This is a genomic window from Pseudomonas sp. GM55 (genome assembly GCF_000282395.1).
GTDB classification, from domain to species: Bacteria; Pseudomonadota; Gammaproteobacteria; order Pseudomonadales; family Pseudomonadaceae; genus Aquipseudomonas; species Aquipseudomonas fluorescens_CC.
This window is the reverse complement of record NZ_AKJJ01000040.1, coordinates 57,339-112,672: the sequence shown is the minus strand read 5'-3', so window position 1 is coordinate 112,672 and position 55,334 is coordinate 57,339. Positions and strand designations below refer to the sequence as shown.

General features: G+C 60.1%; 58 protein-coding genes (1 of these 58 only partly in view). 24 read left to right on the top strand and 34 right to left on the bottom strand.

The genetic code is table 11. From position 1 onward, the window contains the following. Positions 1-334: the 3' portion of a hypothetical protein gene (locus PMI31_RS09430; protein WP_003223109.1), read on the top strand. The gene continues 38 nt to the left of window position 1, outside the view; only the last 334 of its 372 coding nucleotides appear in the window; the start codon falls outside the window, past its left edge; its stop codon occupies positions 332-334. After that, positions 335-745, top strand: a complete 411-nt coding sequence (locus PMI31_RS09425; RefSeq protein WP_008017715.1) for a sel1 repeat family protein — start codon at positions 335-337, stop codon at positions 743-745. Positions 746-794: 49 nt separating this feature from the next. On the opposite strand, the gene PMI31_RS09420 is transcribed toward PMI31_RS09425, so the two are convergent. Then, positions 795-2,585: a bifunctional diguanylate cyclase/phosphodiesterase gene (locus tag PMI31_RS09420; RefSeq protein WP_008017714.1), complete on the bottom strand. Its 1,791-nt coding sequence runs from the start codon at positions 2,583-2,585 to the stop codon at positions 795-797. Between the two features lie 145 nt (positions 2,586-2,730). Then, positions 2,731-4,812 (bottom strand): carboxy terminal-processing peptidase, encoded by a 2,082-nt coding sequence (locus PMI31_RS09415; RefSeq protein WP_008017713.1) that lies wholly within the window; start codon positions 4,810-4,812, stop codon positions 2,731-2,733. Between the two features lie 138 nt (positions 4,813-4,950). Here PMI31_RS09415 and PMI31_RS09410 point away from each other — a divergent pair, with 138 nt between their 5' ends. Continuing rightward, entirely contained in the window at positions 4,951-5,913 is a 963-nt protein-coding gene (locus PMI31_RS09410) for a zinc-binding dehydrogenase (protein ID WP_008017711.1), read from the top strand. A 123-nt stretch (positions 5,914-6,036) separates the two neighbouring features. Here the strand turns inward: PMI31_RS09410 and PMI31_RS09405 are convergent, their stop codons facing one another. The 6 genes from PMI31_RS09405 to PMI31_RS09380 form a co-directional block, all read right to left on the bottom strand. Further along, a complete protein-coding gene (locus PMI31_RS09405) occupies positions 6,037-6,690 on the bottom strand; it encodes an HAD family hydrolase (RefSeq protein ID WP_008017710.1) in 654 nt (217 codons plus the stop codon). A gap of 34 nt (positions 6,691-6,724) precedes the next feature. Next, on the bottom strand, positions 6,725-7,714 hold the full coding sequence (locus PMI31_RS09400) for an ABC transporter ATP-binding protein (RefSeq protein WP_008017708.1): 990 nt from the start codon (positions 7,712-7,714) through the stop codon (positions 6,725-6,727). Continuing rightward, positions 7,711-8,511 carry an ABC transporter permease gene (locus PMI31_RS09395; RefSeq protein WP_008017706.1) on the bottom strand — a complete coding sequence of 267 codons (801 nt, stop codon included), beginning with the start codon at positions 8,509-8,511 and terminating at the stop codon, positions 7,711-7,713. Before PMI31_RS09395 ends, PMI31_RS09400 begins: the two co-directional genes overlap by 4 nt. Beyond that, positions 8,498-9,334, bottom strand: a complete 837-nt coding sequence (locus PMI31_RS09390) for an ABC transporter permease (RefSeq protein WP_162130431.1) — start codon at positions 9,332-9,334, stop codon at positions 8,498-8,500. Before PMI31_RS09390 ends, PMI31_RS09395 begins: the two co-directional genes overlap by 14 nt. A 5-nt stretch (positions 9,335-9,339) precedes the next feature. After that, on the bottom strand, positions 9,340-10,146 hold the full coding sequence (locus PMI31_RS09385; RefSeq protein ID WP_008017704.1) for an alkaline phosphatase family protein: 807 nt from the start codon (positions 10,144-10,146) through the stop codon (positions 9,340-9,342). Positions 10,147-10,274: 128 nt separating this feature from the next. Next, on the bottom strand, positions 10,275-11,339 hold the full coding sequence (locus tag PMI31_RS09380; protein ID WP_008017703.1) for an ABC transporter substrate-binding protein: 1,065 nt from the start codon (positions 11,337-11,339) through the stop codon (positions 10,275-10,277). Between the two features lie 373 nt (positions 11,340-11,712). Here PMI31_RS09380 and phnR point away from each other — a divergent pair, with 373 nt between their 5' ends. Beyond that, a complete protein-coding gene (phnR, locus tag PMI31_RS09375) occupies positions 11,713-12,426 on the top strand; it encodes a phosphonate utilization transcriptional regulator PhnR (protein WP_008017701.1) in 714 nt (237 codons plus the stop codon). Positions 12,427-12,529: 103 nt separating this feature from the next. Here phnR and PMI31_RS09370 read toward each other — a convergent pair whose 3' ends face one another. The 7 genes from PMI31_RS09370 to minC form a co-directional block, all read right to left on the bottom strand. Then, positions 12,530-14,686 carry a mechanosensitive ion channel family protein gene (locus PMI31_RS09370; protein WP_043302307.1) on the bottom strand — a complete coding sequence of 719 codons (2,157 nt, stop codon included), beginning with the start codon at positions 14,684-14,686 and terminating at the stop codon, positions 12,530-12,532. 78 nt (positions 14,687-14,764) lie between these two features. After that, on the bottom strand, positions 14,765-14,941 hold the full coding sequence (locus PMI31_RS31060; protein ID WP_008017698.1) for a hypothetical protein: 177 nt from the start codon (positions 14,939-14,941) through the stop codon (positions 14,765-14,767). Positions 14,942-15,123: 182 nt separating this feature from the next. Then, positions 15,124-16,413 (bottom strand): M18 family aminopeptidase, encoded by a 1,290-nt coding sequence (locus tag PMI31_RS09365; protein WP_008017697.1) that lies wholly within the window; start codon positions 16,411-16,413, stop codon positions 15,124-15,126. A gap of 189 nt (positions 16,414-16,602) precedes the next feature. Then, entirely contained in the window at positions 16,603-17,238 is a 636-nt protein-coding gene (locus PMI31_RS09360) for an RluA family pseudouridine synthase (protein ID WP_008017695.1), read from the bottom strand. Positions 17,239-17,429: 191 nt separating this feature from the next. Next, entirely contained in the window at positions 17,430-17,684 is a 255-nt protein-coding gene (gene minE, locus PMI31_RS09355; RefSeq protein WP_007974947.1) for a cell division topological specificity factor MinE, read from the bottom strand. 3 nt (positions 17,685-17,687) lie between these two features. Beyond that, positions 17,688-18,500, bottom strand: coding sequence for a septum site-determining protein MinD (gene minD, locus PMI31_RS09350; protein WP_007974946.1), 813 nt, complete (start codon positions 18,498-18,500; stop codon positions 17,688-17,690). Between the two features lie 202 nt (positions 18,501-18,702). After that, positions 18,703-19,440, bottom strand: a complete 738-nt coding sequence (minC, locus tag PMI31_RS09345; protein WP_008017693.1) for a septum site-determining protein MinC — start codon at positions 19,438-19,440, stop codon at positions 18,703-18,705. Positions 19,441-19,558: 118 nt separating this feature from the next. On the opposite strand from minC, the gene PMI31_RS09340 reads away from it, so the two are divergent. Then, a complete protein-coding gene (locus tag PMI31_RS09340; protein ID WP_008017692.1) occupies positions 19,559-20,491 on the top strand; it encodes a lipid A biosynthesis lauroyl acyltransferase in 933 nt (310 codons plus the stop codon). 146 nt (positions 20,492-20,637) lie between these two features. Further along, a complete protein-coding gene (locus tag PMI31_RS09335; RefSeq protein ID WP_008017691.1) occupies positions 20,638-21,810 on the top strand; it encodes a patatin-like phospholipase family protein in 1,173 nt (390 codons plus the stop codon). A 135-nt stretch (positions 21,811-21,945) separates the two neighbouring features. Here PMI31_RS09335 and PMI31_RS09330 read toward each other — a convergent pair whose 3' ends face one another. The 8 genes from PMI31_RS09330 to puuE all read right to left on the bottom strand — a co-directional run bounded on the left by PMI31_RS09330 (position 21,946) and on the right by puuE (position 30,072). Next, positions 21,946-22,731 (bottom strand): outer membrane protein OmpK, encoded by a 786-nt coding sequence (locus PMI31_RS09330; protein WP_008017688.1) that lies wholly within the window; start codon positions 22,729-22,731, stop codon positions 21,946-21,948. 376 nt (positions 22,732-23,107) lie between these two features. Then, on the bottom strand, positions 23,108-23,893 hold the full coding sequence (locus PMI31_RS09325; protein WP_043302306.1) for an outer membrane protein OmpK: 786 nt from the start codon (positions 23,891-23,893) through the stop codon (positions 23,108-23,110). A gap of 161 nt (positions 23,894-24,054) precedes the next feature. Further along, on the bottom strand, positions 24,055-25,413 hold the full coding sequence (locus PMI31_RS09320) for a nucleobase:cation symporter-2 family protein (RefSeq protein WP_008017685.1): 1,359 nt from the start codon (positions 25,411-25,413) through the stop codon (positions 24,055-24,057). 161 nt (positions 25,414-25,574) lie between these two features. Then, positions 25,575-26,876, bottom strand: a complete 1,302-nt coding sequence (locus tag PMI31_RS09315; protein ID WP_007993089.1) for a urate hydroxylase PuuD — start codon at positions 26,874-26,876, stop codon at positions 25,575-25,577. Between the two features lie 50 nt (positions 26,877-26,926). After that, positions 26,927-27,430: an ureidoglycolate lyase gene (locus PMI31_RS09310; RefSeq protein WP_008017683.1), complete on the bottom strand. Its 504-nt coding sequence runs from the start codon at positions 27,428-27,430 to the stop codon at positions 26,927-26,929. Between the two features lie 117 nt (positions 27,431-27,547). Continuing rightward, the gene (alc, locus tag PMI31_RS09305; RefSeq protein WP_008017682.1) at positions 27,548-28,543 is read right to left on the bottom strand and encodes an allantoicase; all 996 of its coding nucleotides are present in this window, start codon (positions 28,541-28,543) and stop codon (positions 27,548-27,550) included. Between the two features lie 90 nt (positions 28,544-28,633). Next, positions 28,634-29,149: a 2-oxo-4-hydroxy-4-carboxy-5-ureidoimidazoline decarboxylase gene (gene uraD, locus PMI31_RS09300; RefSeq protein ID WP_008017681.1), complete on the bottom strand. Its 516-nt coding sequence runs from the start codon at positions 29,147-29,149 to the stop codon at positions 28,634-28,636. After that, positions 29,146-30,072, bottom strand: a complete 927-nt coding sequence (gene puuE / locus PMI31_RS09295) for an allantoinase PuuE (RefSeq protein WP_008017680.1) — start codon at positions 30,070-30,072, stop codon at positions 29,146-29,148. Before puuE ends, uraD begins: the two co-directional genes overlap by 4 nt. Before the next feature lie 434 nt (positions 30,073-30,506). Here puuE and uraH point away from each other — a divergent pair, with 434 nt between their 5' ends. After that, positions 30,507-30,860 carry a hydroxyisourate hydrolase gene (gene uraH, locus PMI31_RS09290; RefSeq protein WP_008017679.1) on the top strand — a complete coding sequence of 118 codons (354 nt, stop codon included), beginning with the start codon at positions 30,507-30,509 and terminating at the stop codon, positions 30,858-30,860. A 189-nt stretch (positions 30,861-31,049) separates the two neighbouring features. On the opposite strand, the gene PMI31_RS09285 is transcribed toward uraH, so the two are convergent. The 3 genes from PMI31_RS09285 to PMI31_RS09275 form a co-directional block, all read right to left on the bottom strand. Then, complete coding sequence (locus PMI31_RS09285) at positions 31,050-31,676, bottom strand: LysE family translocator (protein WP_008017678.1); 627 nt, start codon at positions 31,674-31,676, stop codon at positions 31,050-31,052. A 72-nt stretch (positions 31,677-31,748) separates the two neighbouring features. After that, positions 31,749-33,098 (bottom strand): NCS2 family permease, encoded by a 1,350-nt coding sequence (locus PMI31_RS09280; protein ID WP_008017677.1) that lies wholly within the window; start codon positions 33,096-33,098, stop codon positions 31,749-31,751. 316 nt (positions 33,099-33,414) lie between these two features. Next, the gene (locus PMI31_RS09275; RefSeq protein WP_008017676.1) at positions 33,415-33,861 is read right to left on the bottom strand and encodes a MarR family winged helix-turn-helix transcriptional regulator; all 447 of its coding nucleotides are present in this window, start codon (positions 33,859-33,861) and stop codon (positions 33,415-33,417) included. Positions 33,862-33,942: 81 nt separating this feature from the next. On the opposite strand from PMI31_RS09275, the gene PMI31_RS09270 reads away from it, so the two are divergent. Next, the gene (locus PMI31_RS09270; RefSeq protein ID WP_008017675.1) at positions 33,943-35,109 is read left to right on the top strand and encodes an aminotransferase-like domain-containing protein; all 1,167 of its coding nucleotides are present in this window, start codon (positions 33,943-33,945) and stop codon (positions 35,107-35,109) included. A 172-nt stretch (positions 35,110-35,281) separates the two neighbouring features. Here PMI31_RS09270 and PMI31_RS09265 read toward each other — a convergent pair whose 3' ends face one another. From PMI31_RS09265 to PMI31_RS09245, 5 genes are all read right to left on the bottom strand, one after another. Continuing rightward, positions 35,282-35,653, bottom strand: coding sequence for a glutathione S-transferase N-terminal domain-containing protein (locus tag PMI31_RS09265; RefSeq protein ID WP_008017674.1), 372 nt, complete (start codon positions 35,651-35,653; stop codon positions 35,282-35,284). Between the two features lie 104 nt (positions 35,654-35,757). Continuing rightward, entirely contained in the window at positions 35,758-36,303 is a 546-nt protein-coding gene (gene folE, locus PMI31_RS09260) for a GTP cyclohydrolase I FolE (protein WP_007988130.1), read from the bottom strand. A gap of 77 nt (positions 36,304-36,380) precedes the next feature. Further along, on the bottom strand, positions 36,381-36,938 hold the full coding sequence (locus PMI31_RS09255; protein WP_008017673.1) for a Smr/MutS family protein: 558 nt from the start codon (positions 36,936-36,938) through the stop codon (positions 36,381-36,383). 78 nt (positions 36,939-37,016) lie between these two features. Next, positions 37,017-37,337: a hypothetical protein gene (locus PMI31_RS09250; RefSeq protein ID WP_008017672.1), complete on the bottom strand. Its 321-nt coding sequence runs from the start codon at positions 37,335-37,337 to the stop codon at positions 37,017-37,019. Positions 37,338-37,468: 131 nt separating this feature from the next. Then, positions 37,469-38,059 (bottom strand): cysteine hydrolase family protein, encoded by a 591-nt coding sequence (locus PMI31_RS09245; RefSeq protein WP_008017671.1) that lies wholly within the window; start codon positions 38,057-38,059, stop codon positions 37,469-37,471. A gap of 239 nt (positions 38,060-38,298) precedes the next feature. Here PMI31_RS09245 and prmB point away from each other — a divergent pair, with 239 nt between their 5' ends. Then, on the top strand, positions 38,299-39,207 hold the full coding sequence (prmB, locus tag PMI31_RS09240) for a 50S ribosomal protein L3 N(5)-glutamine methyltransferase (protein WP_008017670.1): 909 nt from the start codon (positions 38,299-38,301) through the stop codon (positions 39,205-39,207). A 125-nt stretch (positions 39,208-39,332) separates the two neighbouring features. Here prmB and PMI31_RS09235 read toward each other — a convergent pair whose 3' ends face one another. Both PMI31_RS09235 and PMI31_RS09230 read right to left on the bottom strand, forming a co-directional pair. Further along, positions 39,333-40,124, bottom strand: a complete 792-nt coding sequence (locus PMI31_RS09235; protein ID WP_008017669.1) for a hypothetical protein — start codon at positions 40,122-40,124, stop codon at positions 39,333-39,335. A gap of 99 nt (positions 40,125-40,223) precedes the next feature. Continuing rightward, the gene (locus PMI31_RS09230; protein ID WP_008017668.1) at positions 40,224-41,222 is read right to left on the bottom strand and encodes an alpha/beta hydrolase; all 999 of its coding nucleotides are present in this window, start codon (positions 41,220-41,222) and stop codon (positions 40,224-40,226) included. A gap of 83 nt (positions 41,223-41,305) precedes the next feature. Between PMI31_RS09230 and aroC the strand changes: the two genes are divergently transcribed. The 5 genes from aroC to mtnC are packed head-to-tail and all read left to right on the top strand — an operon-like array spanning position 41,306 to position 45,455. Beyond that, positions 41,306-42,397, top strand: coding sequence for a chorismate synthase (gene aroC, locus PMI31_RS09225; protein ID WP_007974902.1), 1,092 nt, complete (start codon positions 41,306-41,308; stop codon positions 42,395-42,397). A gap of 29 nt (positions 42,398-42,426) precedes the next feature. After that, positions 42,427-43,578 (top strand): MFS transporter, encoded by a 1,152-nt coding sequence (locus PMI31_RS09220; RefSeq protein WP_008017667.1) that lies wholly within the window; start codon positions 42,427-42,429, stop codon positions 43,576-43,578. Beyond that, on the top strand, positions 43,575-44,201 hold the full coding sequence (locus tag PMI31_RS09215; protein ID WP_008017666.1) for a methylthioribulose 1-phosphate dehydratase: 627 nt from the start codon (positions 43,575-43,577) through the stop codon (positions 44,199-44,201). Before PMI31_RS09220 ends, PMI31_RS09215 begins: the two co-directional genes overlap by 4 nt. 20 nt (positions 44,202-44,221) lie before the next feature. Continuing rightward, positions 44,222-44,767: a 1,2-dihydroxy-3-keto-5-methylthiopentene dioxygenase gene (locus PMI31_RS09210; protein ID WP_008017665.1), complete on the top strand. Its 546-nt coding sequence runs from the start codon at positions 44,222-44,224 to the stop codon at positions 44,765-44,767. Between the two features lie 4 nt (positions 44,768-44,771). Further along, positions 44,772-45,455, top strand: coding sequence for an acireductone synthase (gene mtnC, locus PMI31_RS09205; protein ID WP_008017664.1), 684 nt, complete (start codon positions 44,772-44,774; stop codon positions 45,453-45,455). A 109-nt stretch (positions 45,456-45,564) separates the two neighbouring features. Here mtnC and PMI31_RS09200 read toward each other — a convergent pair whose 3' ends face one another. Continuing rightward, complete coding sequence (locus PMI31_RS09200) at positions 45,565-45,843, bottom strand: DUF3509 domain-containing protein (RefSeq protein ID WP_008017663.1); 279 nt, start codon at positions 45,841-45,843, stop codon at positions 45,565-45,567. A gap of 356 nt (positions 45,844-46,199) precedes the next feature. Between PMI31_RS09200 and PMI31_RS09195 the strand changes: the two genes are divergently transcribed. The 10 genes from PMI31_RS09195 (at position 46,200) to PMI31_RS09150 (ending at position 55,229) form a co-directional block, all read left to right on the top strand. Beyond that, the gene (locus PMI31_RS09195; RefSeq protein WP_008017661.1) at positions 46,200-48,038 is read left to right on the top strand and encodes a long-chain-acyl-CoA synthetase; all 1,839 of its coding nucleotides are present in this window, start codon (positions 46,200-46,202) and stop codon (positions 48,036-48,038) included. Between the two features lie 97 nt (positions 48,039-48,135). Next, positions 48,136-48,654, top strand: coding sequence for an ankyrin repeat domain-containing protein (locus tag PMI31_RS09190; RefSeq protein ID WP_008017660.1), 519 nt, complete (start codon positions 48,136-48,138; stop codon positions 48,652-48,654). Positions 48,655-48,747: 93 nt separating this feature from the next. Next, on the top strand, positions 48,748-49,278 hold the full coding sequence (locus tag PMI31_RS09185) for a hypothetical protein (protein WP_008017659.1): 531 nt from the start codon (positions 48,748-48,750) through the stop codon (positions 49,276-49,278). 81 nt (positions 49,279-49,359) lie between these two features. Then, positions 49,360-49,551 (top strand): PLD nuclease N-terminal domain-containing protein, encoded by a 192-nt coding sequence (locus PMI31_RS09180; protein WP_007993066.1) that lies wholly within the window; start codon positions 49,360-49,362, stop codon positions 49,549-49,551. 260 nt (positions 49,552-49,811) lie between these two features. Continuing rightward, on the top strand, positions 49,812-50,687 hold the full coding sequence (speE, locus tag PMI31_RS09175; RefSeq protein ID WP_008017658.1) for a polyamine aminopropyltransferase: 876 nt from the start codon (positions 49,812-49,814) through the stop codon (positions 50,685-50,687). A gap of 216 nt (positions 50,688-50,903) precedes the next feature. Beyond that, entirely contained in the window at positions 50,904-51,137 is a 234-nt protein-coding gene (locus PMI31_RS09170; RefSeq protein ID WP_008017657.1) for a hypothetical protein, read from the top strand. A gap of 210 nt (positions 51,138-51,347) precedes the next feature. Further along, complete coding sequence (locus PMI31_RS09165; protein WP_008017656.1) at positions 51,348-51,692, top strand: ribonuclease E inhibitor RraB; 345 nt, start codon at positions 51,348-51,350, stop codon at positions 51,690-51,692. Positions 51,693-52,050: 358 nt separating this feature from the next. Further along, a complete protein-coding gene (locus PMI31_RS09160; RefSeq protein WP_008017654.1) occupies positions 52,051-53,460 on the top strand; it encodes a circularly permuted type 2 ATP-grasp protein in 1,410 nt (469 codons plus the stop codon). 12 nt (positions 53,461-53,472) lie between these two features. After that, the gene (locus PMI31_RS09155; protein WP_007971901.1) at positions 53,473-54,423 is read left to right on the top strand and encodes an alpha-E domain-containing protein; all 951 of its coding nucleotides are present in this window, start codon (positions 53,473-53,475) and stop codon (positions 54,421-54,423) included. Continuing rightward, complete coding sequence (locus tag PMI31_RS09150) at positions 54,420-55,229, top strand: transglutaminase family protein (protein ID WP_008017653.1); 810 nt, start codon at positions 54,420-54,422, stop codon at positions 55,227-55,229. Before PMI31_RS09155 ends, PMI31_RS09150 begins: the two co-directional genes overlap by 4 nt. Positions 55,230-55,334 lie beyond the last annotated feature (105 nt).

Here is a 55,334-nt window from a genome sequence, read left to right as displayed (position 1 = left end):
GCTGGGCGAACTTGATCAGGCGCGTCGCCAGCGCCATCTGTTGACGTATCGGGCATTGCTGGAGCGTTTGCAGCTGCCGACCCCGGCCATGCAGACCCTGACGGCGGCCCTTGAGCATCTGGCGGCCCTGGACGCCAAGGCGGAGCAACCATTGCGCAGTTCACTGGTGATCAGTCAGGGCGCCAGCCGTTTGCCGCGTACCGGGTTCTTTGAGTGTGTCGAGCGCCTCGGGCGTTTTTCCGGGCCGTCGGACGGCGTTGCCGCCGCGTCCTGGCACGCTTCGGAAGTGGTGCGGGTGTTCGAGTACGAATACCCGGAATCGGCCGAGGCCTGAGTGTTTTTACAACTCAAGGCACGGGCCGGTTACTGGCTCGCGCGCCGATTGTTTCACTGGTCATGGTTTGTCCGTCAGCCACGAGGCTGGCGCTGGCTCGAAGGCCAGTTCGCCCGCATGGCCAACCTGGGCAATGTCGGCGCCCAGAGCTTCTATGGGCACATTCTGACGTTTCGCGGCGTCGGCCTCGGTGCTCGTGAGGAGGGCGTGCGTTTGTTGCGCCTGGCGGCGTTGGCGGGCGATGGCAAGGCGGCGTATCAAGTGGGCGTGATCAGTCTGGCCGGGACAGCGAGCAAGGCTCCGGATCCGGCTGAAGCAGCGCGGTTCTGGGAGATGGCTGCCAAGGCTGGGCATCCGTTGGCTGAGATCAAACTCAAAGAGTTGGCGTCTCGCGGTTCTTCAGATAATTAGTGGCTGGTCTGACGCCTTCGCGAGCCTGCTCGCGAGGGCGTCAGTTCAATCACCGCTGCCCCACGAACAACTCCCCATACGACATCCGCTGCGCCAGACTATCAATCACGTGCACGCTATACCCCTGCACATTCTTCGCGTGATGCTTGGCCTGCGAAGCCATCTCCGCCAACTGGCTCGCATCGAGTTGTGCACAGGCCTGTGGATGCAGATGCACCACGCCGATCGACAGCGATAACAGCGCAAACTCCTGCCGCACGCCCTGGCGATTCGGGGCGATGAAGCAGCCGGCTTCCAGGTGCTCGCTGCGGTAGAAGCGCCGGCACTGGCTCTGGAAGTCGTCGAGCAACTGGTTCAAGCGTTTGCGCCAGTCTTCCGGACCGAGCACCAGCAGGAAATCGTCACCGCCGATGTGGCCGACGAAGTCGCGGGACGGGTCGACGCGGTCGATCAGGCATTGCGCCAGGCACAGCAGGACTTCGTCACCGCGGCCATAACCGTAGATGTCGTTGAAGGGCTTGAAGCTATCGATGTCCACGTAGCAGATCACCGATTCCCGTTGCTGTTGCAGCAGCCGCGTCAGGCATTGCTGGATCGGTACGTTGCCCGGCAGCAGGGTGAGCGGGTTGGCGTAGCGGGCCTGCTGGATCTTCAGTTCGGTAATCAGTTTGAGCACGTCAATTACGCGGCCCAGCCCGAGATAGCCGCCATTGAGGGTGATGATGAAATCCTCTTCGATACGCTGGCGGGCACGGCTGGTGATCAGGCGGCTGACTTGTTGCAGCGACTGGCTCAGTTCGACGGCGAGGAAGTCATCGCTCATCAGGCGGCTGATGGGCTTGCGTGCGAACAGGTCGGTGGCAAAGGGCTTGAGCAGGGCGTCGGACAGCGAATGACGATGGACAATGCCGCAGGGCTGGCCCTGTTCATCGAGGACCGCCAGCGAGTTCAGGTTGGCCTGGCGGCGAAAGGCTTCGAGCACCGTGGCGGTCGGGGTGTCCCGGTCCACTGCAGGTTGCTCGTTGAGCAGGGCGCTAAGGTCGCTGCCGTCTTCGCTCAGGACAACGGCGGTGCTGTCCTGTCGGGGCATCAATGCCCGGGCATCCCGCGGCGGGTGTTCCTGGGGGCGGCAGAGCAGGTAGCCCTGCACCAGGTCCACGCCCATTTCGGTCAGCACCGTGAGCTCTTCGGGTAGCTCGATACCCTCGGCGATGACTTGCGCCCGCGAGGCCTTGGCGATTTGCAGGATCGAGCCGACAAATTCGCGCTTGAGCGCATCCTGATGAATGCCATCAATGAAATGCCGGTCGATTTTCACGTAGTCCGGCCGTAACTCGGACCACAGCCGCAAACTCGAATAGCCCGCCCCCAGATCATCCAGCGCAATCGAAAAGCCCATCGCTCGATAGTGATGCAGGGCGGTTTGCAGCAGCTGGAAATCATCCGTCGGCGTCTGTTCCGTGAGTTCGATGACCACCTGACTCGGCGGAATGCCGAAATCCTGCAGCAATTGCAGGGTACGCCCCGGTTGATGCGCCGCTTCGAGCAAGGATTCCGGAGAGACGTTAAGGAACAACAGGCCAGGCAGTTGTTGCTCATTGAAGCATCGGCAAGCGCTTTCGCGGCAGGCAATTTCCAGCTCGCTCAGGCGGCCGGCCTGGCGGGCGACGGCGAACAGGGCGACAGGGGAGTGCAGAGGGCTGTTGGAGGGGCCGCGACTGAGGGCTTCGTAGCCGAGAATACGCCGTTCAGAGAGGCTGATGATCGGCTGGAACAGGCTGTGCAAACCGCTATGAGTCAGGATCGAGCTCAATGCGCTCAGCTGTTCGGTTGTGGTCATGGCGATCTCTGGCGATAAAAAAGGACCGGGCGTGCCCTTGGTAAAAAGAGCACGCCCGGTCCTTTATTTCACGACAGAATGATGACGGTATGATGACGCTCCGGGGAACGTTAGCATTAAATTGCCATCAGCCGCTTGTCAACACTCAGTGCTTGGCCACCGCCGAGTTGAGTTTCAGGTAGTCCAGCAGAATCCGCCCGGTTTCGCTCAGGTAGGCATCGTCTTCCGGTTTGGTCTTGTCATCCTCGGCCGCAATGGCGTCCTCGTCTTCTTTCTTCAGCTCTTTGAGCGGTTCTTCGCCCTTGGCCTTGCGACGGATGTTTTCCATGGTCAGTTGTTTGGCTTCGATGTCGGCGTGCTGGGCACGACGCTCGGCTTCATTGAGGCTGACGGTTTTTTCGGCCATCAGTTTCTGCGCCAGGGCCAGCTTGTCGCGGATGAACACGAACTCCGCATCTTTGGCCGTACGCCCGTCATGCTCGGACTTGAGCTGCGAAATGTACGGCTTGAACGGATCCACTGCAGGCTTGATTGCAGCCTTGATGGTGTCCCACGGCATGGCTTCCGGCAGCGCGCTTTCACCGATTTCCTTGGTGTCGATGATCGACGGGTAATCGATGTCCGGCAAGACGCCCTGATGCTGGGTGCTCTGCCCGGAAACCCGGTAGAACTTGGCCAGGGTCAGTTTCAGTTCGCCATGGTTGAGCGGCTGAATGGTCTGCACGGTGCCTTTGCCGAAGGTCTGGCCGCCGATGATCAGTGCGCGGTGGTAGTCCTGCATGGCACCGGCAAAGATCTCCGAGGCCGAGGCGGACAGGCGGTTGACCAGCAGCGCCATCGGGCCTTTGTAGAACGCGCCCGGGTTTTCATCTTCCAGGACATCGACGCGGCCATCGGCGTTGCGCACGAGCACGGTCGGGCCTTTGTCGATGAACAGGCTGGTCAGCTCGGTGGCCTCTTGCAAGGAACCGCCGCCGTTGTTGCGCAGGTCGATGACCACGCCGTCGACTTTCTCTTTCTGCAACTCGGTCAGCAGTTTCTTGACGTCGCGGGTGGTGCTCTTGTAATCCGGGTCGCCGGCACGGAAGGCCTTGAAGTCCAGATAGAACGCCGGGATTTCGATGATGCCGAGCTTGTAGTCCTTGCCGTCCTGCTTCAGGTTCAGTACCGATTTCTTCACGGCCTGGTCTTCGAGCTTCACCGCTTCACGGGTGATCGGTACGATCTTGCTGGTCTGGTCGTTCGGCGCATTGCTGGCCGGGATGACTTCCAGGCGCACCACGGTGCCCTTCGGACCGCGAATCAGCTTGACCACTTCGTCCAGGCGCCAGCCCACCACGTCGACCATTTCCTTGTTGCCCTGGGCCACGCCGATGATCTTGTCGGCCGGTGCAACCTGCTTGGTCTTGTCCGCCGGACCTGCCGGCACCAGGCGCACGACTTTCACCTGGTCGTTATCGCTCTGCAACACCGCGCCGATGCCCTCCAGGGACAGGCTCATGTTGATGTCGAAGTTCTCCGCGTTATCCGGCGACAGATAGTTGGTGTGCGGGTCGTAGGACATGGCGAAGGTGTTGATGTACGCCTGGAAGATGTCTTCCGAGCGGGTCTGGTCCAGGCGTGCCAACTGGTTCTTGTAGCGCTTGGTCAGGGTTTCCTGGATCTGCTTGGGCTCTTTGCCGGCGATCTTCATCCGCAGGACTTCATCCTTGACGCGTTTGCGCCACAGGTCGTCGAGTTCTGCGGTGGATTTGAGCCAAGGGGCGTCCTTGCGGTCGATCAGCAAGGTTTCCTTGGTGGTGAAGTCAATCTTGTCGACGCCTTTGCCCAGCTCGGCAAGGGCGAAGTCCAGACGCGCCTTTACGCGGTCCAGGTAGCGCTTGTAGATGGTGAACCCGGCGTTCAGGTCGCCGCTCTTGAGGAAGTCGTCGAACTGCGTCTTCCACTTGTCGAATTCGGCAATGTCGCTGGCCATGAAGTAGCTGCGCGACGGATCCAGCAGCTTGAGGTAGCTGTCGTAGATGATCACCGAGCGTGCGTCATCGAGTGGCGGCTTGCTGTAGTGGTGGCGTTTGAGCAACTCCACGACGTTCAGACTGGCGATCACTTCGTCACGATCGGGTTGAAGCTTGTCCCAGCTATTGGCTGCGAAAGTATTGCTCGACATCGGCAGCAAGCCGATACCGATGAATAAGGCGAGGGCAGTGCTGGGGAACAGATGCTTCATGCTGATTCGACGCGGGGACAATTGATAACGCATATTAGGCCGTCTTTGAAGTCGCCGGTTCTTTGGGAGCCGGTCGCATAATGCAAAAAGCCCGGCGCTACAGCTTCGGGCTCAGTCCAGACTCACTATGGAGGCACTGTGAAAGCATTGCAAGGCGTTGACGGTCAAGTGGTATGGGTTGATGAGCCGAGTCCTGCGTGCGATGTAGGACAAGTTCGTATTCGAGTGGCGGCATCGGGCCTCAATCGCGCCGATTTGTTGCAGAAGGCTGGCCTTTATCCGCCACCGCCAGGGGCCAGCCAGGTGCTTGGTCTAGAGTGCTCCGGCGTGATCAGCGAGGTCGGCGCCGGGTCCTCATGGCAGGTAGGCGATCGGGTTTGCGCCTTGCTGGCCGGGGGCGGGATGGCCGAAGAGGTGGTTGTCGACGGGCGGCATGTATTGCCGGTTCCCGACGGAATGTCACTGGTCGAAGCGGCGGCATTGCCCGAAGTTTATGCAACAGTCTGGCTGAATTTGTTTCAACTGGCGGCGCTCAAGCCGGGTCAGAAAGTGCTTCTGCATGCCGGGGCAAGTGGAATTGGTTCAGCGGCCATTCAGCTGTGCAAGGCCTTCGGTAACCCGTGTTGGGTCAGCGTCGGCTCCGCCGAGCGACTGGCATACTGCGAAGCGCTCGGCGCCCAGGGCGGCGTGGTGCGTAACGATGATCTGGAGAGCCTGCGGGACCTGGGGCCGTTCGACGTCATTCTCGACCCGGTGGGCGGCAACTACGCGGCGTTGAACCTCAAGCTGCTCGCGCAGGATGGCCGTTGGGTGTTGATCGGCCTGATGGGCGGGCGCGAGGCCAAACTGGATCTGGCCCAGGTGCTGGCCAAGCGTGTGCAGTTGCTGGGTTCGACGTTGCGCAGCCGTGATGATCAATTCAAGGCCGATCTGTTCAGCGACCTGAGCCAGCATGTGTGGCCATTGTTTGCCGAGGGGCGCTTGAGCCCGCAACTGGCCAGGACATTCCCGATCAGGGATGCCGAGGCGGCGTTTGCCGAGTTGGCGAGTAATACCGTGGCGGGGAAGGTGGTGCTGGTGATTGACGAAAGCCTCGCCTGACCAACGCCGAACCTGTAGGAGCGAGCCTGCTCGCGATGGTCGTGAACGATAACGCGTGCTACCTGATAACCCGCGTCGTCTTCAAGTTCATCGCGAGCAAGCTCGCTCCTACAGGGTTATCTGTTATTTCCAGTCATGGATCGGCCAGCCGGCTTTTTCGGCCTGCTCGCGCAGCACCGGATCCGGGTTGACCACGTGGGGGAAATCCACCTTCAGCAGCAGCGGCAGGTCGTTGCGCGAGTCGGAATAGAAACTCGCGCCTTCGAGGTTTTCCTCCTCGGCATCCAGCCATTCCAGCAAGCGGGTGATCTTGCCTTCGCGGTAGGTCAGGGTGCCGACGGTATTGCCGGTAAAGGCACCGTGTGCCACTTCCAGCTCAATGCCGAGAATCTCGTCGATGCCCAGGCGCTCGGCAATCGGCTTGACCAGATGTACCCCCGAGGCCGAGATCACCAGGATGCGGTCGCCGGCCTTGCGGTGGGCGGCGATGGCTTTGGTGGCGTCACTGAAGATGATCGGTTCGATGAAGTCTTCCACCCAGGGGCCGACCAGATGCTCGACTTCTTCGGGCGTGCGGCCGATCAAGGGCTCCAGGCTGAAAGCCATGTAGTCCTCCATCGCCAGGTGGCCCCGGCCGTAGGCATCCATCAACTCCCTGTCACGACGCAGGAAGGATTCGCTGTCGACCCAGCCGAGGCGGACCATTTGCTCGCTCCACAGGGAGGCGCAGTCGCCGTGGATCAGGGTTTCGTCCAGATCAAAAATTGCCAGGGCCATCAGTGCAGTTCTCTCTTCAGGATAAGCATAGGCATCAGGCTACCTCACACAGGGCCGTCGGATCGATGGAAAGCGCCAGGCGCTGACCATCGGGGTGCAGATCGGAGGCCGAACGGTTGAGCACATCCACCACCAACTCCACGCCCCGGGCTTCGATCCGGTAGCGAATCACGTTGCCCAGCAGGCTGTGACTGCGTACCAGCGCATCGAGCTCACCGTTCAGGCTCAACTCGATGGCTTCCGGACGAATCGCAATCCGATGATTGACCGGTCGCTGCAGGAGTTTCGTCGCGCTGTCGGCGTCCAGCAGATTGTAGTTGCCGATAAAACCGGCGGCGAACACATCCGCCGGTGCGGTATAGAGGGTTTCGGCATCGCCGCTTTGTACGATTTTTCCCTGATTCATCAGGAAAATCCGGTCAGACATGGTCAGGGCTTCTTCCTGATCGTGTGTGACGAAAATTGTGGTCAGGCCCAGTTCACGCTGGATCTGACGGATCTGTTCGCGCAGGTGCTTGCGGATACGCGCATCGAGGGCCGACAGCGGTTCGTCCAGCAACAACAGCCGTGGTCGGGTCACCAGTGAGCGGGCGAGGGCGACACGCTGGCATTGGCCGCCGGACAGCTGATGTGGATAGCGGGCAGCAAAATCATGCAGCTCCACCAGTTTCAGCACTTCGGCAACGCGTTTCTGAGTGTCGTCGGCGTTGACCTTCTGCATGCGCAAGCCGAAGGCGACGTTCTGTTCGACAGTCATGTTGGGGAACAGCGCATAACTCTGGAACACCATACCAATCCCGCGTTTCTGCGGGCTTAACGGCACGATATCGACACCATCGAGCAGGATTTTGCCGCCATCCACCGAGGTCAGGCCGGCGATGCAACGCAGCAGCGTGGATTTGCCGCAACCGGACGGGCCGAGCAAGGTGACGAACTCACCCTTTTGAATTTCGCAATTGATGTCGCTGAACACTGTGGTGCCCGCGTAATTCTTTTGCAGATGTTGGACGCTGACATAGCTCATTCGCTTTTGTCCTTGTTCAAGATATTGGCCGCCCAGGTCAGAACCAGCACGAAAAAGAAGTAGGAAATAACCAGCGCACTGGTGAAGTGGCCGCTGCTGTTGCGCATGTTGTTGAGGTAGACCTGCAGGGTTTCGTAGCGGGTGCCGACGAGGATGTTGGCGAACACGAACTCACCGAACAGGAACGAGAATGACAGCAGCAACGCCACCATCAGGCCTTTGCGCAGGTTCGGCAGCACCACCAGGATCGCCGCCTGAAAAGTGCTGGCGCCGAGCAGTTGGGCGGCGTCCATCAGGTCGCGCAGGTTGATCGCTTGCAGGTTGTTGGTGATCGCCCGGTACATGAACGGCAGCGCCACGGTGAAGTAGCAACCGATCAGGATCCACGGCGTGCCGACCATGGCGAACGGCCCGGAACCGTAGAGCTGCAACAGCCCCACCGACGACACCACCGGCGGCACGGCGAAGGGCAGCAGGATCAGGATATTCATCAGCGCATCGAGTTTCGGAAAGTGGTAATGCACCACAAACAGCAACGGCAGAATCAGCACCACCGAAAGGATCAATGAGCCAACGCAAACCAGCAGCGATTGCCCGAACGCTTGCAGGAAACGTGGATCGCTCCACAGGTGCACGTACCATTTGATGCTGAAACCGCTGGGCAGGATGGTGGCCGACCAACTGCTGGAAATCGAATAGATAAAGGTGCCGAGCAGCGGCAACAACAGAATGGCGAACAGCAGGTAGACCACTACCCGGTGGTAGATACCGATGGGGCCCAATTCAGCGCGAGACATGGTAGCTCCTCTTCAACAGCAGCTGATGCACGATGGTCACCAGGGTCATCAAGGCCACCAGCACCACGGCCAGGGCGCTGGCCAGGTTCGGGTCCAGGGAAATGTCGCCCGAGACCATCGCCGCGATGCGGATTGGCATCACGTTGAAGTTGCCGGTGGTCAGTGCGTACACCGTGGCGTAGGCGCCGAGGGCATTGGCCAGCAGGATCACGAAAGTGCCGAGCAGGGCCGGGGTGAGCACCGGCAGGCCGATATGCCGCCAGAACTGCCAGCCGTTCGCACCGAGCAGTGCGGCGGACTCGCGCCAGTCTTCGCGCAAGGCGTCGAAGGCTGGGTAGAGCAGCAGCACGCCAAGGGGAATCTGGAAGTAGGTGTAGAGAATGATTACCCCGGTTTTCGAATACAGGTTGAAGTCCTGGATGATGCCGGCCTGTTTGAGCATGATGGTGAAGGTGCCGTTGAAACCCAACAGGATGATGAACGCAAAAGCCAGGGGCACGCCGGCGAAGTTGCTGGTCATGTTGGCGAAGGCGTTGACGAAGTTGCGCAGTTTCGAGTCGACCCGGCGCAAGGAATAGGCCCCGAGCACGGCGATGATGATCCCGAATACGCTGGACCAGAAACTGATCTCGAGGCTGTACTGGATCGCCTGCATATAGAACTTCGAATTGAATATCCGGGTGAAGTTGGCCAATCCCCAACCGAACTCTTCCGATTCCAGGCTATTGATCATCACCCATACCAGCGGGGCGATTTCGAACACGATGAAGAACAGGGCGAAGGGCATCAGGCACAAGGCTGCCAGCCATTTGCCGCGCGTCATGGAGGTCACTTGAGCAGCTCCCGGCACACGGGTTTGTCGTGGGGTACGCCCAACAGCTCACAGACGGTGCCGCAGATGTCGGTCTGTTTTGGCGTGGCTTTGGCGTTGAAACTGAAGGCATCGCCGAGCACGAACAGCGGCACTTCGCGTTCTTCGGGCAGCAGGCCGTTATGGGAGCGGTCGTTGTTCATGCCGTGGTCGGCGGTGACCAGCACCTGATAACCGGCATCGAGCCAGCCTTGCAGGTAGTCGGCCAGGATGATGTCGGCCGAGCGGGCGCTGTTGCGGTATTGCGGGGTGTCGAGGCCGTGCTTGTGTCCGGCGTCGTCGATGTTCATCGGGTGGATCAACAGAAAGTTCGGCGAATGACGCAGGCGCAGGCTTTCGGCATCGGCGAACAGGTGCGAATCGGGGTAGTGGTCGTTCCAGTAGAAGTGCCCGTGCTGGATCGGCAGGTCCGGGTCATCGGTGTGGCGATCCCGGGCCGCCACGAAGGGCGAACGGTTGTACAGCTCACTGACCCAATGATAGGCCGCTGCGGCAGTCACAAGGCCGGCGTCGGTGGCGTAGTGATAGATGCTGCGCTGGTTGGACAGGCGCGAAACGTTGTTGTGGACGATGCCGCTGTCGATGGGCGCAACGCCAGTCAGGATGCATTCGTACAGCGGGCGGGAAAGGGCCGGCAATTCGCACTCCAGTTTGTAGAGTGCGGCGCGTCCGGCGCCGACGTAAGCCTGCAGGTGCCCCATGGCGTGGCGGGCGACCTCATGGTTGAGACCATCGAGCACGACAAGGATGACGTTGTGTTTCATAGGGGGCAAAACTCCGTGGGTGCTCTCAAAACCCGTAGGAGCCGGCTTGCTGGCGATTGGATCAATGCGATGCTCGGAGAGACCGCGGTGACTGGATCGCCAGCAAGCCGGCTCCTACGGATGAAGCATTACTTCATTTCAACAATGACTTCTTCATTCCACTTCTGAGGCAGGGCCTTGGAAGTCTTCTCCCAGGCATCCGCGTCCTTGATCGGCGTGACCTTCTTGTACTGCTCGTTAGGCAGCAGCTTGGCCTGCACTTCAGCTGGCAGGGTCAGGTGCTCGGCACGGATCGGACGGGCGTTGCCCTTGGCCAGGTTGATCTGGCCGGCGTCGCTGAAGATGTACTCGCGGGTCAGCTTGGCGGCGTTCGGGTTCTTCGCGTACTTGTTGATGATGGTGGTGTAGCCGGAAATCACTGAACCGTCGGACGGGATCAGCACCACGTAGTCATCCGGGTTGGCCATCTTGGCCCTGTAGCTCAAGCCGTTGAAGTCCCAGACCACGCCGACTTCGATCTCGCCCTTTTCCATGGTGGCGATGGTCGGGTTGGCCATCGACAGGCGACCTTGCTTGGCGATGTCGGCGAACAGCTCCAATGCAGGCTTCAGGTTCTTCTCGTCGCCACCGTTGGCCAGTGCCGCGGCCAGTACGCCGTTGGCGGCCTGGGCTGCGGTGCTCACGTCACCGATGGACACCTTGTATTTGCCGCCCTTGAGGTCAGCCCACTTGGTTGGGGCTTCGGAACCGTGCAACAACTTCTTGTTGACGATGAAAGCGATGGTGCCGGTGTAGGCCAGGGCCCAGTGGCCATCCTTGTCTTTAGCCCAGGTCGGCACCTGGTCCCAGGTGGATGGCTTGTAGGGCTGGGTAACGTTCTGCTTGACCGCGATCGGGCCGAACGCTGCACCAACGTCGCCGATGTCGGCGCTGGCGTTGTCTTTTTCAGCGGCGAACTTGGCGATTTCCTGGGCCGAGCTCATGTCGGTATCGATGTGTTTCAGGCCATAGGTCTTGGCCAGGTCTTCCCAGGTGCCTTTCCAGTTGGCCCAGTCATCGGGCATGCCGACGCTGTTGACGGCGCCTTCCGCTTTCGCAGCGGCTTCCAGGGTTTTCAAATCATCAGCCGCCATGGCGGCGGTGCACATTGCAATGGTCGAGCCTAACAGTGATGCCAGGAAAAACTGTTTCATTCCGAAGCTCCTTGGGTCGTGTTCAACGCTGCGATTGCGGTTTGTGTTGGTCTAGGTCAGCAATACCTGAGCCAATTTAAGGGGGCTGGATGACACTTTGATGTCGTTCGTCGCCCGGGATGACTATTTGTTCGACGGTATCGCCAGTGGCCTGCTAAGCGTAGACCATGGGCAAGGCCCCGGCTGGCAAGGGACTTGGCCGATGAATTGCAGGTTGTTGAAAGAAGAGGAAGCCAGCGAATGGCGACCGTTGGGCAGCTTTGTCACATCTCGGTCATCTGCACTGCCTACGCTTGCAGGCTATTGAATGAGCCGGTTTGCGCTGCGGTTCTGCCCCGAATTGGTGCTGGTCTAGTCCAGATAGGAAACGTTGATGCGTGACGAGGCAACAAAAGCGGTAACAACCATCGGCCAGGTGCTTCAGGAGCAGATCGATCACGGTCTGTTGGCACCCGGCAGCAAATTGCCGGCCGAGCGCAAGCTCAGTGAATTGTTCGGCACCACGCGGATCACTCTGCGTGAGGCGTTGTTGCAGTTGGAGTCACAAGGGCAGATCTACCGCGAGGAGCGCCGTGGCTGGTTCGTCTCGCCGCCGCGTCTGGCATACAACCTGATGCAACGCAGCCACTTTCACGCGATGGTCAGCGCCCAGGGGCGGGTGCCGTCCACCGAGGTGATTTCGGCGCGATTGCAACCGGCATCGGCGGCGGTCTGCGCCTGGTTGCAATTGCCGGCGCTGTCGAGCGTGATCCAGATCTGCCGCTCACGACGGATCGACGGGCGACTGGTGCTGTATGTGGAGCATTATCTGAACCCGCAGTACTTTCCCGGGATCCTCGAGTTCGATTTGAATCAGTCAATCACCGAGTTGTATGCGCGGCATTACGATTTGCACTACGGGCGGGTGCGTTTCGAGATTGTGCCCACGGCGTTGTCGGTGGACGCGGCGGCGGCGTTGAAGGTGTCGGCGGGCAGCCCGGGCTTGCAGATTGCCCGGGTCAACTATGACCAGCATGAACGCCTGATCGACTGCGACCTGGAGTTCTGGCGGCATGATGCAATTCATGTCGGGGTGGATGTTGTCTGACGCTGCTTTTGTAGGCGCTGGCTTGCCAGCGATGGCGGCTTAACGTCCAACGAAGATGTTGAATGTTATGGCCTCATCGCTGGCAAGCCAGCTCCTACAGAGGTTATTCATTCTGCGGGCCACCGCCAGCGGTCATCACCTGGATACTCATCCGCGGTGTCGCCAGATCCAGCCCGGCTTCATCCATGTGCCGCTTGAGCGACAGATTGAACGCTCGCGACACTTCCCACTGCTTGATTGGCGCGGTCTTGAAACGGGCGCGAAGGATCGCGTTGCCCGACTCGAAACTTTCCACCCCCTGAAACTCCAGTGGCGACCAGATATTGCGCCGTTGCAGCGGGTCAGTGCGCATTTTCTGGCCGACTTCGCGCATCAGCTTGATTGCGTTGTCGATGTCCATGCTGGCCGGCACCGCGACCCGGAAGATCGCGTAGCCGAATTCCCGGGAGTAGTTCTTGATGCTTTTGATTTCGCTGAACGGGATGGTGTGGACGATGCCATCGATGTCCCGCAGCCGCACGGTACGGATGGTCAGGCCTTCGACCGTGCCGAGGTGGCCGCCAACATCCACGTAGTCGTCGATGGCCAGGGAGTCTTCAATGATGATGAACAACCCGGTAATCAGGTCGGCTACCAGCGACTGCGCACCAAAACCGATGGCCAGGCCGATCACGCCGGCACCGGCCAGCAGTGGCGTGACGTTCATGCCCATGTTCGCCAGGGCAACGATCAGCGCAATGATGAAAATGGCTATGAACAACACGTTGCGGATCAGCGGCATCATCGTCTGTGCGCGGGCGTTGGCCAGGCCTTTGCGCGAGCGGGTCAGTGCGTGATGCACGGCGGTGTCGGTGAGAATCCAGATCAGCCAGGCGAACAGCAGCGTGCCGGCGAGGCTGAACAGCTTGACGCTGACTTCGTGGCCGTCGCCTTCAGTAAAGCGGATCAACGACATGCCCCAGACCCGCAGGCCGAGTTCGATAAAGGCCAGCCACACCAACAGGTGGACGATGGTGTAGAAGAAGTTTTTCAGCCGTTCCGAATACACCGCATAGCGCCGGATGCCGCGCTGCGGTGTGAGGGCGTGGCGACGTACCAGGCCGTTGATGACCATGCACAACACCAGCAAAACGGTGCAGATCAGCGACTGGCGCAGGGCGGTGCTGGTGTCACCGGCGGAAATGAACGTCGCGAACAGGGAGATGGCCACCAGCACCAGCGCCGGCACGTACCAGAAAGTGCCGAGAATCGACAGGGTGTCGTTGAGGGCGCGTCGGGTCAGGCGTCGGGACAGCGGCTGGTTGCGGATCAGGTGGGCGATCGGCCGGCGGAAGCGCAGGATGAACCGCCCCGTGGAGAGCGCTGCCAGGACATTGGCGACAGTCGCGGCGGTATGGGCCAGATGGCTGCCGAGGCTGTCGACCAGTCGCGGATCGCTCAGCGCTTCACCAAACGCGGCAAAGCTGCCGATCAGCCACAGTGGCCGAAACGCCTGGTGCCGCAGGATGTACAAGGCGCGGTGGCGGTGTGGGCCGTCGAGCAGGGAAAAGGCAATCACGCAGATGGCCGAGAAGCAGGTGCCGACCACCAGTGCATAGGCCAGTACCATGGCCAGGCTTTTGCCCAGGGACGAGGGCAGGGCGTAGCTCATGTAGACCGTGATCACCAGGGCGATCAGCCATGGCCCGAGTTTGCGCAAGGCGAAGCGCAGCATGTCGAGGGCCCGGGGGTGTTGCGGCAGTTCTTCGGTCAGGCCGAAACGCATCCGCACCCGGTGGCTGATCCAGATCAGGGCGGCGGCCAGCAGGCTCCAGACCACCAGGATCATGGCGAAGGCGAACAGCATGGGCAGCCATTCGTTGGCCGGCAACGCCAGCGCCACCAGTTCTTCCCTGGCCTGATCGAACTCACTGGACCAGCGCGTGAGCGGACTGTCGTCGCCGGTAAACTTCTTCTCGATATTGGTCAGGGTTCCGCCGATCAGGCCCAGCACGCCTTCTTCGGTAATCGGCTGGGCCTTTTTGGTGGCGTCACGGAGCTTTTTCAGGTCGGCCAGCAGCTTGGTACGTTGCTGATCGTTCTCCAGCGACTTGATCACTTCGTCCAGGGATTGCCCCAACGGCTCCTGTGCCTCGGGCTGGGACTTGGCCTGGCTGTTGAGCAGGCTTGGCAGGCCGGCCGCCTGGACGGGCGCCACTGACAGCAGCGTCATCAGGCAGACAAGGAAAATACACGGGAAGGCAAAAAGACGAGCGAACACTAGGCGGTCAACCTCGCAAGGAGCGGATCGGCCGAGTGTACGAGCCCGTCAAAATCAATGCGAGCCAAGGGCGATGAATTATTCGTTGAGTTTGGCGAGGATCTTGATGATCACGGTCGCGAGGATGGTCAGCATGCCGATCCACATGACAAACACACCGGCATTCTTGTCGCGAAAGTTGAAGCCGACGGCGAGCATGAGCATCCCGGCAAGAATCGGGATCAGCATGGCGTGAAAGGTAGACATCGAAATCATGGTGACAGCCTTGTCGAAGGGATACTGGGAGTCTAGGCGGCTTTTTTGCACGGTGTTGTCTGTCTGTCTGTAGGAGCGAGCATGCTCGCGATGGACTAGAGAGCACCGCGGGGTGTCAGGCGTCCAGCGTTATCGTTCACGTCCATCGCGAGCGAGCTCGCTCCTACAGGGTATTGCGGGGTTTACGGCAATTCGCGGCAGGCGTAGAACGCGCTCAGCACCTTGACCAGGTGAGTCAGGTCATGGCTGCCGCACAGTTCGCGGATCGAGTGCATGGCGAACGTCGGCAGGCCGATGTCCACGGTGCGCACACCCAGGTGGCTGGCGGTGATCGGGCCGATGGTCGAACCACAGCCCATGTCACTGCGCACCACGAAGCTTTGCACCGGCACTTCTTCAGCCATGCACAGGTGACGGAAGAACCCGGCGGTTTCGCTGTTGGTGGCGTAGCGCTGGTTGCTGTTGACCTTGATCACCGGGCCGGCGTTGAGTTTCGGGCCGTGGTTGGCATCGTGTTTGTCGGCGTAGTTCGGGTGCACGCCGTGGGCGTTGTCGGCCGAAACCAGCAGGGATTTCTGAATGGTGCGTACGAACTCGTCACCTTCAGGCAGCAGGCGACGCAAGGTTTGCTCAAGCATCGGGCCGTCGGCGCCGCAGGCCGAGCAGGAACCCACCTCTTCGTGATCGTTGCACACCAACACGCAGGTTTCGTCGGTGTCGGTCGTCAGCAGCGCTTGCAGGCCCGCGAAGCACGACAGCAGGTTGTCCAGTCGCGCGCCGGCGATGAAGTCACCATGCAAGCCAATGACAGCAGCGCTTTGGGTGTCGTAGAAACTCAACTCGTAATCGAGCACCACGTCCGCGTTCAAGCCGTGTTCACGGGCGAGTTGATCGGTGAGCACTGCGCGGAAGTCCACCCGCTCGTCACCGGCAAATTGCGCGAGGATCGGCGGCAGTTCGGTCTGGGCGTTGATTGCCCAGCCCATGTTGGCTTCGCGGTTGAGGTGGATTGCCAGGTTCGGAATGATCGCGACCGGAGCCTTGAAGTCGATCAACTGGCTCTCGACCTTGCCGTCACGACGGAAGGTTACGCGACCCGCCAGGGACAGGTCACGGTCGAACCACGGCGCCAGCAGCGCACCGCCGTACACTTCGACGCCCAATTGCCAGAAGCCCTGGCGTTGCAGTTCCGGTTGCGGCTTGACGCGCAGGCACGGGCTGTCGGTATGAGCGCCGACCAGGCGAATGCCACCGTGCAGCGGCGAGTGGCGGCCCATTTTGATCGCGACAAGCGAAGAGTCGTTGCGAGTGACGTAGTAGCGACCGTTGGCCTCGGTATTCCACGGCTCGCGCTCGTCGAGGCGTTGATAACCCGCCGCTTCCAGGCGTTTTACGAGGCTGGCGGTGGCATGGAACGGGGTAGGGGAGGCCTTGAGGAAATCGATCAGGCCTTGGTTCAACTCTTCGCGCATAAAGTAGCTCCAGACAGCAATGGCGCCAGTTTAACGTATTGGTCAGGGAATTGGCGGTGGCGTGGCGCAACCCCCTGTAGGAGCGAGCTAGCTCGCGATGGTCGTCAACGATAACGCGGGTAGCCTGGCGCCCCGCGGCGTTCTCGGGATCATCGCGAGCTAGCTCGCTCCTACAGGGTTTGTTTTCGTTCAGAACGGTGCCGGGCACTCGAAGCGCAGGCGTTCGCCGGTCTGGGGATGGGTGAACGTGAGCATGCTCGCGTGCAGGCACAGGCGCGGCCAGGCAGCCAGTGCCTGCTCATGGGCATAGAGTCCGTCACCCAGCAGCGGATGACCAATCGAGAGCATGTGCACGCGCAGCTGGTGGGAACGGCCAGTGATCGGTGTCAGCTCGACGCGGCACCAGTCGCCGCAACGTTCGAGCACTCGCCAGAAGGTCAGCGCATGTTTGCCGAATTCGTGATCGACCACGTGCCTTGGCTTGGTCGGCGGGTCGTAGCGCAAGGGCAGGTCGATGCTGCCACTGTCCAGTTCGGGTTGGCCCCAGCACAGGGCGGTGTAGGCCTTCTCGGTTTCGCGGTCGTGAAATTGCCGGGACAGTTCGCGATGGGTGTCCGGATCACGAGCCAGCAGGATGATGCCCGAGGTCTCCCAGTCCAGCCGATGGACGATCCGCGCTTCCGGGTAGCCGTTTTCTTGCAGGCGGGTAATCAGGCAGTCCTTGTTGTCGTCGGCCCGGCCAGGGACGGAGAGCAGCAGGGTCGGTTTGTTCACCACCAGTACGGCGGCGTCCTGATGGATGATATGGACGTTGGACAACGGCATTAAAACAGCCTCGTAACAAACGCCAACGGCGGCTCGATCACCTGACGCCCTACCTGTAGGAGCTGGCTTGCCAGCGATGGCATCAACGCGCTGTAACAGATACAACGCGCCGCCTGCATCGCCAGCAAGCCGGCTCCTACAGAAAAAGGGCGCTCGAATGATCGAGCCGCCGTGGCTCCAGCCGGATCGACTCAGCGATCAGGCAGGGTGATATTGAGTTCCAGAATCGAGCAGCTGCCCTGGCTTTCCAGTGCGACATGCACGTCATCGGACCCGATATTGACGTACTTGCGGATCACCTCGACCAGTTCCTTCTGCAAGGCCGGCAGGTAGTCCGGGGTACTGCGTTGGCCGCGTTCGTGCGCCACGATGATCTGTAGACGCTCTTTCGCTACCGACGCGGTGCTTTGCTTTTTGTTGGCACGAAAGAAGTCAAAAAGGTTCATTGCTTAGTTGCCTCCAAACAGGCGCTCGAAGAATCCCTTCTTCTGTACATCGAGGAATCGATGATCCACGGTTTTGCCCAGCAGGCGGTCAACGGTATCGCTGTAGGCCTGGCCGGCATCGCTCTGGTCGTCGAGAATCACCGGAACACCCTGGTTGGATGCCTTGAGCACCGCCTGGGATTCAGGGATCACGCCGAGCAGGGTCACCGAAAGGATTTCCTTGACGTCTTCTACGCCGAGCATTTCGCCTTTGCTCACACGCTCCGGGTGGTAACGGGTAATCAGCAGGTGTTCCTTGATCGGGTCTTCGCCGCGTTCGGCACGACGGGACTTGCTGGCCAGCAGGCCGAGCATGCGGTCGGAGTCACGTACCGAGGAGACTTCCGGGTTGGTCACGACGATCGCTTCATCGGCGAAGTACATGGCCAGGTGGGCGCCTTTCTCGATGCCCGCCGGGGAGTCGCAGACCACGAACTCAAAGTCTTCCTTGAGTTGCATCAGGACTTTTTCCACGCCTTCGACGGTCAGCGCGTCTTTGTCGCGGGTCTGGCTGGCGGCCAGCACGTAGAGGTTTTCCAGGCGCTTGTCTTTGATCAGGGCCTGTTGCAGGTTGGCTTCGCCGTTGACCACGTTGACGAAGTCATACACCACGCGGCGCTCGCAACCCATGATCAGGTCGAGGTTACGCAAGCCCACGTCGAAGTCGACGATAACTGTTTTGTGACCGCGCAGAGCGAGGCCGGTACCGATAGCGGCGCTGGTGGTGGTCTTACCCACACCACCCTTGCCGGATGTAACCACGAGAATCTTGGCCAAGGTGTTTCACCCCTAAGGAAAAAGGACTTTTCAGTCCCTGAAAAACATCTCCTGAAAAACTACTGCAGTCGGACAGCCTTGGCTGGAATCCGGTTTTGAGCGGCGTTTACCCCCGGTAAACACTGCTTTCGGCCTTTTTCCTACTTCGTTTGAGCCGTTTTCGCTACGTTTTAGAGATGCTTGGAAAATGCGGCAGTATCCGTTAAAGCCGAATGATGTTCAACACGTCGCCGGACAGGCTGACCTGCACACCCGAGCCCCATAGAGGATCGCGGCGCAGATCTTCGGAAACCTTGTAATGCCCGGCGATGGAAATCAGTTCAGCACTCATTTGCTGACAGAAAATCCGCGCCCTGGTGTCGCCCTTGACGCCAGCCAACACGCGACCCCGCATCGGGCCGTATACATGGATGTTGCCATCGGCGAGAAGTTCCGCCCCCGGGCTGACCGAGGAAATTACCACCAGGTCGCTGCCCTGGGCATAAATCTGCTGGCCACCGCGTACCGGCGAGGTGATGATTTTCGTCGGCTTGATGGTTGGCTCAGGCGGTTTTTCCGGTTTTTTCTTCGGTTCGCCTTCGGTGAGGTCCAGTGGACGCTCCCGGGCACCGGACGGTGGCAGCACCGGCAGGTCGACCGCGATGGCGGCGGCAATGTCTTCGATGCGACTGGCGCGGATCGCCAGGGTACGCAGGCCATGCTGGCGGCAGACGCGCATCAGCCCCGGCAGATCGACGGCGCCTTCGTTGGCCGGGAGTTTGTCCAGGGCCAGTACCAGCGGCGCGTTGCTGAAGAAGTTGGGCGCCTGGGCGACCTTGGCGGCCAGTTGCCGATCAAGGCTTTCGAGGTCGTTACGGGCCAGTTCCAGCACCGTAATGGCCAGCATGCTGCCCTTCAACTGGAACACGGGATCTTGGTCTAGCGGTTCGGTTTGGCTCATGGTCGGCATACAACGACTTGTCACTAAAAGTGCCGAGACTTATAACGAGAACGCCCGCAGGCCGCAAGCCGGGTCGAACGATGTAGAATGCGCGGCCATTGTCATTCCGGAAGCATTAATGGACCGCCCGCGTTTTCGAAAAGCATTTCTATCTCCACGTTTCTGGCCACTGTGGTGTGGCCTGGGGCTGTTGTGGCTGATTGTCCAGTTGCCGTATCCGGCACTGCTGAGGATCGGTCGCGCACTGGGCGCATTGATGTATCGCGTGGCCGGCGACAGACGGCGCATTGCCAAGCGCAATCTGGAACTGTGCTTTCCTGAAAAGACCGCCGCCGAACGCAAACGTCTGCTCAAGGAAAACTTCGCCTCCACCGGCATCGCTTTTTTCGAGATGGCGATGAGCTGGTGGTGGTCGCGCAAGCGCCTGGCGACGCTCGCTCACGTTGAAGGACTGGAATATCTGCAGCGGGCCCAGCGCGAAGGCAAGGGCGTGATCCTGATGGCCCTGCATTTCACCACCCTGGAAATCGGTGCGGCACTGCTCGGCCAGAAACACACCATCGACGGCATGTACCGCGAGCACAAAAATCCATTGTTCGACTACATCCAGCGCCAGGGCCGCGAGCGGCACAACCTCGACTCGCTGGCGGTGGAGCGTGAAGACGTGCGCGGCATGCTCAAATTGCTGCGCTCGGGCCGCGCGATCTGGTACGCACCGGATCAGGACTATGGCGCCAAGCAAAGCATCTTCGTGCCGCTGTTCGGCATTCAGGCCGCGACCGTCACTGCCACCAGCAAGTTTGCACGGCTGGGCAAGGCGCTGGTGGTGCCGTTCACCCAGGAGCGTCTGGCGGACGGCAGCGGTTATCGGTTGGTGATCCATGCGCCGCTCGAAGGCTTCCCCGGCGAAACCGAAGAAGCCGACTGCCTGCGCATCAACCAGTGGATCGAAGGTGTGCTGCGTGAACATCCCGAGCAATACCTGTGGGCCCACCGCCGCTTTAAGAGCCGTCCACCGGGCGAGCCGAAACTGTACGCCAAGCGCGTGTAGGAGCGAGCTTGCTCCGGGCGGCGTTCCGACGATGGTGGCCAACGATAACGCGAGGCACCTGACCCCCGCGGCGTTTTCACAACCTTCGCGAGCAAGGGAACAGGTCGAAACAACGAAATCCCATCAGGCACCAAGGAGAGTTGTGCATGAGTCCAGGCGAACCGGTTACAGGGTTGATTCTTTCCGGCGGCGGGGCTCGGGCGGCCTATCAGGTCGGGGTGCTGGCGGCGATTGCCGAGTTGCTGCCGCCGGGGGCGAACAATCCGTTTCCGGTGATCGTCGGCACTTCGGCGGGCGCGATCAACGCGGTCAGCCTCGCCAGCGGGGCAATGGACTTTCGTAACGCCATCGAACGCCTGACCGCTTTCTGGCAGGGCTTCCGCAGCCATCTGGTGCTGCGCAGCGACTGGCCGGGCGTGATCCGCCAGGCCAGCCGCTTTGTCAGCCACAGTTTGCTCGGCATCGGTAAGCACATGCCGGTGGCGTTGCTCAACAGTTCTCCGCTGCGTCATCTGCTCAACAACAAACTGCATATGGGCGGTATCGCCGAAGCGATCGCACAGAAGCAATTGCATGCGGTGGCAGTCACGGCGTTCGGCTATGAGTCCGGCCAGGCAGTCACCTTCTATCAGGGCGGCGGCAAGATCGATGCCTGGTTGCGCCATCGACGCATCGGCGTTCCCACCCGGTTGTCCGTTGAACACCTGCTCGCCAGTTCGGCCATTCCGCTGCTGTTCGCCCCGGTGAAAATCGGCGAAGAATATTTCGGTGATGGCGCGGTGCGTCAGTCGGCGCCGATCAGTCCGGCGCTGCATCTGGGCGCCAGTCGCGTGCTGGTGGTGGGCGTCAGTGGCAACCCGCGTGGCTTCGATCCGGAGCAGCCACTGCAACGCGCTTACACCGGGCAACAACCCACCCTGGCGCAGATTGGCGGGCACATGCTCAACAGTACGTTCATTGATAGCCTGGAAAGTGACATCGAGTTGCTGCAGCGCCTGAACCAGTTCAGTCACCTGATGCCCGACGGCACGCCGACCCGCGCTTTGGGCGTGGCACCGGTGGACGTGCTGGTGATTTCACCAAGCCAGCCAATCGACGAGATTGCCGCGCGACATCGCCAGGAACTGCCACCCGCATTGCGCCTGTTCCTGCGTGGACCGGGCGCGACCAAGACCAGCGGGGCAGGGGTTTTGAGTTACCTGCTGTTCGAGGCGGGGTATTGCAGCGAGTTGATCGAACTGGGGCGGCGGGATGCGTTGGCCAAGCGCGGGGAGTTGTGCCGGTTTCTGGGGATAGTGGAGCCTTTGGTTTCGGCTTGAGATTGGCGACGCGGCTATCTCATGCAGGAGCGAGCCTGCTCGCGATGGACGACAGGACGCCGCGGGGTGTCAGGACCCCAGCGTTATCGTTCACGACCATCGCGAGCGGGCTCGCTCCTACAGGAGGTGTTCAGATCAGAAGTGAACCTTGACCAGGAAGCTGGTCACGCTCTGATCAGTCTTGAAGCCCTGGCTGTCTTCGATCCCGTACTTGTTTTTCCAGTAGTCATACTCGACACCGACGTACAACTGCTTGGCGCCCAGGTTCAATGCCTTGCCCAGGTCGTACTTGATCTGCGGATTGAAGTGCAGGTTGGCGTGGTATTCGCCTTTTTTGTTCACGTCATTGTCGACGACCCAGTCCATGAAACCATCGATCAGCACATCCGAGTCACCCACCGGGATGGTGTAGGACCAGACCGGCGTGACCTGCCAGATGTTGTCACCCGGGCGGTCGCCTTCGGTATGACGGTTGTAGAAGTTCAACTGGAAGTAGTCGAAGCCCGGGATGGCCAGGTCGAAGCCCGGACCGATCAGGTAGGACTCGGTGTCGTCTTCACCGAACTCGTAGGTCATGGCCAGCAGGACGTCCTTGATCGGGCCGAACTCGAATTTCTGGTCGAAGATCTTGTTGAACGACAGGCGCGGGCTGAACTCGCCGTAGTGGGTGTTCTTGCCTGCGAAGGCGTCTTCCTTACCGTTGTAGAAGATTTTGTCGATGAAGAAGAAGTTGTCGCCGTACTTCCAGCCATCGGCGTGTTCGAAGGTCACCGTCTGCTGGATGCGCGGGTTGACCTGGAAGTCTTTACCATACAGGTAGGTCAGGCTGTTGTTCTGCCACTGCAGCAAATCGCCGGCCATGGCCTGGCCCCCGGCCAGCATCGATCCCGCCAGCATCAGGCTAGTGCACGTACGTTTCATTCGGTTGCTCCCAAAAAGTAGGTGGTTCCACGTTATTTTTTTAAGGTCGGCGCTCTGGTGTGGCGCCTGTTCTGTAGCGGTAAAAAATCATCCGTTCGGTCAGCTTTTGTGCTGTTGGCAAGAGCTGGGCCAAGGCTTTCAAAAAGCAAAAAAACTCCCGTTCGGCGGCTCAAGAGCAGTCGATTGAGAGGGGTTTTGGAGTGCCTTGGTGCCTGCCAGCGCCGGGATAAGTTGGCCTGCTGGTCAGGTTTTATATCCGGGCTTTTTTTTAAACCGGATTCGGGCGGCCGCGGAGAATACTGACTCCTCGGCCAGGTCTCAAGTGCTCCGCAACGGCGCACCGACGACAGGTTTGGGGCGCGGTTGCGGGGCAACATCAGAAATGCACCTTCACCAGCAGGCTGGTGGTGTTTTCATTGGTGTCGAAACGGGAGCTGTTTTCGATGCCGTACTTGTCTTTCCAGTAGCTGTATTCGGCGCCGACGTATACCTGTTTCTCCCGCCAGCCCAGGGCCTTGCCCAGGTCGTACTTGATCTGCGGGTTGAAGTGCAGGTTGGCGTGATAAGTGCCATGTGAGTTCTGGTCGTTATCCACCACCCAGTCGATGTAGCCGTCGATCAACAGGTTCGAGTTGCCCAATGGCAGGGTGTAGGACCAGGCCGGCGTGATCTGCCAGACATCGTCGCCGGGACGCGAGCCTTCGGTCTGACGGTAATAGAAGTTCAAGGTGAAAAAATTGAAGCCCGGTACCGCAAGGTCGAAACCAGGGCCGATCAGGTAGGCCTCGGTGTCGTCTTCGCCGTTCTCGTAGGTCATGGCCAGCAGCACGTCCTTGATCGGGCCGAACTCGAAACGGCGGTCGAGGATCTTGCCGAAGGAGAGGCGCGGGCTGAACTCGCCGTAATAGGCGTGAACGCCTTTGTTCCGGTCTTTGTCGCCGTTGTAGTAAGTGCTGTCGATGAACATGAAGTTGTCGCCGTACTTCCAGCGGTCAGCGTGTTCGAAGGTGATCGTCTGCTGGATGTGCGGGTTGACCACGAAATCCTTGCCGTACAGGTAGCTCAGGCTGTTGGTCTGCCACAGCAGTAAATCGCCGGCCATGGCCTGACTTGCGGCCAGCAGGCCACCACACAACAGCAAGTTGGTTTGTGTCCGAATCATCTGTTGCTCCCTCTTGTTTTTATTTTTGCGAGGCGCAGGCAGCCCCAAACCTTGTAGGAGCTGGCTTGCCAGCGAAGGGGCCGGCAAGTCCGACATCAATGTCGTCTGACACTCCGCCTTCGCCGGCAAGCCGGCTCCTACAGGGTTTTTGCGTTTCTGACTTAGTGCGAGTGGGCGTGACAGTCGTTGACAGCTGCGCGTTCGGCGCCGCCAAGGATGTTGAACAGCAGGTTCAGCGTCAGCGCGCTGAGGGTGGCCATGGCGATGCCGCTATGAGTGATCGGGCTCATCCACACGGGCAGGTGGGCAAAAAACTCCGGGCGCACCACCGGGATCAGACCCATGCCGATGCTCACCGCCACCAGCAATTGGTTGCGACGGTCACCGATGTCGGCTTCCTGGAGAATCTTGATCCCGGTGGCGGCGACCATGCCGAACATCGCGATCGCTGCGCCACCCAGTACTGCCGGCGGAATCGAGGCCACCAGGAACGCGGCTTTGGGCAGCAGGCTCAGCACGATCAGCAACCCGCCGGCAACGATGGTCACCGAACGGCAGCGCACGCCGGTCATCTGCACCAGGCCAATGTTCTGGGCAAAGGAGGAGTGGGTGAAGGTGTTGAAGAACCCGGCGAAGAACGAGGCGCCGGCATCGCACAGCAAGCCGCGACGCAGCATCCGTGGGCAGACTTCCTGGCCGGTGATCTTGCCCAGCGCCAGGAACATCCCGGTGGACTCGACGAAGATGATCACTACCACCAGGCACATCGAGAGGATCGGCGCCAGTTCGAATTTCGGCATGCCGAAATGCAACGGGGTGACGAATTGCAGCCACGGCGCCTGAGCCATGCCACTGAGGTCGACCATGCCGAGCAGGCCGCAGAGCACGTAGCCCAGGCACATGCCGATCAGCACGGAAATATTGACCCAGAAACCGCGCATGAAGCGGTGCACCAACAGAATGGTACCCAGCACCAGCGCAGCAATGGTCAGGTAGATGGGGGAGCCGAATTGAGCGGCGCCGGAACCACCGCCGGCCCAGTTCACGGCCACGGGGAACAGCGACAAGCCGATCGAGGTGATGACCGTGCCGGTCACCAGCGGCGGGAAGAAACGTACGACTTTGGACATGAACGGGGCGATGAGCATGCCGAAGAACCCGGCGGCGATGGTGGCGCCGAAGATCCCCTGCAGACCGATACCGGGCATGCCGGCCATGGCGACCATGCTGCCGACGGCGGCGAAACTGGCGCCCATCATCACTGGCATGCGAATGCCCATGGGGCCGATGCCGAGGGACTGGACGATGGTGGCAATGCCAGCCACCAGCAGGTCGGCGTTGATCAGGAAGGCGATTTCTTCACGACTCAGGCCAGCGGCCTGTCCGATGATCAGCGGCACTGCGATGGCTCCGCCGTACATCAGCAGAACGTGTTGCAGGCCAACCAGGATCAGTTGCAAAAGGGGCAAACGCTGAATGGCGGGTGCGTCGGGGATGCGCGCTTCGGATAGCTCGGACATGCAACACCTCGGATCTTTTTATTCTTGTGATTTTTTGCATCAGGCAACCGCTATGCGGTTGATCGCCAGCAAGCCGGCTCCTACAGGTTTTGGGTCGGTCGTATCATTTGTGAACGACATAGATCCGTAGGAGCCGGCTTGCTGGCGATGCTTTTCAACGATCAGTTGGTCGGAGCACCCTGAACAATCCAGGCACCGATCAGGTCACGCTCCTGCTGGGTCATCTGCGTGATGTTGCCCAGTGGCATGATCTGGCTGGTGACGGCTTGCGCCTGGATCCGCGCGGCGTTCTGACGGATTTGCTCGGGGGTGTCGAACATCACACCGGCGGGAGCTGCGCTGAACAGTGGGCTGGTCGGCTTGGCCGAATGGCAAACCGCGCAACGTTCCTGGATCACGCTGTGCACCTTGTCAAAGCCAGGGCCGGCGTTGGATGCCTGCGCCGGTGCAGCTGCCGGCGCTTCGGCAGGTTTGGCTTCAGCGGGTTTCAAGCCACCACCCACGGCTGTTTCCGGCAGCGGCTGGTATTCGATTTTCGCCGGTGCCTTGGCCACTTCCGGGCTGTTCAACGGCGCAGGGCCGGTGACGTAAGCCAGGCTGATCATGCCGACGGCTGCCACAGGCAGGGTCCAGGCAAACTTGTGGCTGTCGTGACGGGTGTTGAAGTAGTGACGCACCAACACCGCCAGTACCGCGATCCCGGCCAGGATCAACCAGTTGTACTGGCTGCCGTAGGTGCTCGGGAAGTGGTTGCTGATCATGATGAACAGCACTGGCAAGGTGAAGTAGTTGTTGTGACGCGAACGCAGCAGGCCTTTGGCCGGCAGTGCCGGATCCGGCGTGCGGTTCTCGGCGATCGCCGCGACCAGTGCGCGCTGCGCTGGCATGATGATGCGGAACACGTTGCCGACCATGATGGTGCCGATGATCGCGCCGACGTGCAGGTACGCACCCCGACCGCTGAACACTTTGCTGAAGCCGTAGGCCGCGCCGATGATCAGTACGAACAGGATGAAACCCAGCAGGGCAGGGCGTTTGCCCAAGGCCGAGTCGCACAGGAAGGAGTAGATGAACCAGCCGATGAACAACGAGCCCAGGCCGATGGCCACGCCTTCAGGACCGCTCAGGGTGCTGCCCGGCGCCAGCAGGTAGAGCGTCGGGTTGGAGTAGAACACCACGCACAGCAGCGCGATACCCGACATCCAGGTGAAGTAGGCTTCCCATTTGAACCAGTGCAGGTTGTCCGGCATGGTCGGTGGAGCCAGTTTGTATTTTTCCAGGTGGTAGATACCGCCACCGTGGATTGCCCACAAATCGCCAGCCAGACCGCTTTTCGGGTTGACCCGGTTGAGGTTGTTTTCCAGCCAGACGAAATAGAACGACGCACCGATCCAGGCCACGCCAGTAATCATGTGAACCCAGCGCACGCTCAGGTTCAGCCATTCCAACAGATGTGCTTCCACAGTCTTTACCTCTCGCCCGTCACTCTGTAGTCGAGTGATCGGACCTTCTCTTATTGGTGGGGGGCGAGGATCAAACGCTCATCCTCTTTGAAAAAATGCTCATCGCAGTTATTGCCTGTGCCACTGCGATCAACCACCAGGAAGTCATCCCGCTTTTCGATCGTCAGCACCGGGTGGTGCCAGACGCCGCGATGGTAATTAATGCCCTGCCTGCCGTTGGTGACGAAGGCGCGGACCAAGCCTGATACAGGTGCATCGCCAAGTGGCGCGACCACGATCAGAAAGGGGTTGCCGAGCAGCGGAATGAAAGCCTGGCTGCCCAGCGGATGGCGCTCCAGCATGCTGACGGTCAGCGGCATGTCCTGCGCGTCGGCGCGGAAAATGCTGATGATCGCCTTGTCCTCTGGCGTGGCGGTTTCCACCGTCGCCAGTTTGTGGAAGCGCATGGTCGAACCGTTGTTGATCATGAAGTGATCGCTGCCGTCGGTTTCGATCACGTCACCGAAAGGGGCGAAGGCTTCTTTGGTCAGCGGTTCAATCGTCAGTGTGCGCATGCTGGTCTTCTTGATCTCAAATATGTTGGGGTTCTGCTTTTTTGTAGGAGCTGGCTTGCCAGCGAAGGCGCCCTCACTGACGCCTTCGCCGGCAAGCCGGCTCCTACAGGCTCAGCATTACTTCGCGACCTTGCCGAGAACGCGCAGGCGGCTCACACCACCGTCCGGGAACACGTTCAGGCGGATGTGGGTGATCGGGCCAAGTGCCTTGATCTGCTCGGCGAAGGTGTGTTCGGCGTGCATTTCCAGCTTCTGGCTTGGCAGCAGTTCGCGCCAGAACAGCGATTGGGTTTCGATCTGGCTGTCGGTACCGCCCTTCACGAATGCGCCCTGGATCGAGCAGCTGTCCGGGTAGTTGCCCTTGAAGTGCAGGGTGTCGACGATGACTTTCTCGACTTCACCGGCATGGCCCAGAGCGACGATCACCCAGTCATTGCCCGGCGTACGACGACGCGCGGTTTCCCAGCCGTCGCCCATGTTGATGCCACGACCCGGGTTAAGGATGTTGCTCATGCGGCCGAAGTGTTCGTCGGAGCAGGCGAGGGCGCGGCCGCCGTTGAGGGCTGCGGCCAGGTCGACCTGTTCGTTGTCGCCGATGGCCGACCAGTCGCGGAACGGCACACCGTACACACGCAGGCGGGCCACGCCGCCATCCGGGTAGATGTTGAAACGCAGGTGGCTGAAGGCCTGGTCATTGTTGATTTCGTGGTAGTGGTGGCTGTTGCCTTGCAGCTCGACGGCCGACAGCACTTCAACCCACTGGGTGTTTTCGTTCGGCTCGCCCGAGGCCAGGAAGCAGGCTTCCAGGGAGGCCGATGGCGGGAAGTTGCCGGTGAAGAATGAAGTGTCGATGTCGACGCCCTTGATCGAACCCGGCACGCCCAGGCGAATCACTGCGCTGTCGAAGCCTTCGAAGCGCTTGCGACGCGACTCCCAGCCGTCCATCCACTTGCCGTTGTCATCGAACACGCCCTCCTTCCATACGGCCGGGGTCGGTTGGAACAGACGGTTGGCGTCTGCGAACCAGTCATCGGTGACCGAGATGATTTTGGTGCCCAGGCGGGCGTCGGCCAGGTTGACGAACTTCTCGAAAGGTACGGCGTAAGCTTTCATTCTTCTTGTCTGCCTTTAATAAGTTGGCTTGGGATGCTTGCCAGGCCTTGGGCGGTTTCGGCGTTCTTGAATCCGCTTTGGCCAGGTTCGCTATAGGGTCAGTAATCGGAACAGGGCGATCTTGTTGATCTCCGCCAGCGCGCACTTGAACTCGGTGTCGACCGGGTTGTGGATGCGCGTTTCGAACGCTGCGAGGATCTGATGCCGGTTGCTGCCTTTTACCGCCATGATGAAGGGAAACTTGAACTTGGCCTTGTAGGCGTCGTTCAGCTCGGTGAAGCGAGAAAACTCTTCGGCCGTGCATTGGTGAATACCGGCGCCAGCCTGTTCATTGGTACTGGCTTCGGTAAGTTGCCCCTGGACGGCGGCTTTGCCGGCCAGGTCCGGGTGAGCGTTGATCAGTGCCAGCTGACTGGTGTGATCGGCGCTCAACAGGATGTCGCTCATGCGCTGGTGCAGGGTTTCGATCTCGTCGATCGAAGCATCCTGGCCCAGGTCGAAGGCCTTCTCGGCCACCCATGGCGAATGTTCGTAGATGTCGGCGAAAGCGGCGACGAAAGCATCGCGGCTCAGGGTCGATGGTTTCAGGGTTTGAAAGGTGCTCATTTGGCAGCCCCTTGGTACGGGTGGGTTTCCTGCCAGTGGCGCGCGATGTCGACGCGACGGCTGAACCACACCTGTTCATGACTTTTAGCGTATTCGATAAAGCGCTTGAGGGAAGCCAGACGCGCCGGACGGCCGATCAGGCGGCAGTGCAGGCCGATCGACAGCATTTTCGGTGCTTCGGCGCCTTCGGCGTAGAGCACGTCGAACGCATCCTTGAGGTATTCGAAGAAGTCGTCGCCCTTGTTGAAACCCTGGACCTGGGTGAAGCGCATGTCGTTGGTGTCCAGGGTGTACGGGATCACCAGGTGCGGCTTGCCGGTCGGGTTGTTCGGTTCCCAGTAGGGCAGGTCATCGTCGTAGGTGTCGCAGTCGTAGAGGAAACCGCCTTCTTCCATCACCAGGCGACGGGTGTTCGGGCCGGTGCGGCCGGTGTACCAGCCCAGCGGGCGAATGCCTGTGATTTCGGTGAGGATGCGGATCGCTTCGAGCATGTGCTCGCGTTCCTGGGCTTCGTCCATGTACTGGTAGTCGATCCAGCGATAGCCGTGGCTGCAGATCTCGTGGCCGGCATCGACCATGGCGCGGATCACCTCCGGGTGACGCTGGGCGGCCATGGCCACGGCGAAAATGGTCAGCGGAATGTCGAATTCCTTGAACAGCTTCAGGATCCGCCACACGCCGGCACGGCTGCCATACTCGTAAAGGGACTCCATGCTCATGTTGCGCGCGCCTTGCAGCGGTTGAGCAGAAACCATTTCCGAGAGGAACGCTTCGGACTCTTTGTCGCCGTGCAGGATGTTGCGCTCGCCACCTTCTTCGTAATTGAGTACGAACGACAGGGCGATTCGGGCATTGCCCGGCCAGTGTGGGTGCGGAGGGTTACTGCCGTAACCGACCAGGTCGCGTGGGTAGTCAGCGCTCACTGCAGGCTTCCTTCTTGTTCGATGATGACGGTTGGTGTGACGCAGCTGAAGATTGGATGGCAGGCTTGCGTCACAGCGATGGGCTGATTGTATACAACTTTATATTCACTTTGTAAGCCTGAATTTTCGCATTTTTCACCGACTGTCATCTTTTACTGCGATTGGCGTGAGCCTGCAAGAAATCTGCCTGACTGGTCAGTAATTTGATGAAGGGTTCATAGACTGTGCGGTTTGGCCGGAAATCGATGCCAAATGCGTCGGTGGCGGGGGTTACGGGAAAAATGTCGTTTTTATTGTGTACAATTTTTATGAAAAGTGTCTTAATCAATCGCTCGCCGCAGCTTTTCGTGCTCCGAATCGGTGCGGTCTCCTTTTCAACTGACTTCGGGAGGCGCGAAGTCTGACTGCTCCACGCAGGCAGGCGCGCAGAATCAATGGGACGTTTGACTACACACGTTTTGGACGCAGCACACGGTTGCCCGGGCAGCTCGATCAAGGTCGAGTTGTACCGCGTTGAAGGTTCGCAGCTGGAATTGGTCGCCACTGCAGTCACCAACAGCGATGGCCGTGTCGATGCACCGCTGCTGCAAGGCGATGACTACCGCACCGGGGTCTATCAGGTTCAGTTTCATGCCGGCGATTACTACCGCGCCCGTGGCGTCAAACTGCCGGAACCGGCTTTCCTGGATGTCGTGGTGCTGCGTTTCGGCATCTCCGCCGAGCAGGATCACTACCACGTGCCGCTGTTGATTTCGCCTTACAGCTATTCGACATACCGCGGCAGCTGATCCCCCAAGCAGCTGCTGCACCCTGGAAGCGACTGCGCATATAGCTTCTTTGGTCTTTCGCCCGCTCACACTGCGGGCTTTTTTTCGCCTGTGGAAATGTGGCGCATGGTCTGGCGCCATCGCCAGCAAGCCGGCTCCTACAAGGTTTTGTGTTCACCTACTGTAGGAGCCGGCTTGCTGGCGATGCTTTTAACGGCTCAACAGAGACGCAGCACCCGCGCCACTGAACAACCCGGCACTCACCCGGTTGAACCAGCTCTGGCCCTTGCCGCTGCGCAGATACCGCGCCGCACCATGGGCGCCGAGGCCATAGGCCAATTTGCACAGCAGGTCGAGCAGGGTCCAGGTCGCAATCATCACCAACAGTTGCGGCAGGAACGGCTGTTCGGCACTCAAGAACTGCGGCAGGAAAGCGGCGAAGAACAGAATGTCTTTCGGGTTGCTCGCGCCCAACATGAACGCCCGTCCGAACAGTGCGCGAAAGCGTGGCACCGCGGCTGCCTGTGGCACTTCAGCGCCCTGGGACGGTTGGCGCGACTGCTGCCAGCTCTGCCAGGCGAGGTAGAACAGGTAAAGCGCGCCAAGGATCTTCAGGGCACTGAACAGCTGTTCCGAAGCCAGCAACAACGCACCCAGGCCCAGCGCCGACGCACTCAGCAGGCAGATCGAGGCCGATACGCCGCCAAGAAAGGCCGGATAAGAGCGGCGCAGGCCGTAATTCAGACTGTTGCTGATCATCAGCAAAGACAGGGGCCCCGGGATCAGGATCACTATCAGCGCAGCGCCGCTGAACAGCAGCCAGGTTTCCAGACTCATCACTTTCCTCCATTTGCACAAAAGCCCCACCCGACGGGGTGAGGCTGTTTTCAAGCCTGTACGGCCTGTGGTTTACAAGAAGATGAACTTGGCGATGAAGATCGCACAGAGCACCCACAGGCTGACCGAGATTTCCTTGTACTTGCCGGTGCCGGCCTTCAGCGCCACGTAGGTGATGAAGCCCAGCGCGATACCGTCGGCGACCGAGAAGGTCAGCGGCATCATGATTGCGGTGACGATCGCCGGAATGCTGTCGGTCGCTTCGTCCCATTCGATGTGGGCCATGCCGCCCATCATCAGCATTGCCACATAAATCAGTGCGCCAGCGGTGGCATAGGCGGGAATCATGCCGGCCAGTGGTGCGAAAAACATTGCTGCTATAAATAGCACGCCAACGGTGACTGCGGTAAGACCAGTCCGACCACCAGCGGCCACACCGGCCGCACTTTCCACGTAGCTTGTCACGGGTGGAACGCCCACCACTGCGCCGAATACGCTGGAAGCACTGTCGGCTTTCATGGCGCGGGAAAGGTTTTCGATCCGGCCATCGGCGCCCACCAGGTTGGCGCGCTGGGCAACACCCATCAAGGTGCCGGCGGTGTCGAACATGTGCACGAAAAGGAACGCCAGGACCACGCTGATCATGCTGACGTTGAACACGCCGGCGACGTTCATGGCCATGAAGGTCGGGGAGAGGCTCGGCGGGGCGGACATGATGCCCTCGTAGTGCACCAGCCCAAGGCCCCAACCGGCGAGGGTCACGGTGATGATGCTGATGAGGATCGCGCCGAACACCTTGTGGTAGCTGAGGATGGCGATCATCAGGAAGCACACGGCGGCGAGCAGCGGGCCGGGTTCGCGCAGGGAGCCGAGCTTGATCAGCGTGGCCGGGCTATCAACGACGATACCCGCGGTTTTCAGTCCGATCAGCCCCAGGAACAGTCCCACGCCGGCGCCCATGGCGAAGCGCAGGCTGACCGGGATGCTGTTGAGCAACCATTCGCGGATCCGCGAGAAGGTCAGGATCATGAACAACACACCTGAAACAAACACCGCACCGAGGGCGGTTTCCCAGTTGTAGCCCATGGTGCCGACCACGGTGTAGGTGAAGAAGGCGTTCAGCCCCATGCCCGGTGCCAGGCCGACCGGCCAGTTGGCGTACAGGCCCATCAACAGGCAACCGAGTGCGGCGGCGATGCAGGTGGCGACGAATGCGGCACCGTGATCGATTCCGGCATCGGCCATGATGTTGGGGTTGACGAAAATGATGTAGGCCATGGTGATGAAGGTTGTCAGTCCGGCAATCAACTCGGTCTTCACCGTGGTGCCATGCAAGCTGAGTTTGAACAGGCGTTCCAGCAAACCATTGCGTAATGGCGGCGAGAGTTCCAGCGTCGATGCTTCGGATTTGCGGCTTTCCACAGCGAGTACTCCTCAAGAGTTTTATTTTTATTTCCAGGGCCGGACCCATGAGGGTGGCAGCGGCCCTTTGAGGCACTTGCGAATTTGTTGACTTGTTGGTCAGGAACTCGCACGAAGTGGATTATGCTTTTGTATACAAATAAAGCAAATAATGTTTTTGATTTTGTAGACGAAAAGTTTGGCAATAGGGATATATCGCCCTTTCCGGCCCCATCGCTGGCAAGCCAGCTCCCACAGAGTTCGAGGCGTTCTTCACATTTTTTGTAAGACGCCGACCATTGTGGGAGCTGGCTTGCCAGCGATGAGGTCAGCCCGGTCAATCAAGGGGCGCCTGACTTTTTCCCAACGCCAGGTTCACCGCCAACCACCCACTCACCGCTGTCGCCCCAGCCTCGGCGAACACCCGCTCGAGCAATTTCACCTGCTCACGGCGCAACGACTGTTCGAAACGGGCACCGTCGTCGGTCAGTTCCAGCAACCGCTTACGCTTGTCGGTTTCGGACGCGACGCTCTCGACCAGATGCATCTCGACCAACTGACGCAGCGGCATGTTCAACGCCTGCTTGCTCACCCCGAGCAATGCCAGCAGCTCCTTGACGCTGAGGTTCGGATAGCGGGCGATGAAAAACACGATGCGTTGGTGTACCCGACTCAGGCCACGACGTTCGAGCATTTCATCGGCCTTGGCGGTGAAGGCCTGGTAGCCGAAGAAAAACGCTTCCATGGCCTGTTGCTGAGAAAGGGGGTTTTTAAGGTCAAGCATATTGACGTATCCATTCGATCAAGCGTAATTTCGGTCAACAAGTTTGACTCATTTTCCACGTGCCTCGCTACCGGTGATCCCATGGCTTTTTCCGAACGTGTCTCGCGCCTTAAAAGTTCTTTGATCCGTGAAATCCTTGCCGCGGCCCAGCGTCCGCAGATGATGTCGTTTGCCGGTGGCCTGCCAGCCGAAGCCATGTTGCCGAAGGTCGAATGGGCCGAGATGCCACTGTCCATCGGCCAATACGGCATGAGCGAAGGAGAGCCGGCGCTGCGCGAAGCGTTGGCTGGCGAAGCGCGAGCGTTGGGTGTGCCGTGCGAGGCCAGCCAGGTGCTGGTGGTCAGCGGCTCACAGCAGACCCTGGACCTTGCCGCCAAGCTGTACATCGACAAGGGCACCGAGATCCTGCTCGAAGCGCCGACTTATCTGGCGGCGTTGCAAATCTTCCAACTGTTCGGCGCCGATTGCCTGACCGTGCCGCTGGAAGCCGACGGGCCGAACCTTGTGGCGCTTCGCGCTCGTCTGGAACAACACCGCCCGGCCTTCATCTACCTGATCCCGACCTTCCAGAATCCATCGGCCGTGCGTTACAGCGAATCCAGGCGCGATGCGGTGGCGGCGTTGCTGGATGAATTCGGCGTAACACTGATTGAAGACGAGCCTTACCGCGAACTGACCTTCGACAGCGGCAGCGCCACGCCGATTGTCAGTCGCTTGAAAAAAGCCAGCTGGATCTACACCGGCACCGTGTCGAAAACCCTGCTGCCGGGATTGCGCGTCGGCTTTCTGATCGCCAGCCCTGACCTGTTTCCCCATCTGTTGAAACTCAAGCAATCGGCGGACCTGCACACCAATCGGGTAGGTCAGTGGCAGGCACTGCAATGGATCGGCAGCGAAAGGTACCGGCAACACCGCAGTGAATTGCGTGACTTTTACCGTGGGCGTCGGGATGCGTTTCAGGCGGCACTGATCACGCATTTCTCCGATCTGGCGGACTGGAACGTGCCGCAGGGTGGGCTGTTTTTCTGGCTGAAACTCAAGCAACCGCAGGACACCCGCACCTTGCTCGACGCCGCGTTGGCCAATGACGTGGCGTTCATGCCGGGCGAGCCGTTCTTCCCCGAGCCGGATAACCATCCGGGGTATCTGCGGTTGAACTTCAGTCACATTGATCCGGCGCGGCTGGATGAAGGGCTCAAGCGGTTGGCGGCGGTGGTGCGACAGGCACTGGGAACAGAAGCAGCCTGAGGGCAGACAAAAATAAACCGGCCCTGGAGCCGGTTTATTTTTGTTCGGGATTTGGATTGTCTGGGCCGCCCTCATCGCGGGCAAGCCCGCTCCCACAGGTTTTGTGAGCGCCGTAGATCACTGTGGGAGCGGGCTTGCCCGCGATGAGGCCGGTACTGCCAGAGCAAATCCATCAGGCTGCAGCGAAACGCTTATCCAGATAATCAATGATCACCTTGGACTCATACATCCAGGTGGTCTGGCCATTCTCTTCAATGCGCAGGCACGGCACCTTGATCTTGCCGCCTTGCTCCAGCAAGGTCTGGCGATCCTGCTCGTTGTTCTTCGCATCGCGAAGGGCCACCGGCACATTCAGGCGGCGCAGGGTGCGGCGGGTCTTCACGCAGAACGGGCAGGCGTGGAATTGATACAGCGTCAGGCCCTTGGCCGCCGAGTTGACTTGCGCCTGAGCCTCCGCCGGGCGCTGCTTTTTGCCCGGGCGCGTGATGAAGTCGATGAAGATGATCAGTTGGCCAAGGCCGACACGAAGCGCTTTTACGAACACGTTGAAAGCCTCACGGTGCAAATGAATAAGGGCGCGCAGCTTACCTGATTTTTTGCGGGCGAAAAAAAACCGGCGATGAACGCCGGTTTTCTTCGTGCCGCGAATTACTTGATGAGGCTGAGGAATTCGCTGCGGGTGGCTGCATTCTCGCGGAACTCACCGAGCATCACCGAGGTGATCATCGTCGAATTCTGCTTTTCCACGCCGCGCATCATCATGCACATGTGCTTGGCCTCGATCACCACGGCAACGCCCAGGGCACCGGTGACTTGCTGGACCGCATCGGCGATCTGGCGGCTGAGGTTTTCCTGGATCTGCAGGCGGCGGGCGTACATGTCGACGATCCGCGCCACCTTCGACAGGCCCAGGACCTTGCCGCTCGGGATGTAGGCGACGTGAGCCTTGCCGATGAACGGCAGCAGGTGGTGTTCGCACAACGAGTACAACTCGATGTCCTTGACCAGCACCATTTCGCTGTTGTCGGAGCTGAACAGGGCACCGTTGGTGACCTCTTCGAGTGTCTGTTCATAGCCGCGGCAGAGGTACTGCATGGCTTTGGCGGCACGCTTGGGCGTGTCGAGCAGGCCCTCGCGGGAGACGTCCTCGCCCAGTTGGCCAAGGATCGCGGTGTAATTCTGTTCCAGGGACATGAAACTACCTGTGGGATTTTACGCAAAGGGCAAGGGTACGGTGGCGGACACGACGCTGCAAGCGTGACGCATCAGCTTTACTCGTCGCGACCTTCCATCATGGTGCGTTTGAGCATGACGTAAACCGCTCCGGCACCGCCGTGTTTCGCCTGGCAGGAGGTGAAGCCGAGCACCTGTGGATGCTGGCGCAGCCAGGTGTTGACGTGGCTCTTGATCATCGGCCGCTTGCCATCCAGGCGTACCGCCTTGCCATGGGTGACGCGCACGCAGCGGATTTCGAATCGGGTTGCCTCGGCCAGGAACGCCCAGAGGGTTTCCCGGGCCTTTTCCACGCTCATGCCGTGCAGGTCGAGGCTGCCTTCGAACGGAATCTGTCCGATCTTGAGCTTGCGCATCTGGCTTTCCTGCACGCCATCACGTGCCCACATCAGCTCGTCTTCCGGGCCGACATCGATGACGAACTGATCGGACAGACCGTCAACGGTGGTAGATTCGGTGCGCACGCTGGCCGCCTGACGCAGCTTGGCAATCTGCGCGCGGTCAGCCTTGGGTTTGCCGGTTTCGGCGCGATCGTGCTTGATCGGCTTGACGCCGTGGATCGCGCTCTTGAACAGGGAAAAATCGTCGTCTTGCATGTCAGCCTCCGCGAAGGGCGGCCAGTTTACCCAACTCGAAGCGAATCGGGCGCGACAAAAACGCGCGCGATGCTTGGCTCAGTCGTGTTTTTTCATCAGGTGCGGGGACATGGCCAGTTCTTGCGACTGCCGCGAGCGACGACGGCAGCGGCGCCACAGCCAGACACCGAGGTACAGCACGAACAGGCCGATGACCAGGATCACGGCAGCCCCGGTACGGTTTGTGTTCAATTCACCCAAGGCAGGTGCGTGGCCGAGCAGGCTGGCGGTACCGGCCATGGCGAGCAACACGCCGCACATCGCCAGCAATGCCGCGAACGTCGCGCCGATTCGAAAACGCCAGTTTCTTTGGCCTTTGGGCCGCAAGCGGCGAGCGTCAAAACCATCGGATAACTTCATTCCGACCTTCCTCAATGGGTATCGGCCCTTCGACCGGGAGTTGACCGGGATGTTCCTGAGGCTAAGACAATTATGGCAAATGAGAGATTTTTGCGGATGAGCGGCATTCCAGGCCGCTCATTGAGCGTCGATCAGATCAGTTCGCGGGTCAGCGCGAGGGTGGCGAAGTTGTCGCCCATGATCGCCATTTCGGTCTGATGAACGTGCGCGGCGCTCAGGACTCCGCCCTTGTAGGGCAAGTCGCGTGTGGCGCAGGCATCTTCAATAAGTGTGCATCGGAAACCCAGGTTCTTCGCTGCGCGTACAGTGGTGCTGACACTGGAGTGGCTCATGAAGCCACAGACGATCAGGTCGAGGGCGCCGAGGTCTTCCAGGCGTTTTGCCAATTCGGTGCCGTGAAACGCGCTTGGCAGCAATTTGCCGATGACGGTTTCATCACTCTGTGGCTCCAGGCCCGGAATGAACTCACCACCGACGCCTTGCGGGTTGAACATTCCACCGAGCGTTCCGAGGTGGCGGACATGCACGATCGGCCGGCCAGCGGCACGGGCTGCGGCGAGTAACTGCTTGATGTTCGCGACGGCCTCATCCATGCCGCTGAGGGCCAGCGGACCGCTCAAATACTCTTTCTGGGCATCGATGATGATAAGGGTCGCTTGACTCAGTTTGGCTGCCGGGTAACCGCGGCCGCTGAGTTGAAACATCGTTTTTGGAACGGACATTCTGGGGCTCCTTGGAGTGGGGCTTTTGCGACATTGTCCTCTGGCTGAGCGGTTCTGTGAATCGCTACGATCGTAGGTGCCGTCGTTGCTGGCCTGTAGCCTTGTCAATAGTCGAGTTTTGTTCAATAGCCTGGCGAAAAAACGGATAACTCCTACATTTGAGTCGGTAGTTTTCCCGCGTCGTCGTGGCGCCGTTTGACTGGTAGAATCGCCCGTCGATTTTTCTGGAGTTTGCCGTCGTGATCACTTCCCGCCTTCGCACCCTGCGTGACCATATCCGTTGGGCTGTCAGCCGCTTCCATGGGGAGGATCTGTTTTTCGGCCATGGCACCGACAACGCCTGGGACGAAGCCCGTCAACTGGTGTTGGGCGCATTGCACTTGCCGTGGGAAATTGCTGACAGTTACCTCGACTGTAACCTGGAAGACGACGAACGGGTCCACTTGCAGCTGTTGCTCAAGCGCCGCATTGAAGAGCGCGTGCCCACCGCTTACCTGCTGGGCGAAGCCTGGTTCTGTGGCATGTCGTTCATCGTTGATGAGCGCGTGCTGATCCCGCGCTCACCGATTGGCGAACTGATCGAAAATCGTTTTACGCCGTGGCTGGCTGCCGAGCCGGCGCGGATTCTCGACCTGTGCACCGGCTCGGGCTGCATCGGTATCGCCTGTGCCTACGAGTTCCAGAATGCCGAAGTGGTCCTGGCCGATCTGTCGTTCGAAGCGCTGGAAGTGGCTAACCAGAACATCGAGCGCCACGGTGTCGATGAGCGTGTGTACACGGTGCAGGGCGATGGTTTCGGGGGCTTGCCGGGGCAACGTTTCGACTTGATCGTGTCGAACCCGCCCTACGTCGATGCCGAAGATTTTGCCGACATGCCGGACGAGTACCAGCACGAACCGGAACTGGGTTTGGCCTGCGGTGACGACGGTTTGAACCTGGTGCGGCGCATGCTTGCCGAAGCGGCGGATCATCTGACCGAGAAGGGCCTGCTGATTGTCGAGGTGGGCAACAGTCAGGTGCACGTCGAGGCGTTGTACCCGGAAGTCGACTTTGCCTGGTTGGAGTTCGCGCGTGGCGGCCATGGTGTGTTCATGCTGTCGGCCGAACAGTGCCGCGTTCATCAGCCTCTATTCGCTTCCCGCGTCTGACCTTGAAATGCTATCGCGGGCAAGCCCGCTCCCACAGGTGTTGTGTCGTGCCCAAATGATGCGGCAAACACGAGAACTGTGGGAGCGTGGCTTGCCCGCGATGGTCGCGCCGCGGTCTCAAGCCTTCAACGATGCGTGGCAATCCAGATCAGCAACCCCGCCTGAAACACCGCAAACGCCACCAGGCAAGTAATGGTGAAGCGCAGCCCGGCGTCCTCGCGTTTGTATTTGCTGACTTTCTCTTCGTGTTTCTTGAGTTTGACTTCCTGCTCGGCCAGGTTCTGCTCGGCTTGCTGGAGCATTTGCGCCGCCTCGAGAATTTCCACGACCTGCAGCTTTTCGCTGTTCCAGTCGCCGGAAAGGTCGCCGACCTTGACCGGCTTGACGCTGCCTTTCAAATGCTGGGCATCGGCATACACCACGTCGAAACCGTGCACGCGCAAAAAATGATCGCGGCGCAGGCGGGTGTCTTCGTTCAGCGCATCCTTGTTGTTCAGGTCAACGCCGTCGACGGTGTAGGTTGGCCAGCGCTTCTTCGCCCAGTTGATGCCCTGGGCCGCCAGGAATCGGCCTATGCCACGGTTCAGCGGTTCAATCTGCAAGCCGCTTTCCGGTCCGAAATGCACGCGTTTTTCGGCGTGATCGACCCACACGTCCAGATGATTCTGCTCCTTGCGTACGCGTTGGCCGGGCAGGGTGATGCTCATGCGCATCAGGCTGCGCTCCTTGTCGTTGCGTTCGGCATAGCCGAACTCGACAAAACGCAATGGGCGCCCGCCTGTGTTGCGGTCAGTCTGCAGCGGCGCCAGACGGAGCATCTTGTGGTGCTCGACGTGGACGTCCGCCCAGGGCAGCTCGACCGCTGGCGGTGCGTCTTTTTCAGCGGTGGTGTCGGGTGAGGTCTGGGTGTCTGTCATAACGGCGAGATCCTGTCCAAGCTCAGCTTGTCGCCAACCAATGTGTTGGCGACAAAGGCTTATCGGCCGTTTTTCCCAGGACTGGAGGGTAAAGAGAGGTTAACTGGTGCGAAGTCCGTCAATAAACCCGAGGATTCGCGTGCCCAGTTCCGCCGCCAGGGGCAATTGCGGATCTTTATAGGACGCCAGTTGGCGTTTGACGTCGTTGGGCACGATGCGCATGACGTGGTTCATGCCCTCGATCAACGCGAGTTCGGCGTCCGGTTTGGCCGCCTTGAGCAGCCTTGCGTCATTGACGCCGACCTGGATGTCGTTGCTGCCCTGGATGATCAGCGCCGGCATCTTCAGCCTGGCAAACGCTGCGGCCGGGTCCTGGCGGAACAGGGAAATCAGGTACGGCTGCACGCTCGGACGGAAAATGGCCTGCAACGGAGGCGGCACATTGTCGTCGGGTTTCCCGGCCTTGAGGCTGTCGAGCAATTCATTGCTGCGCAGCATCAGCGGCGGTGGCAGGCGATTGCCCAGTTGCTGGCGGATGACCTGATCAACCGGCCTTGCGCTGCCGGAGACAGAAATCACCGCATCGGCATCCATGCCGGGCGCTGCGAGGCTGGCGATCAAGGCACCCTCGCTGTGCCCCAGCACAATCAGCTTGCCGAAACGCGGATCGGTCTTGAGCTTGTGGCCCCAGGCTTCGGCGTCGGCCACATAGGCGTCCACCGTCAGGTTGCGTTCGTCCGGCGTGGCGGCCAGGCTCGCGGCCACACCGCGTTTGTCGTAGCGCACACTGGCGATGTTGTGTTTGGCCAGCACCCAGGCCAGCCGCTTGAGGCTGTCATTGCGCCCGCCGTCGGCGTTGTTTCCGTCACGATCCGTAGGGCCGGAGCCGGAAATGATCAGGACAACCGGCACGGGGTCGTCGGATTTTGGCAGCAACAGCGAGCCGAAAAGCTCGCCGGTGCCGGTATCCAGCGTGATCGGTCGTTGCAGGACAGTCGCCTGGGCGAAGCCGGAAATCAGGGTAAGGCTCAAGGCTAGAACTCGCAGCATCATCGCGCCATCATCAAGAAGGTGCCGGTTGGACTCACAGGCACCCATAAGGTTCGAGGATGAACTACTTGGGTAGCCTGCGTATACTGGCGCGCATTACGTATTCAGGTTCATTTCACGGAGCGTCCTGCATGTCCGGCAATACCTACGGCAAGCTGTTCACTGTCACCACCGCGGGCGAAAGCCATGGTCCGGCGTTGGTCGCCATTGTCGATGGCTGCCCGCCGGGCCTGGAGATATCCCTGGAGGATCTGCAGCGTGACCTGGACCGTCGCAAGCCCGGCACCAGCCGCCACACCACCCAGCGTCAGGAAGCCGACGAAGTCGAAATCCTCTCTGGCGTGTTCGAAGGCCGCACCACCGGTTGCGCCATCGGCCTGTTGATCCGCAACACCGACCAGAAGTCCAAGGACTACTCGGCGATCAAGGATCTGTTCCGCCCGGCCCACGCCGACTACACCTACCACCACAAGTACGGTGAGCGCGACTACCGCGGCGGCGGACGCAGCTCGGCCCGTGAAACGGCGATGCGCGTGGCGGCGGGGGCGATTGCAAAAAAATACCTGGCGAGCCAGGGCATCGTCATTCGCGGCTACATGAGCCAGCTCGGGCCGATTGAAATCCCGTTCAAGACCTGGGAATCGGTCGAGCAGAACGCCTTCTTCAGTCCGGATCCGGACAAAGTGCCGGAACTGGAAGCCTACATGGACCAGTTGCGCCGCGATCAGGATTCGGTCGGCGCGAAAATCACCGTGGTCGCCGAAGGCGTGATGCCGGGCCTGGGCGAGCCGATCTTCGACCGCCTCGACGCCGAACTGGCCCATGCGCTGATGAGCATCAATGCGGTCAAGGGTGTGGAAATCGGCGCCGGTTTCGCCAGCGTCGCCCAGCGTGGCACCGAGCATCGCGATGAAATGACCCCGGAAGGTTTCCTCAGCAATAACGCGGGCGGCATTCTCGGCGGTATTTCCTCCGGTCAGCCAATCGTTGCGCACCTGGCACTGAAGCCGACGTCGAGCATCACCACACCGGGCCGTTCCATCGACATCCATGGCAACCCGGTAGAAGTGATCACCAAGGGGCGTCACGACCCGTGCGTCGGCATCCGCGCCACGCCGATCGCCGAAGCGATGATGGCGATCGTGCTGATGGATCACCTGCTGCGTCACCGTGGGCAGAACGCCGATGTGCGTGTGAGCACGCCGGTGCTGGGTCAGCTTTAAATGGCTGACTTCACAGTCGCAGCCGTCTGATGGCGACTGCGGCGCTCCCGTACTGGCGGCTCTCCAGTTTCTATCTGTTCTATTTCGCCTTGCTCGGTTCGACAGCGCCGTTTCTGGCGCTGTATTTCGATCACCTCGGATTCAGTGCCGCGCGCATCGGCGAGCTGGTGGCGATCCCGATGCTGATGCGCTGCGTGGCGCCGAACATCTGGGGCTGGCTGGGCGACTACACCGGTCGACGGCTGGCCATCGTACGCTTCGGCGCGGTGTGCACACTGCTGACCTTTTCGCTGATTTTCGTCAGCAAGACCTACGCCTGGCTGGCGATGGTCATGGCCTTGCATGCGTTCTTCTGGCATGCGGTGTTGCCACAATTCGAAGTCATCACCCTGGCACATTTGCAGGGGCAGACCTCGCGCTACAGTCAGATTCGCCTGTGGGGCTCGATCGGTTTCATCATCACCGTGGTCGCGCTGGGCCGGTTGTTCGAATGGCTGAGCCTGGACATCTACCCGGCGGCGCTGGTGCTGATCATGGCCGGCATCGTGCTCAGCAGCCTGTGGGTGCCCAATGCCCAACCGGCGCCGGGCAACCGGGTGACGGGGGAAGGATTCCTCAAGCAGTTGCGCAGCCCCGGCGTGCTGGCGTTTTACGTCTGCGTGGCGCTGATGCAGATGAGCCATGGGCCGTATTACACCTTTCTGACCCTGCACCTTGAGCGGCTGGGTTACAGCCGTGGCGTGATCGGCATGCTCTGGGCGGTCGGCGTGGTCGCCGAAGTGCTGATGTTTCTGGCCATGAGCCGGATCCTTGCACGCGTCTCGCTGCGCCGGGTGCTGATGGCCAGTTTTCTGCTGGCGGCGTTGCGCTGGCTGTTGCTGGGTTCGCTCGCGGAGTTTCTTTGGGTGCTGTTGTTTGCCCAGGCGCTGCACGCGGCGACATTCGGCAGCTTTCACGCCGCTGCCATTCAATTCGTGCAACGTAGCTTCGGCGCGCGCCAGCAAGGCCAGGGTCAGGCGCTGTACGCCGCGCTGGCCGGCACCGGTGGCGCATTGGGCGCTTTGTATTCCGGCTACAGCTGGAACGCCCTCGGCGCGGCATGGACCTTTAGTATTGCCAGTCTCGCAGCCGTCGCGGCTGCCGTTATCATTGCCACACGTATGCAAGAGGACAGGCCATGAGCCTTACCCGTGAACACCTCGCCCAGGAAATCATCGACGCCGGGCGTTTTCTGTATGGCCGCGGCTGGTCGCCGGCCACCAGCAGCAATTACTCGACCCGTCTGTCGCCGACCGAAGCCTTGCTGACCGTATCCGGCAAGCACAAGGGGCAACTCGGCATGGACGATGTGCTGGCCGCTGACCTGGCGGGAAACAGTCTGGAACCGGGCAAGAAACCGTCCGCCGAAACCCTGTTGCACACCCAGCTCTACACCTGGCGCCCAGAGATCGGTGCCGTGCTGCACACCCACTCGGTGAATGCCACCGTGCTGTCGCGCCTGACACCGCAAGACTTCATCGAGTTCGAAGACTACGAACTGCAAAAAGCCTTCAGCGGTGTGACGACCCACGAATCCCGGGTGCGCGTGCCGATTTTCGACAACGACCAGGACATTGCGCGCCTGGCCGCCAAGGTGCAGCCTTGGCTGGACGCCCATCCCGATTGCGTCGGCTACCTGATCCGCGGTCATGGCCTGTACACCTGGGGCGCGCGCATGAGCGATGCCCTGCGGCAGATCGAGGCCTTTGAATTTTTGTTCGAGTGCGAGTTGAAGACGCGCTCGCTCTTTAACCGTAACGCATGAGCCGTTAAGGAGTTGCCCCGATGAGCAGCCTGTCCGTTTATCACGTCTCCAGCCCTGAAATTCCCAACAAGGTGCTGACCCATTTCGAAGACATCGCCTCGACCCTGGCCGAGCAGGGCGTGCGTTTCGACCGTTGGCAAGCGGCGGCGAAGATCCAGCCGGGTGCCACCCAGGAAGAAGTGATTGCCGCCTACCAGGAGCAGATCGACAAGCTGATGACCGAACGCGGTTACGTTACCGTCGACGTGATCAGCCTCAACAGCGATCACCCGCAAAAAGCCGAACTGCGTGCCAAGTTCCTCGACGAACATCGCCACGGTGAAGACGAAGTACGATTTTTCGTTGCCGGCCGTGGCTTGTTTACCTTGCACATCGACGATTACGTCTACGCGGTTCTGTGCGAGAAAAACGACCTGATCTCGGTGCCGGCCGGTACCAAACACTGGTTCGACATGGGCGAACATCCGCATTTCGTCGCGATCCGTCTGTTCAACAACCCGGAGGGCTGGGTGGCCAACTTCACCGGCGAAGACATCGCCAGCCAATTCCCGCGCCTGGAGGACTGAGTCGATGCCGATCAAAGCGATTCTCACCGACATCGAAGGCACCACCAGCGCGGTGAGTTTTGTGTTCGACGTGCTGTTCCCTTATGCCGCCAAACACTTGCCGGCGTTTGTCCGTCAGCACGCCGAACGCGCCGACGTGGCAGAACAACTGGCTGCCGTGCGCCGCGACAGCAACGAACCGAATGCTGACGTCGAGCGGGTCATCGAGATCCTGTTGGGCTGGATTGCCGAAGACCGCAAGGCCACGCCCTTGAAAGCGTTGCAGGGAATGGTCTGGGAGCAGGGCTACCAGGCCGGGCAACTGAAAGGCCACGTCTACCCCGATGCCGTCGAAGCGCTCAAGCACTGGCACCAGAACGGCTATCAACTGTTCGTTTATTCCTCGGGCTCGATCCAGGCGCAGAAGTTGATCTTCGGCTGCTCGGAGGCGGGGGATTTGACGCCGCTGTTCAGCGGCTACTTCGATACGACGTCAGGGCCAAAACGCGAGGCGCAGTCCTACGCCAACATCACCCAGGCGATCCAGGTCGAAGCGCAGCAAATTCTGTTTTTGTCGGACATCGTCGAAGAACTCGACGCCGCGCGCGCGGCGGGTATGGCCACATGCGGCCTGGCCCGTGAGGGCGGGGAACTGGCGGGGCATGTCACCGTGGACAGCTTTGTGCGGATAAATCCTTCAGCCTTCTAAACACAACACAACTTGTAGGAGCGAGCCTGCTCGCGATTGCGATCTGTCATTCAATATTGATGTTGACTGACACTCCGCTATCGCGAGCAGGCTCGCTCCTACAGTGTTTTTACAGCGAGTGATAGGTCGGCAGGGCAAACCGTTGCTGGCTTTGCAGCATGGAAATCTGCGGCAGCTCACTGGCCTGTTCGGCGAGGTCGCGGCGAATTGCACTGATGACCCACATCAGCTGGTCGCCATTGTGCAATTGCTGGTAGGAGATCGAGCGCTTGAACACTTTGTCTTCGCCACCGTTCAGGGTCAACAGGATCCCGCCATCAGGGCGGGCCTGGGTGGTGACGTCGTAGTTGGCGAACAGGGACGAAAATTTTTCCTGGATAAGGCTCATGTCTTTCAGCTCCGTGATGACTTGAATGGCAAGCATGGGGAGACTGTTGCAGCCTTTGTGCCAGTAATGTCAGTTGAATAATATTAATAAAAATCAATAAGTTACGTTTTTTGGTGATTTTTGCTTTCGTGCAATCTGCATGAATGGCCATCGTGCATCCTGCATTTTGCAGGTACGTCGGCGACTCGATGGAACCAATTGGCGTGCACGGGATCATCTTCGCGCAGCGCTGTCGCAGATCAAGATCGCGGATACAAAACATTTCAAAAACCGCGTGTACAGCTCAAGAACCGTTGACGTATTTTCGGGCTCAGTCATCGCCGCCCGACAATAAAAAAGATCGAACGGGAGCAATCATGAGCCGCACGTCGAACGACACGATTACCTGGGGCATGATGCTCCGCAAGCTGCCTGCCATTGCCAAAGCCATCCCCCGGGTGGTGAAGGGCATGAAGGTGGCCAACGTCAAGGACCCGACCCAGGCGTGTGGTTTGGGCTGGTGTTTCGAGCAAGCCACGTTGCGCAACCCGGATGGCCCGGCGCTGTTGCAAGACGACGTGACGCTCAGTTACTCCGAGGTCAACCAATGGGCCAACCGCATCGCCCATCACCTGATCGGCCAAGGCATCGGCAAGGGGGATGTGGTGGCGGTCTTCATCGAGAACCGCCCGGAACTGCTGGTGACGATTCTGGCGGTGGCCAAGGTCGGTGCGATCAGTGCGCTGCTCAATACCTCGCAGACCCGCGACACCCTCGTGCACAGTGTGAATCTGGTGGCGCCGGTGGCGATCATCGTCGGTGAGGAGTTGGTCCCGGCGTACCTGGCGGTGCGTGATCGGGTGTCGATCAAGGCTGAACGAACCTGGTTCGTCGCCGATCAGGACACCTCGCGCCAACCGGGTATCGCGCCTGAAGGCTTCATCAACCTGATGACCGTCAGTCTCGACAACGCCAGCGACAACCCGGCCAGCAGCCGGCAGGTTTTCTTCGACGATCCCTGCTTTTATATCTACACCTCGGGCACCACGGGGCTGCCCAAGGCTGGCGTGTTCAAGCACGGACGCTGGATGCGCAGCTCGGCGAGTTTCGGCATGATCGCCCTGGACATGCGTCCGGACGATGTCGTCTATTGCACCTTGCCGCTGTACCACGCCACGGGACTTTGCGTGTGCTGGGGTTCGGCCGTCAGTGGTGCCAGCGGGTTCGCCATCCGCCGCAAATTCAGCGCCAGTCAGTTCTGGAACGACGTGCGCAAGTACCGGGCGACCACCATCGGTTATGTCGGCGAACTGTGCCGCTACCTGGTCGATCAACCGCCAAGCGCCGACGACAGCCGGCATGATGTGAAGAAGATGATCGGCAACGGACTGCGTCCCGGCGCCTGGAGCGAGTTCAAGACCCGCTTTGCGGTGAATCACATCTGTGAGCTGTACGCCGCCAGCGACGGCAATATCGGGTTCACCAACATTCTGAATTTCGACAACACCATCGGTTTTTCCCTGATGTCCTGGGAACTGGTGGCGTACGACCACGACAGCGGCGCGCCGATTCGTGGGGCCAATGGTCTGATGCGCAAGGTCGCCAAGGGCGAGCAGGGGCTGTTGCTGGCAAAAATCGACGACAAGGCCCCGCTGGATGGCTACACCGATCCGCAGAAAACCGCCAAGGTCGTGCTCCACGATGTATTCGAGCAGGGCGACCGCTACTACAACACCGGCGATCTGTTGCGCAGCATCGGCTTTGGTCATGCACAGTTCGTCGACCGCCTGGGTGATACCTACCGCTGGAAGGGTGAAAACGTGTCGACCACGGAGGTCGAAAACATCCTCCTGCAACACCCGAGTATTTCCGAAGCCGTGGCCTATGGCGTGGAAATCCGCAATACCAATGGCCGGGCCGGGATGGCGGCGATTACCCCCGCCGAATCCCTGGCAACCCTGGACTTCAGCGAACTGCTGGCCTTCGCCCGTGAGCAAATGCCGGCTTATGCGGTGCCGTTGTTCCTGCGGGTGAAGGTGAAAATGGAAACCACCGGGACTTTCAAGTATCAGAAGACCCGACTCAAGGACGAGGCTTTCGATCCGGGTAAAACCGGTGATGATCCGATCTATGCCTGGCTGCCGGGGACCCAGACTTACGTGCAGGTCACGGAGCAATTGTTGACTGACATTCAGGGCGGCAAGTACCGCTATTGAATCTGGCTATGGCGGCCCATGAGAAAAAACAAGTGACAGTGCCGGGGCGGCTCGGGAAACTGTCGGCTTTTACGAATGACAGAGAAGGGAGTAGCCAATGTCAGACAAAAGCCGCCAGATGACCCCCGAAGAAGCCGCTGAATTTGCCGAACAGGTATTCAACAAGGCACGGGAGGGCGATGCGGCGATGATGGCCGCGCTGCTGACCAAGGGGTTACCGCCGAACCTGCGTAACCACAAAGGCGACACCTTGCTGATGCTGGCTGCGTACCACGGTCATGTGGACACGGTAAAAGTCCTGCTGGAGCACAAGGCCGATCCGGAGATCCGCAACGACAACGGGCAGAGTCCGATTGCCGGCGCTGCTTTCAAGGGCGATCTTGCGGTGATCAAGGCCTTGGTCGATGGCGGCGCGCAGGTTGAAGGCTCGTCCTTTGACGGCCGCACGGCGCTGATGATGGCGGCGATGTTCAACCGCGTCGAAGTGGTCGATTACCTGATCAGCAAGGGCGCCGACCCGAAAGCCAGGGACGCCAATGGCATCACCGCGCTGGAAGCGGCGAAAACCATGGGCGCTTCCGATGCCGTTGCGCACCTGGAAAAACTGCTGGGCTGACGCTGAGCCTTGTGGCGAGGGGCGCTCACTACAGGTCCACATTTGCGCTATCCTTCGCGCCCTCAACATTCCCCTCGCTACAGGATCCGCCCCATGAAAGCCGCACTCGTCGAACTCATCAGCAAAATCAGCTCCGGGTGCATGGGCGAAGACGAAATCCTCAAGGTCGCAGACGAAGCGGCGCAGGCCTACGCCAATCCGCAGGCTTTTTTGAGCGCCAATCCGGACATCAACTACGACGACAGCTTCCCGATCCCGCTGGGTGAGTGGGTGGTGGTCGGCAGCCTGCCGGAAACGGTGCTGTTCCAGGCTGACACCTACATGGACCTGTTCGCCCTGATCGTCGCCTCATTCGGCCCGGGTGTGGAGTTCAATCTCAAGTCCAAGCAACTGGCCAAGACCGAAGCCTTGACCGCGCTCAACCGCATCCAGGTGCAGATGAGCAGCCTGAACAAGGAAAACGGTGGCTACACGCTGATGAACTTCAGCCAGTTGCTCGATGACGAGTTGCAGGTGGTCCTGGTCTACGGCAATGACGTGCCACGGGTGCTGCAATTGTGCGCAGAAGTCGGCATCGCCGCCGCGCCATCCCTGGAAGCCCTGAAAGTGGCGATCCACGTCTGATACCAAACACTGTCAATAAAAGGGAGCCCTCGCGACGACCGTCTATCCTGAGAGGGCAAATCACTCTTCAGGGGAGTCACCATGGGTTCCACGTTCAACAGCCTGGTTGCCTTGATCATTTTTGCCCTGGACATCTGGGCCATCATCAACGTATTCAAAAGTAGCGCCGAGACCGGGATGAAAATCCTCTGGGTACTGTTGATCGCACTGTTGCCGGTGCTGGGGCTGATTATCTGGGCCATCGCCGGGCCACGGGGCAATGTCAAATTCTGACGGGTTTCCCACAAACGACACTAACCCTGTGGGAGCGGGCTTGCCCGCGATGATATCGGCGCGGTGTCTCTGACAGACCGCGGTGTCTGCATCGCGGGCAAGCCCGCTCCCACAAGGATCGAGGCGAACTGATCAAGAGGTTCGACCTGTCATGTTCCGCGACGTAGAATGCGCGCCTTTCCCGGTCAATCGAGACGATCGATCGGCCATCATGGGCGGGTAACCGTCCGTTGCCACCCGCATTCATCGGAGCACTTCCCATGAGCAACATCCCTGCCAGCGACTACCTGGAAACCCTCTACGAAGGCTACGGCCAGCGTTTTCGCATGGAAAAACTGCTGCACGAAGTGCGCACCGAACACCAGCACCTGGTGATCTTCGAGAACCCGCGCATGGGCCGGGTGATGGCGCTGGACGGCGTGATCCAGACCACCGAAGCCGACGAATTCATCTATCACGAAATGCTGACCCACGTGCCGATCCTGGCCCATGGCGCCGCCAGGCGCGTGCTGATCATCGGCGGCGGCGACGGCGGCATGTTGCGTGAAGTGGCCAAGCACCGCAGTGTCGAGCACATCACCATGGTCGAGATCGACGGCACCGTGGTCGACATGTGCAAGGAGTTCCTGCCGAACCACTCCAAGGGCGCATTCGATGATCCACGTCTGAACCTGGTGATCGACGACGGCATGCGTTTCGTCGCTACCACCACTGAAAAGTTCGATGTGATCATTTCCGACTCCACCGACCCGATCGGACCGGGTGAAGTGCTGTTCTCGGAAAACTTCTACCAGGCCTGCCACCGCTGCCTGAACGAAGGCGGCATCCTGGTGACCCAGAACGGCACGCCGTTCATGCAGATCGAAGAAGTGAAGACCACCGCCGGTCGCCTGCGCAGCCTGTTCCCGGACTGGCACTTCTACCAGGCCGCCGTGCCGACCTATATCGGCGGCTCGATGACCTTCGCCTGGGGCGCCACCAATACCGCTTATCGCAAGTTGTCCCGCGAAACCCTGCAACAGCGCTTCGCGGGCAGCGGCATCATCACCCGCTACTACAATCCAGAAATCCACATCGGTGCCTTCGCCTTGCCGCAATACGTGTTGCAGGCGGTGAACAAGCCAAGCAACGACTGATGGATTGAAACGCAGACCTGTAGGAGCGAGCCTGCTCGCGATGGACGTGAACGATGACGCGGGATGTCTGATTTAACGCGGCGTTCTCAAGTTTTTCGCGAGCAGGCTCGCTCCTACAGAGATCTGCGATGGGTGCAGATTCGGCGGAACAATTAGCCAGCTAACAAGGTCGAGATAGGTGTAAGCCCGTCCATGGGTTTTATCGAGGAGGCACCAATGCAAAAGTGGAAAGTCACTTTCGTGGATGATCATGGCGAAACCGTCAACGAAGTCTTTGAGTGCACCGAGTGCCCGGACTACGAGCGTGCCGCCAAGCTCATCAAGGCCAGGCTTCTTCCTGTCGCTGCCGAACTGGATCTGAACGATCTGGAAGGGCGGACCACTGATGCGAGCGTCAAAGAACTCAAGGCGCAGAACAGCATTCAAATCCTCGGTATTGCTCCAATCTGAACAACACCTGTCGCATTCAAATCCAGACCTTGGCAGAGGCTCTATCTTGGGGCTACTCTGCAAGCGAGATCAGCGAATGAATCGCTAAGGTCTGGTCTTGTCAGCTCCATGCTTGTTTCCCGCCGGCACTTCGATTGCCGTCGCTCGCGCTGTTCGGTTGCGGGTGAGGGAGTACGGAAAGTCTATCCATCGTTTTGAGGAGGACGTTTCATGAGCACAGCCTATCAAGAAGACATCAGCAGCAGCGTACTGCGCCGCATGAAAGAAGGCGGTTTTGACTTTTCGCGGTTTCATCCCATCGAGTTCTACGCCATTTTCCCGGACGAGGAGCGGGCACGCAGGGCGGCAGGTCATTTCCACCATGGTGAATCCCTGAATGCGCAAGTCAGTGTGCGCGACGATGGCGCCTGGGCGCTGGAATTGTGCAAAGTCATGTATGCCACCTACGACGATATCGGCGATTTCGAGCAGGGGTTCGAAGCGGTGGTCGAACCGTTGGGCGGCATCATCGAAGGCTGGGGTGTGAAACAGGAGGTACGAGGGCGACTCGCATAACCTTATGAACAGTGACAATTGGCAATGACGGCTGACCTTCGGGTTGGCCGTTTTCGTTTTCGCCGCCAGGAAATTGAACACAATCCGGTAGGAGCTGGCTTGCCAGCGAAGGCGTCCTCGAAGAGTAACGCATGACTTAATGGCCCCTTCGCCGGCAAGCCGGCTCCTACGGACTATGCTGGTGACAGGCGATCACAGCGCCTTGCAATGAAGCGGGGGCAATCAGGTTGGGGCATTTGTCGCACAGGATTGGTGCGGTGCGTGCATCTTGATTATCCAACCGATTGAAATATAAGCGTTTATGCCGATGGCACGGGCCTTGCGAAGGTCTGGACGTCCGAGTGACAAGGAGTACGGCATGATCCGCACCTATTTTGATGAGATGTACGATGCCGGCGGCCAGGTCCGCCCGCATTATCGGGAGTTTGCCCGTTGGCTGGCCGAGACGCCTGACGAGCTTCTGGCACAACGGCGACGCGAGGCCGATCTGTTGTTTCATCGCGCCGGGATTACCTTCACGCTCTATGGTGATGAGCAGGGGACAGAGCGCCTGATTCCCTTCGACACCATTCCCCGCAGCATCCCCGCCAGTGAATGGCGGGTCGTCGAGCGTGGCTGCATCCAGCGGGTCAAGGCGTTGAACATGTTCCTCGCCGACCTTTACCACGAGCAGCGCATCATCAAGGCCGGCATCATTCCGGCCGAACAGGTGCTGGCCAACGAGCAGTACCAGTTGGCGATGCAGGGCCTGGACCTGCACCGCGATATCTACTCGCACATCTCCGGGGTCGACCTGGTGCGCGATGGCGACGGCACCTACTACGTGCTCGAAGACAATCTGCGCACACCCAGCGGCGTCAGCTACATGCTTGAAGACCGCAAGATGATGATGCGCCTGTTTCCTGAACTGTTCGCGGCGCAACGCATCGCTCCCATCGACCACTATCCGAACCTGCTGCTCGATACCCTGAAAAGCTCAAGCCCCATCGACAACCCGAGCGTGGTGGTGCTGACACCCGGCCGCTTCAACAGCGCGTTCTTCGAACATGCGTTCCTGGCGCGGGAAATGGGTGTGGAGCTGGTGGAGGGCGCGGACCTGTTCGTGCGTGACGACAAGGTCTACATGCGCACCACCGACGGGCCGAAAGCGGTCGACGTGATTTATCGTCGCCTCGACGACGCCTTCCTCGATCCGCTGGCCTTCAACCCGGAATCGATGCTGGGCGTGCCGGGGCTGCTGTCGTCGTACCGCTCCGGCAACGTGGTGCTGGCCAATGCCATCGGCACGGGGGTGGCGGACGACAAGTCGGTGTATCCGTTCGTAACCGACATGATCCGTTTCTACCTCGACGAAGAGCCGATCCTGAAGAACGTGCCGACCTGGCAATGCCGTAACCCTTCTGAACTTTCCCACGTGCTGGCCAATCTTCCAGAGTTGGTGGTCAAGGAAACCCAGGGCTCCGGCGGGTACGGAATGCTGGTGGGGCCGGCGGCGACGACGGCGGAAATCGAAGCCTTCCGCGCGCGGATCATCGCCAAGCCCCATGCGTATATCGCGCAACCGACGCTGTCGTTGTCGACCTGTCCGACCTTTGTCGAAAACGGCATTGCACCACGCCATATCGACTTGCGGCCGTTTGTCCTGTCGGGTCGTGAAACCCGGGTCGTGCCCGGCGGCTTGACCCGTGTCGCCCTGCGTGAAGGCTCCCTGGTGGTCAACTCATCCCAGGGTGGCGGAACCAAGGACACCTGGGTGGTCGAGGATTAAAGGAAGCCTGCCATGTTAAGTAGAACTGCCTCGGATTTGTATTGGATGTCGCGTTACCTGGAGCGGGCGGAAAACCTCGCGCGGATGCTCGACATCAGTTATTCGCTGTCGCTGATGCCGCAAGACGGTCGTGGCGATGGATTGCACGAACTGGCCATGCCGCTGTTGATCACCGGCACCCTGGACGATTACCTGGAGCGCCATGGCGAACTGCATGCCGAACGGCTGCTGCATTTCTTCGCCCTGGATGCGGCCAACCCGGCGAGCATCTACAGCTGTCTCGGTGCTGCACGGGCCAGTGCCCATGCGGTGCGTGGGCGCATCACCGCCGACATGTGGGAAAACATCAACGCCACCTGGCTGGAAATTCGCGGAATCGCCGAGCAGGGCCTCAGTCGCTACGGCATGAGCCGTTTCTGCGAGTGGATCAAGGAACGTTCCCACCTGTTCCGGGGCGCGTCCTACGGCACCATCATGCGTAACGATGCGTTTCGCTTCATTCGCCTGGGGACCTTTATCGAGCGGGCCGACAACACTTTGCGCCTGCTCGATGCCCGCTACGAAATGGCCGGCGATCAGGCCGAAGCGGTCAGCGATGGCACCGCTCACGCGTATTACCAATGGAGCGCGTTGTTGCGGGCGTTGTCGTCGTTCGAGGCCTACACGGAAATCTACCGCGACGCCCCCGGCGCCCGGCATGTCGCCGAACTGCTGTTGCTGCGGGCCGATGTACCGCGATCCCTGCGCGCCTGTACCGAAGAAATCGACCAGATCCTTGCGCAGTTACCAGGGGCCAATGGTCGCCCCGCACAACGCCTGGCGGCAGAAATGGACGCACGCCTGCGCTACACCGGCATCCATGAAATTCTCGAAGAAGGCCTGCACGCCTGGCTGACCGAGTTCATCCCGCTGGTGCGCCAGTTGGGTAACGCGATACACAGTTCTTATCTGGAGGCCGCATGAGACTTTCCATTAGCCACGAGACCACCTATCACTACGAAGACAAGGTGCGGGCGAGCATCCAGTACCTGCGACTGACTCCCCACGACAGCGAGCGCCAGCACGTGCTCAGTTGGCAGCTCGACCTGCCGCGTCCGGTGCGGGCGCAACTCGATCCATTCGGCAACATCCTGCATGTGCTGACCATGGATGAGCCTCACGAGGCGATCATCATCGGTGCCCGTGGCCAAGTCGATATCGACGAGTTGCGTGAGGCCGAACACGAGAGTCAGTCGGCACTGCCGTTTCTGCGTTTCACTCGCCTGACTGAAGCGGATGCGGCGTTGCGTGCGTTTGCCGAGAAGGCGTGCAAGCAACGCCGTGATCGCACGGCGTTGATCGATCTGATGCATGGACTCAACCAGCATATGACCTACACGCCGGGCTCCACGGAAGTGGACACCAGCGCGGCCCAGGCCTTTGCGGGGCGCTCCGGCGTGTGTCAGGACCATACCCATGCGTTCCTTGCATGCACTCGCAGCCTGGGTATTCCGGCGCGTTATGTGTCGGGGTATCTGTACAGCGAGAACAGCGAACACCTGGCCAGCCACGCCTGGGCCGAGGCCTGGCTGGATGACGCCTGGTACAGCTTTGACGTGACCAACGAACTGGCCCGGCCGGAACGTCACCTGAAACTGGCGGTGGGCCTGGATTACCTGGATGCCTGCCCGGTGCGCGGGATGCGCCGGGGTGGCGGGTGTGAGCAGATGCACGCCAAGGTACTGGTTTCACCGACGCCAGCACCGGTGATCTCCGTGCAGCAGCAGTAACAAGGATCACCGCTCATCCCCTGTAGGAGCGGGCTTGCCAGCGATGAGGCCATCACAGTCGACATCAATGTTGAATGTCAGAGTGCTATCGCTGGCAAGCCAGCT

Excerpts from the sequence above, each read along its gene's own strand:
- PMI31_RS09420 (WP_008017714.1), bottom strand. The coding sequence starts at position 2,585 with ATGACCACAACCGAACAGCTGAGCGCATTGAGCTCGATCCTGACTCAT.
- PMI31_RS09415 (WP_008017713.1), bottom strand. The coding sequence starts at position 4,812 with ATGAAGCATCTGTTCCCCAGCACTGCCCTCGCCTTATTCATCGGTATC.
- PMI31_RS09405 (WP_008017710.1), bottom strand. The coding sequence starts at position 6,690 with ATGGCCCTGGCAATTTTTGATCTGGACGAAACCCTGATCCACGGCGAC.
- PMI31_RS09400 (WP_008017708.1), bottom strand. The coding sequence starts at position 7,714 with ATGAGCTATGTCAGCGTCCAACATCTGCAAAAGAATTACGCGGGCACC.
- PMI31_RS09395 (WP_008017706.1), bottom strand. The coding sequence starts at position 8,511 with ATGTCTCGCGCTGAATTGGGCCCCATCGGTATCTACCACCGGGTAGTG.
- PMI31_RS09390 (WP_162130431.1), bottom strand. The coding sequence starts at position 9,334 with ATGACGCGCGGCAAATGGCTGGCAGCCTTGTGCCTGATGCCCTTCGCC.
- PMI31_RS09385 (WP_008017704.1), bottom strand. The coding sequence starts at position 10,146 with ATGAAACACAACGTCATCCTTGTCGTGCTCGATGGTCTCAACCATGAG.
- PMI31_RS09380 (WP_008017703.1), bottom strand. The coding sequence starts at position 11,339 with ATGAAACAGTTTTTCCTGGCATCACTGTTAGGCTCGACCATTGCAATG.
- phnR (WP_008017701.1), top strand. The coding sequence starts at position 11,713 with ATGCGTGACGAGGCAACAAAAGCGGTAACAACCATCGGCCAGGTGCTT.
- PMI31_RS31060 (WP_008017698.1), bottom strand. The coding sequence starts at position 14,941 with ATGATTTCGATGTCTACCTTTCACGCCATGCTGATCCCGATTCTTGCC.
- PMI31_RS09365 (WP_008017697.1), bottom strand. The coding sequence starts at position 16,413 with ATGCGCGAAGAGTTGAACCAAGGCCTGATCGATTTCCTCAAGGCCTCC.
- PMI31_RS09360 (WP_008017695.1), bottom strand. The coding sequence starts at position 17,238 with ATGCCGTTGTCCAACGTCCATATCATCCATCAGGACGCCGCCGTACTG.
- minE (WP_007974947.1), bottom strand. The coding sequence starts at position 17,684 with ATGAACCTTTTTGACTTCTTTCGTGCCAACAAAAAGCAAAGCACCGCG.
- minC (WP_008017693.1), bottom strand. The coding sequence starts at position 19,440 with ATGAGCCAAACCGAACCGCTAGACCAAGATCCCGTGTTCCAGTTGAAG.
- PMI31_RS09340 (WP_008017692.1), top strand. The coding sequence starts at position 19,559 with ATGGACCGCCCGCGTTTTCGAAAAGCATTTCTATCTCCACGTTTCTGG.
- PMI31_RS09335 (WP_008017691.1), top strand. The coding sequence starts at position 20,638 with ATGAGTCCAGGCGAACCGGTTACAGGGTTGATTCTTTCCGGCGGCGGG.
- PMI31_RS09330 (WP_008017688.1), bottom strand. The coding sequence starts at position 22,731 with ATGAAACGTACGTGCACTAGCCTGATGCTGGCGGGATCGATGCTGGCC.
- PMI31_RS09325 (WP_043302306.1), bottom strand. The coding sequence starts at position 23,893 with ATGATTCGGACACAAACCAACTTGCTGTTGTGTGGTGGCCTGCTGGCC.
- PMI31_RS09320 (WP_008017685.1), bottom strand. The coding sequence starts at position 25,413 with ATGTCCGAGCTATCCGAAGCGCGCATCCCCGACGCACCCGCCATTCAG.
- PMI31_RS09310 (WP_008017683.1), bottom strand. The coding sequence starts at position 27,430 with ATGCGCACACTGACGATTGAACCGCTGACCAAAGAAGCCTTCGCCCCT.
- alc (WP_008017682.1), bottom strand. The coding sequence starts at position 28,543 with ATGAAAGCTTACGCCGTACCTTTCGAGAAGTTCGTCAACCTGGCCGAC.
- uraD (WP_008017681.1), bottom strand. The coding sequence starts at position 29,149 with ATGAGCACCTTTCAAACCCTGAAACCATCGACCCTGAGCCGCGATGCT.
- uraH (WP_008017679.1), top strand. The coding sequence starts at position 30,507 with ATGGGACGTTTGACTACACACGTTTTGGACGCAGCACACGGTTGCCCG.
- PMI31_RS09285 (WP_008017678.1), bottom strand. The coding sequence starts at position 31,676 with ATGAGTCTGGAAACCTGGCTGCTGTTCAGCGGCGCTGCGCTGATAGTG.
- PMI31_RS09275 (WP_008017676.1), bottom strand. The coding sequence starts at position 33,861 with ATGCTTGACCTTAAAAACCCCCTTTCTCAGCAACAGGCCATGGAAGCG.
- PMI31_RS09270 (WP_008017675.1), top strand. The coding sequence starts at position 33,943 with ATGGCTTTTTCCGAACGTGTCTCGCGCCTTAAAAGTTCTTTGATCCGT.
- folE (WP_007988130.1), bottom strand. The coding sequence starts at position 36,303 with ATGTCCCTGGAACAGAATTACACCGCGATCCTTGGCCAACTGGGCGAG.
- PMI31_RS09255 (WP_008017673.1), bottom strand. The coding sequence starts at position 36,938 with ATGCAAGACGACGATTTTTCCCTGTTCAAGAGCGCGATCCACGGCGTC.
- PMI31_RS09250 (WP_008017672.1), bottom strand. The coding sequence starts at position 37,337 with ATGAAGTTATCCGATGGTTTTGACGCTCGCCGCTTGCGGCCCAAAGGC.
- PMI31_RS09245 (WP_008017671.1), bottom strand. The coding sequence starts at position 38,059 with ATGTCCGTTCCAAAAACGATGTTTCAACTCAGCGGCCGCGGTTACCCG.
- PMI31_RS09235 (WP_008017669.1), bottom strand. The coding sequence starts at position 40,124 with ATGACAGACACCCAGACCTCACCCGACACCACCGCTGAAAAAGACGCA.
- PMI31_RS09230 (WP_008017668.1), bottom strand. The coding sequence starts at position 41,222 with ATGGGTGCCTGTGAGTCCAACCGGCACCTTCTTGATGATGGCGCGATG.
- aroC (WP_007974902.1), top strand. The coding sequence starts at position 41,306 with ATGTCCGGCAATACCTACGGCAAGCTGTTCACTGTCACCACCGCGGGC.
- PMI31_RS09220 (WP_008017667.1), top strand. The coding sequence starts at position 42,427 with ATGGCGACTGCGGCGCTCCCGTACTGGCGGCTCTCCAGTTTCTATCTG.
- PMI31_RS09215 (WP_008017666.1), top strand. The coding sequence starts at position 43,575 with ATGAGCCTTACCCGTGAACACCTCGCCCAGGAAATCATCGACGCCGGG.
- PMI31_RS09210 (WP_008017665.1), top strand. The coding sequence starts at position 44,222 with ATGAGCAGCCTGTCCGTTTATCACGTCTCCAGCCCTGAAATTCCCAAC.
- mtnC (WP_008017664.1), top strand. The coding sequence starts at position 44,772 with ATGCCGATCAAAGCGATTCTCACCGACATCGAAGGCACCACCAGCGCG.
- PMI31_RS09200 (WP_008017663.1), bottom strand. The coding sequence starts at position 45,843 with ATGAGCCTTATCCAGGAAAAATTTTCGTCCCTGTTCGCCAACTACGAC.
- PMI31_RS09195 (WP_008017661.1), top strand. The coding sequence starts at position 46,200 with ATGAGCCGCACGTCGAACGACACGATTACCTGGGGCATGATGCTCCGC.
- PMI31_RS09190 (WP_008017660.1), top strand. The coding sequence starts at position 48,136 with ATGTCAGACAAAAGCCGCCAGATGACCCCCGAAGAAGCCGCTGAATTT.
- PMI31_RS09185 (WP_008017659.1), top strand. The coding sequence starts at position 48,748 with ATGAAAGCCGCACTCGTCGAACTCATCAGCAAAATCAGCTCCGGGTGC.
- PMI31_RS09180 (WP_007993066.1), top strand. The coding sequence starts at position 49,360 with ATGGGTTCCACGTTCAACAGCCTGGTTGCCTTGATCATTTTTGCCCTG.
- speE (WP_008017658.1), top strand. The coding sequence starts at position 49,812 with ATGAGCAACATCCCTGCCAGCGACTACCTGGAAACCCTCTACGAAGGC.
- PMI31_RS09170 (WP_008017657.1), top strand. The coding sequence starts at position 50,904 with ATGCAAAAGTGGAAAGTCACTTTCGTGGATGATCATGGCGAAACCGTC.
- PMI31_RS09165 (WP_008017656.1), top strand. The coding sequence starts at position 51,348 with ATGAGCACAGCCTATCAAGAAGACATCAGCAGCAGCGTACTGCGCCGC.
- PMI31_RS09160 (WP_008017654.1), top strand. The coding sequence starts at position 52,051 with ATGATCCGCACCTATTTTGATGAGATGTACGATGCCGGCGGCCAGGTC.
- PMI31_RS09155 (WP_007971901.1), top strand. The coding sequence starts at position 53,473 with ATGTTAAGTAGAACTGCCTCGGATTTGTATTGGATGTCGCGTTACCTG.
- PMI31_RS09150 (WP_008017653.1), top strand. The coding sequence starts at position 54,420 with ATGAGACTTTCCATTAGCCACGAGACCACCTATCACTACGAAGACAAG.